Source organism: Faecalibacter bovis (assembly GCF_017948305.1).
Lineage (GTDB): Bacteria > Bacteroidota > Bacteroidia > Flavobacteriales > Weeksellaceae > Empedobacter > Empedobacter bovis.
This window is the reverse complement of record NZ_CP072842.1, coordinates 1424114-1481784: the sequence shown is the minus strand read 5'-3', so window position 1 is coordinate 1481784 and position 57671 is coordinate 1424114. Positions and strand designations below refer to the sequence as shown.

61 protein-coding genes (2 of these 61 running past the window's edge) are annotated in these 57671 nt (G+C 29.1%); 20 read left to right on the top strand and 41 right to left on the bottom strand.

The genetic code is table 11. From position 1 onward, the window contains the following. The 13 genes in view from J9309_RS07115 to J9309_RS07055 are tightly spaced (at most 26 nt apart) and all read right to left on the bottom strand, a layout consistent with a single transcriptional unit that may run on beyond the window. Positions 1-588 carry the 5' portion of a glycosyltransferase family 2 protein gene (locus tag J9309_RS07115; RefSeq protein ID WP_230475218.1) on the bottom strand. The gene continues 402 nt to the left of window position 1, outside the view, so the window shows 588 of its 990 coding nt (coding positions 1-588); the start codon lies at positions 586-588; its stop codon lies off the left edge, out of view. Continuing rightward, positions 588-1658, bottom strand: coding sequence for a glycosyltransferase (locus tag J9309_RS07110; protein ID WP_230475217.1), 1071 nt, complete (start codon positions 1656-1658; stop codon positions 588-590). The genes J9309_RS07115 and J9309_RS07110 overlap by 1 nt, the downstream gene beginning before the upstream one ends. 1 nt (position 1659) lies before the next feature. Continuing rightward, on the bottom strand, positions 1660-2427 hold the full coding sequence (locus tag J9309_RS07105; protein ID WP_230475216.1) for a formyl transferase: 768 nt from the start codon (positions 2425-2427) through the stop codon (positions 1660-1662). Next, entirely contained in the window at positions 2420-3403 is a 984-nt protein-coding gene (locus J9309_RS07100) for a polysaccharide deacetylase family protein (protein ID WP_230475215.1), read from the bottom strand. Before J9309_RS07100 ends, J9309_RS07105 begins: the two co-directional genes overlap by 8 nt. Next, a complete protein-coding gene (locus J9309_RS07095; RefSeq protein ID WP_230475214.1) occupies positions 3404-3949 on the bottom strand; it encodes a serine O-acetyltransferase in 546 nt (181 codons plus the stop codon). It abuts the gene before it with no gap. A 1-nt stretch (position 3950) separates the two neighbouring features. Further along, positions 3951-5096, bottom strand: coding sequence for a glycosyltransferase (locus J9309_RS07090; protein ID WP_230475213.1), 1146 nt, complete (start codon positions 5094-5096; stop codon positions 3951-3953). Further along, positions 5096-6604 (bottom strand): hypothetical protein, encoded by a 1509-nt coding sequence (locus tag J9309_RS07085; protein ID WP_230475212.1) that lies wholly within the window; start codon positions 6602-6604, stop codon positions 5096-5098. The genes J9309_RS07090 and J9309_RS07085 overlap by 1 nt, the downstream gene beginning before the upstream one ends. Positions 6605-6630: 26 nt before the next feature. Next, positions 6631-7221, bottom strand: a complete 591-nt coding sequence (locus J9309_RS07080) for an HAD-IB family phosphatase (protein ID WP_230475211.1) — start codon at positions 7219-7221, stop codon at positions 6631-6633. After that, positions 7221-7946, bottom strand: coding sequence for an SDR family NAD(P)-dependent oxidoreductase (locus tag J9309_RS07075; RefSeq protein ID WP_230475210.1), 726 nt, complete (start codon positions 7944-7946; stop codon positions 7221-7223). Before J9309_RS07075 ends, J9309_RS07080 begins: the two co-directional genes overlap by 1 nt. After that, entirely contained in the window at positions 7943-9265 is a 1323-nt protein-coding gene (locus J9309_RS07070) for an FAD-binding oxidoreductase (protein ID WP_230475209.1), read from the bottom strand. Before J9309_RS07070 ends, J9309_RS07075 begins: the two co-directional genes overlap by 4 nt. Continuing rightward, a complete protein-coding gene (locus J9309_RS07065) occupies positions 9265-10131 on the bottom strand; it encodes a decaprenyl-phosphate phosphoribosyltransferase (protein WP_230475208.1) in 867 nt (288 codons plus the stop codon). Before J9309_RS07065 ends, J9309_RS07070 begins: the two co-directional genes overlap by 1 nt. Next, complete coding sequence (locus tag J9309_RS07060; RefSeq protein WP_230475207.1) at positions 10131-11048, bottom strand: glycosyltransferase family A protein; 918 nt, start codon at positions 11046-11048, stop codon at positions 10131-10133. The genes J9309_RS07065 and J9309_RS07060 overlap by 1 nt, the downstream gene beginning before the upstream one ends. Next, positions 11035-12225, bottom strand: a complete 1191-nt coding sequence (locus J9309_RS07055) for a glycosyltransferase (protein ID WP_230475206.1) — start codon at positions 12223-12225, stop codon at positions 11035-11037. The genes J9309_RS07060 and J9309_RS07055 overlap by 14 nt, the downstream gene beginning before the upstream one ends. A gap of 91 nt (positions 12226-12316) precedes the next feature. Here J9309_RS07055 and J9309_RS07050 point away from each other — a divergent pair, with 91 nt between their 5' ends. Then, on the top strand, positions 12317-12832 hold the full coding sequence (locus tag J9309_RS07050) for a hypothetical protein (RefSeq protein WP_230475205.1): 516 nt from the start codon (positions 12317-12319) through the stop codon (positions 12830-12832). A gap of 27 nt (positions 12833-12859) precedes the next feature. Here the strand turns inward: J9309_RS07050 and J9309_RS07045 are convergent, their stop codons facing one another. The 5 genes from J9309_RS07045 to J9309_RS07025 all read right to left on the bottom strand — a co-directional run bounded on the left by J9309_RS07045 (position 12860) and on the right by J9309_RS07025 (position 17318). Further along, positions 12860-13513, bottom strand: a complete 654-nt coding sequence (locus J9309_RS07045; RefSeq protein WP_230475204.1) for an alpha/beta hydrolase — start codon at positions 13511-13513, stop codon at positions 12860-12862. Positions 13514-13586: 73 nt separating this feature from the next. Then, a complete protein-coding gene (locus J9309_RS07040) occupies positions 13587-14165 on the bottom strand; it encodes a helix-turn-helix domain-containing protein (protein ID WP_230475203.1) in 579 nt (192 codons plus the stop codon). 37 nt (positions 14166-14202) lie between these two features. Then, on the bottom strand, positions 14203-14967 hold the full coding sequence (locus J9309_RS07035) for a TIGR02757 family protein (protein ID WP_230475202.1): 765 nt from the start codon (positions 14965-14967) through the stop codon (positions 14203-14205). Between the two features lie 6 nt (positions 14968-14973). Beyond that, entirely contained in the window at positions 14974-15648 is a 675-nt protein-coding gene (locus tag J9309_RS07030; protein WP_230475201.1) for an ABC transporter ATP-binding protein, read from the bottom strand. A gap of 20 nt (positions 15649-15668) precedes the next feature. Continuing rightward, the gene (locus J9309_RS07025) at positions 15669-17318 is read right to left on the bottom strand and encodes an ArnT family glycosyltransferase (protein WP_230475200.1); all 1650 of its coding nucleotides are present in this window, start codon (positions 17316-17318) and stop codon (positions 15669-15671) included. A gap of 175 nt (positions 17319-17493) precedes the next feature. Here J9309_RS07025 and sucC point away from each other — a divergent pair, with 175 nt between their 5' ends. After that, positions 17494-18687 (top strand): ADP-forming succinate--CoA ligase subunit beta, encoded by a 1194-nt coding sequence (gene sucC / locus J9309_RS07020; RefSeq protein ID WP_230475199.1) that lies wholly within the window; start codon positions 17494-17496, stop codon positions 18685-18687. Between the two features lie 122 nt (positions 18688-18809). On the opposite strand, the gene J9309_RS07015 is transcribed toward sucC, so the two are convergent. Beyond that, on the bottom strand, positions 18810-19199 hold the full coding sequence (locus J9309_RS07015; protein ID WP_230475198.1) for a PUR family DNA/RNA-binding protein: 390 nt from the start codon (positions 19197-19199) through the stop codon (positions 18810-18812). Between the two features lie 116 nt (positions 19200-19315). Next, positions 19316-21073: an ABC transporter ATP-binding protein gene (locus tag J9309_RS07010; RefSeq protein ID WP_230475197.1), complete on the bottom strand. Its 1758-nt coding sequence runs from the start codon at positions 21071-21073 to the stop codon at positions 19316-19318. A gap of 63 nt (positions 21074-21136) precedes the next feature. Between J9309_RS07010 and nusB the strand changes: the two genes are divergently transcribed. The 6 genes from nusB to J9309_RS06980 all read left to right on the top strand — a co-directional run bounded on the left by nusB (position 21137) and on the right by J9309_RS06980 (position 25921). Further along, positions 21137-22084 (top strand): transcription antitermination factor NusB, encoded by a 948-nt coding sequence (nusB, locus tag J9309_RS07005; RefSeq protein ID WP_230475196.1) that lies wholly within the window; start codon positions 21137-21139, stop codon positions 22082-22084. A gap of 47 nt (positions 22085-22131) precedes the next feature. Beyond that, complete coding sequence (locus tag J9309_RS07000; RefSeq protein WP_230475195.1) at positions 22132-22623, top strand: DUF1573 domain-containing protein; 492 nt, start codon at positions 22132-22134, stop codon at positions 22621-22623. A 17-nt stretch (positions 22624-22640) separates the two neighbouring features. Further along, complete coding sequence (gene yajC, locus J9309_RS06995; protein WP_230475194.1) at positions 22641-22976, top strand: preprotein translocase subunit YajC; 336 nt, start codon at positions 22641-22643, stop codon at positions 22974-22976. Positions 22977-23048: 72 nt separating this feature from the next. Further along, positions 23049-23648 (top strand): dephospho-CoA kinase, encoded by a 600-nt coding sequence (coaE, locus tag J9309_RS06990; protein ID WP_230475193.1) that lies wholly within the window; start codon positions 23049-23051, stop codon positions 23646-23648. Between the two features lie 22 nt (positions 23649-23670). Next, on the top strand, positions 23671-25221 hold the full coding sequence (locus J9309_RS06985) for a sensor histidine kinase (RefSeq protein WP_230475192.1): 1551 nt from the start codon (positions 23671-23673) through the stop codon (positions 25219-25221). A 4-nt stretch (positions 25222-25225) separates the two neighbouring features. Next, entirely contained in the window at positions 25226-25921 is a 696-nt protein-coding gene (locus J9309_RS06980) for a response regulator transcription factor (protein WP_230475191.1), read from the top strand. A gap of 63 nt (positions 25922-25984) precedes the next feature. On the opposite strand, the gene J9309_RS06975 is transcribed toward J9309_RS06980, so the two are convergent. Genes J9309_RS06975 through J9309_RS06965 form a run of 3 tightly spaced genes read right to left on the bottom strand, consistent with a single transcriptional unit; the run spans position 25985 to position 28378 of the window. Then, on the bottom strand, positions 25985-27028 hold the full coding sequence (locus J9309_RS06975) for a glycosyltransferase (protein ID WP_230475190.1): 1044 nt from the start codon (positions 27026-27028) through the stop codon (positions 25985-25987). Beyond that, complete coding sequence (locus J9309_RS06970) at positions 27010-27819, bottom strand: glycosyltransferase family 2 protein (protein WP_230475189.1); 810 nt, start codon at positions 27817-27819, stop codon at positions 27010-27012. The genes J9309_RS06975 and J9309_RS06970 overlap by 19 nt, the downstream gene beginning before the upstream one ends. Position 27820: 1 nt before the next feature. After that, positions 27821-28378, bottom strand: coding sequence for an acyltransferase (locus J9309_RS06965; RefSeq protein ID WP_230475188.1), 558 nt, complete (start codon positions 28376-28378; stop codon positions 27821-27823). 87 nt (positions 28379-28465) lie between these two features. Here J9309_RS06965 and J9309_RS06960 point away from each other — a divergent pair, with 87 nt between their 5' ends. Further along, the gene (locus J9309_RS06960) at positions 28466-29479 is read left to right on the top strand and encodes a glycosyltransferase family 2 protein (RefSeq protein ID WP_230475187.1); all 1014 of its coding nucleotides are present in this window, start codon (positions 28466-28468) and stop codon (positions 29477-29479) included. 1 nt (position 29480) lies between these two features. On the opposite strand, the gene J9309_RS06955 is transcribed toward J9309_RS06960, so the two are convergent. The 12 genes from J9309_RS06955 to rfbB form a co-directional block, all read right to left on the bottom strand. Further along, positions 29481-30152 (bottom strand): NAD-dependent epimerase/dehydratase family protein, encoded by a 672-nt coding sequence (locus J9309_RS06955; RefSeq protein ID WP_230475186.1) that lies wholly within the window; start codon positions 30150-30152, stop codon positions 29481-29483. Beyond that, positions 30139-30987: a hypothetical protein gene (locus tag J9309_RS06950; protein ID WP_230475185.1), complete on the bottom strand. Its 849-nt coding sequence runs from the start codon at positions 30985-30987 to the stop codon at positions 30139-30141. The genes J9309_RS06955 and J9309_RS06950 overlap by 14 nt, the downstream gene beginning before the upstream one ends. Further along, a complete protein-coding gene (locus J9309_RS06945; protein ID WP_230475184.1) occupies positions 30987-31775 on the bottom strand; it encodes a glycosyltransferase family 32 protein in 789 nt (262 codons plus the stop codon). Before J9309_RS06945 ends, J9309_RS06950 begins: the two co-directional genes overlap by 1 nt. A gap of 13 nt (positions 31776-31788) precedes the next feature. Beyond that, positions 31789-32775, bottom strand: coding sequence for a hypothetical protein (locus J9309_RS06940; RefSeq protein ID WP_230475183.1), 987 nt, complete (start codon positions 32773-32775; stop codon positions 31789-31791). A gap of 282 nt (positions 32776-33057) precedes the next feature. After that, a complete protein-coding gene (locus J9309_RS06935) occupies positions 33058-33909 on the bottom strand; it encodes a glycosyltransferase (protein WP_230475182.1) in 852 nt (283 codons plus the stop codon). Between the two features lie 3 nt (positions 33910-33912). Then, positions 33913-34554: a glycosyltransferase family 2 protein gene (locus tag J9309_RS06930; RefSeq protein WP_230475181.1), complete on the bottom strand. Its 642-nt coding sequence runs from the start codon at positions 34552-34554 to the stop codon at positions 33913-33915. A 145-nt stretch (positions 34555-34699) separates the two neighbouring features. Continuing rightward, entirely contained in the window at positions 34700-35617 is a 918-nt protein-coding gene (locus J9309_RS06925) for a glycosyltransferase family 2 protein (RefSeq protein WP_230475180.1), read from the bottom strand. 1 nt (position 35618) lies between these two features. Further along, positions 35619-36446 (bottom strand): glycosyltransferase family 2 protein, encoded by an 828-nt coding sequence (locus J9309_RS06920; RefSeq protein ID WP_230475179.1) that lies wholly within the window; start codon positions 36444-36446, stop codon positions 35619-35621. Between the two features lie 852 nt (positions 36447-37298). Next, on the bottom strand, positions 37299-38525 hold the full coding sequence (locus J9309_RS06915) for an ABC transporter ATP-binding protein (protein WP_230475178.1): 1227 nt from the start codon (positions 38523-38525) through the stop codon (positions 37299-37301). Positions 38526-38540: 15 nt separating this feature from the next. After that, positions 38541-39395 carry an ABC transporter permease gene (locus J9309_RS06910; protein WP_230475177.1) on the bottom strand — a complete coding sequence of 285 codons (855 nt, stop codon included), beginning with the start codon at positions 39393-39395 and terminating at the stop codon, positions 38541-38543. A gap of 2 nt (positions 39396-39397) precedes the next feature. Next, positions 39398-40258 (bottom strand): glucose-1-phosphate thymidylyltransferase RfbA, encoded by an 861-nt coding sequence (gene rfbA, locus J9309_RS06905; protein WP_230475176.1) that lies wholly within the window; start codon positions 40256-40258, stop codon positions 39398-39400. A 63-nt stretch (positions 40259-40321) separates the two neighbouring features. Then, entirely contained in the window at positions 40322-41368 is a 1047-nt protein-coding gene (gene rfbB / locus J9309_RS06900; RefSeq protein ID WP_230475175.1) for a dTDP-glucose 4,6-dehydratase, read from the bottom strand. Positions 41369-41786: 418 nt separating this feature from the next. Here rfbB and panB point away from each other — a divergent pair, with 418 nt between their 5' ends. The 9 genes from panB (at position 41787) to J9309_RS06855 (ending at position 50885) form a co-directional block, all read left to right on the top strand. After that, positions 41787-42602, top strand: a complete 816-nt coding sequence (gene panB, locus J9309_RS06895; RefSeq protein WP_230475174.1) for a 3-methyl-2-oxobutanoate hydroxymethyltransferase — start codon at positions 41787-41789, stop codon at positions 42600-42602. 117 nt (positions 42603-42719) lie between these two features. After that, complete coding sequence (locus tag J9309_RS06890) at positions 42720-43406, top strand: RluA family pseudouridine synthase (protein WP_230475173.1); 687 nt, start codon at positions 42720-42722, stop codon at positions 43404-43406. A gap of 24 nt (positions 43407-43430) precedes the next feature. Further along, complete coding sequence (locus J9309_RS06885; RefSeq protein ID WP_230475172.1) at positions 43431-44303, top strand: lysophospholipid acyltransferase family protein; 873 nt, start codon at positions 43431-43433, stop codon at positions 44301-44303. Further along, positions 44300-45292: a glycosyltransferase family 2 protein gene (locus J9309_RS06880; RefSeq protein ID WP_230475171.1), complete on the top strand. Its 993-nt coding sequence runs from the start codon at positions 44300-44302 to the stop codon at positions 45290-45292. Before J9309_RS06885 ends, J9309_RS06880 begins: the two co-directional genes overlap by 4 nt. A 68-nt stretch (positions 45293-45360) precedes the next feature. After that, positions 45361-46143 carry a GLPGLI family protein gene (locus J9309_RS06875; protein ID WP_230475170.1) on the top strand — a complete coding sequence of 261 codons (783 nt, stop codon included), beginning with the start codon at positions 45361-45363 and terminating at the stop codon, positions 46141-46143. 96 nt (positions 46144-46239) lie between these two features. Beyond that, positions 46240-46842 carry a bifunctional nicotinamidase/pyrazinamidase gene (gene pncA, locus J9309_RS06870; RefSeq protein WP_230475169.1) on the top strand — a complete coding sequence of 201 codons (603 nt, stop codon included), beginning with the start codon at positions 46240-46242 and terminating at the stop codon, positions 46840-46842. A 45-nt stretch (positions 46843-46887) separates the two neighbouring features. After that, positions 46888-47661 carry a GLPGLI family protein gene (locus J9309_RS06865; protein ID WP_230475168.1) on the top strand — a complete coding sequence of 258 codons (774 nt, stop codon included), beginning with the start codon at positions 46888-46890 and terminating at the stop codon, positions 47659-47661. 19 nt (positions 47662-47680) lie between these two features. After that, entirely contained in the window at positions 47681-50401 is a 2721-nt protein-coding gene (locus J9309_RS06860) for a TonB-dependent receptor (protein ID WP_230475167.1), read from the top strand. Between the two features lie 76 nt (positions 50402-50477). Beyond that, positions 50478-50885 (top strand): hypothetical protein, encoded by a 408-nt coding sequence (locus J9309_RS06855; RefSeq protein ID WP_230475166.1) that lies wholly within the window; start codon positions 50478-50480, stop codon positions 50883-50885. A gap of 48 nt (positions 50886-50933) precedes the next feature. Here J9309_RS06855 and mltG read toward each other — a convergent pair whose 3' ends face one another. Continuing rightward, positions 50934-51953 (bottom strand): endolytic transglycosylase MltG, encoded by a 1020-nt coding sequence (gene mltG / locus J9309_RS06850; RefSeq protein ID WP_230475165.1) that lies wholly within the window; start codon positions 51951-51953, stop codon positions 50934-50936. A 2-nt stretch (positions 51954-51955) separates the two neighbouring features. Further along, positions 51956-52732: a diaminopimelate epimerase gene (gene dapF, locus J9309_RS06845; protein WP_230475164.1), complete on the bottom strand. Its 777-nt coding sequence runs from the start codon at positions 52730-52732 to the stop codon at positions 51956-51958. A 177-nt stretch (positions 52733-52909) separates the two neighbouring features. Here dapF and J9309_RS06840 point away from each other — a divergent pair, with 177 nt between their 5' ends. Together J9309_RS06840 and J9309_RS06835 are read left to right on the top strand one after the other, a co-directional pair. Then, the gene (locus tag J9309_RS06840) at positions 52910-54415 is read left to right on the top strand and encodes a Do family serine endopeptidase (RefSeq protein WP_230475163.1); all 1506 of its coding nucleotides are present in this window, start codon (positions 52910-52912) and stop codon (positions 54413-54415) included. A gap of 136 nt (positions 54416-54551) precedes the next feature. Further along, complete coding sequence (locus tag J9309_RS06835; protein WP_230475162.1) at positions 54552-55034, top strand: hypothetical protein; 483 nt, start codon at positions 54552-54554, stop codon at positions 55032-55034. Here J9309_RS06835 and J9309_RS06830 read toward each other — a convergent pair. The 4 genes from J9309_RS06830 to rpoC all read right to left on the bottom strand — a co-directional run. Then, entirely contained in the window at positions 55018-55524 is a 507-nt protein-coding gene (locus J9309_RS06830; protein ID WP_230475161.1) for a hypothetical protein, read from the bottom strand. The genes J9309_RS06835 and J9309_RS06830 overlap by 17 nt on opposite strands. Before the next feature lie 86 nt (positions 55525-55610). Then, positions 55611-56930, bottom strand: a complete 1320-nt coding sequence (locus tag J9309_RS06825; protein ID WP_230475160.1) for a dihydrolipoamide acetyltransferase family protein — start codon at positions 56928-56930, stop codon at positions 55611-55613. A 229-nt stretch (positions 56931-57159) separates the two neighbouring features. Further along, positions 57160-57450: a DUF3467 domain-containing protein gene (locus J9309_RS06820; protein WP_230475159.1), complete on the bottom strand. Its 291-nt coding sequence runs from the start codon at positions 57448-57450 to the stop codon at positions 57160-57162. Further along, positions 57450-57671: the end of a DNA-directed RNA polymerase subunit beta' gene (gene rpoC / locus J9309_RS06815; RefSeq protein ID WP_230475158.1), read on the bottom strand. 4053 nt of this gene lie beyond the right edge of the window; only the last 222 of its 4275 coding nucleotides appear in the window; its start codon lies off the right edge, out of view — the gene reads right to left on this strand; its stop codon occupies positions 57450-57452. Before rpoC ends, J9309_RS06820 begins: the two co-directional genes overlap by 1 nt.

The window sequence follows — 57671 nt, the reverse complement described above, 5'->3', positions numbered from 1 at the left end:
AATCTTTGAATCTAACACCAATTTTGGAATTAATTCTATATCTTCAAAATGAATTCCTTTACGGAATCTATGCTTATCGAATAAAAATTTCTTGAAAATTTTATTACAAGCAAAACAACTCATTTCACCGAAAATTGTTAAATCATCTTTCAAAATAATTTTCTCTGGCAATTGAGGTGATTGTGGTAAATGTCTAAATTCATTTCCGTTTTCATCAACCTTTACCAAATCACATAATACAATTTCTGAATTATGTTCTTTAGCCAAATAATACATTTTCTCAAACATATTACTAGCAATATAATCATCCGAATCTATAAAGGCGATAAATTCACCATTTGCCTTATCAATACCAGTATTTCTAGCGTCACTTAACCCTCCATTTTCTTTAATAATTGAAATAATTCGACTATCTAATCTTTTAAAACCCTCTATTATATTTTGGGAATTATCTTTCGATCCATCGTTTACTACAATTACTTCGATATCTTTTAATGTTTGATTTAAAATTGAATCAAGACATTTCGTAAGATATTTTTCTGTATTGTAAACAGGGACTATCACTGATATTTTTGGTTGATAATTCATTATATTGATTCGAAAATTGTTTCGTATTTTTTTATTATAATTTCTTTACTAAAACGTGAATGAATACTATTTATAATATCTTCTGATGAATGATTTTCAGTTAAAATGGTTTTAATTTTTTCAGCGAAACCTTTCGTATCTTCAATAGAGTAAATTTCTCCGTTGATCTTATTTTGAATAATTTCATTAATTCCACCTTGGCAATTATTCGCTAAACTATATGTTCCACACGCACCAGCTTCCAACAATACATTCGGAAAACCTTCATATCTTGAAGAAAGAATAAACAAATCCGCTTCTTTTAAATAAACAAATGGATTAGGAACATTCCCTTTGAAAATTACATTATCCAAATTCAATGTTTCCTTTTGTTGTAATAATTCCTCTTTGAAAGCTCCATCTCCTAAAATCGTTAGTTTGATATTTTCTTCCTTCAGATCATTCATTACATTTAATAATAAATCGAAACCTTTACGCGGCGAAAGATTTCCTATCGCAACAATATTTTTATAGCTCTTGTCAAAACCTAAATTAATTGTTTGACTTTTCATTTGATTTATTAAATCAAAATCCACTGGATTATTGATCTTTACGATTCTATTTTCCGAAATTCTAAAATTTTGAATCAAGTCATTTTTCATATCATCACTTTGCGCAATGATTTGATGAAAATTGTTATAAAAACGATAGAAAAATAATATCTCTTTTCGAGTTACATGCTCAGATACAACATTAGTTTCTCTCGCTATAAATTTTATTTTTGGAAATAATTTAATAAATGGCGCTAATAATACGCTCACTTCTCCCCACCCTCCAAAAACGATATCCGGTTGCTTATTAAAAATTAATTTTAAAACTCTGAAAATAGCAAATCGAATCCTATCAATCCTAAAATCGATTACATTTATATCACTTTTTAATTGATCTACAGGAAATCCTTTTTTATTAAAAAGAACTATAGTAGGTTCAAATTTTGCACGATCTATTTCATTTGCTAAAATAGATATTACTCGTTCAGCCCCTCCAAATGTTAAACCTGGTAATAAAAAATAGATTGATTTTTTTGACATATTAATTAACCCCTTTAAAAATCCAGTTATAAAAATATTTCCATATTGTTGGATGGTACCAAATTTTACTTTCTAATTTGGGTTGAATCGTTTTTAATTCACCATTATAATAGTCAGTAATTGCTAATTTCATTAACTCAATTCCTTTAGCAGTTTGGTATATTGGATAAGTTGTGAAATTATCATTATCATCAATAGATATAATTCCTTGATATAATATTCCACCTGTATCCACACCTTTATCCACTAAATGCACTGTTACTCCACAATTTTCCTTATCTTGATTAACAAGAGCCCAATATGCTCCATGAATACCACGATAACGCGGTGTAACTCCTTCATGCGTATTGATAAAAACAGCATCAATTTGTTCTAAAACTCTTTTAGATATAATTCTACAGCCATTCACTATCACTATATCTGGATTTAATTGTTTAAGAATTTCGATTGTTTTTTTATCGTTTACAGAATCAACCTTTATCAATTTATCTTCAGGTATATGTTCATCCGAAAGATTTAATTTCAATCGATTTGAAATTAATTTTTCTTTCGATATCTTTCTTAAAAACGGAAGAACCAAAATACCGAATAAGATTTGTCCAAAAACTTGAAAATATCCAATTCTTTTCGCTCTATTTTTTAGAATTTTTTTCATGCTTACTGGAACTTCTTGAATAACTTTTTGAATATCATAATCATCCTTTAAGCCATTATACATGTATCTAGTAGAAATGGCTTCTCCTGTTAGCATTACAATTTTTTTATCCATTGTTAGCATTTTTATAAGCTACTAGTTCTTTGAAATTAAAACTTTCGATTCCATATTTTTTATTTAATTCCGAATAATACTGAAAAATCTCTTCAAGCATTTCAAAATTTTCATTTGTATTTACACCAAATTCATGCGGATGCCACCATAAATGAAATATCTTATTCGTTTTCGCTGCAGCTTTCATTTGCTGTTTAATCCTAATTAATTTTAATTTTTGTAAAATTTTTCTACTATCATATGGACGTAGCCATCTACTAGCTCTAATTTGATACAGTTCATCATCTTCAATTTCATTAATATCTTGTAAATGATTACTTCCCATCCATACAAAATAATCTGCATAACGAAATGCTCTCTTGATTATCCCTTCATCTTCACCTCTTGCTGCAAAATGAAACCATATTTTTTCTGTTCCTCTATAGTTTTTAATCCCATATTTTTTGAAAATATTAATATAGTCTTTATTCAATTGATGTCTTGGAAAAATAAAAGATTCAATGTCAATACCCATAGCCTCTGCTATGGCAATTGAACTTTCTAAGTCTGCTACAAAAGATGTTTTATCTTGACCTGGTTCCAAACAATAATAATGAGAAAAAGTATGTGTTCCTATTTCTTGATTTTTATTTGCCTTCACCATTTCCACTAATTGTTTTCCATAATAATATCTCGGATCATTATGAATTGATTTTTTGATATAATCATTATAAGGTGATAAATTTTTATCAGTATAATTAGGTTTAATAGATGGTAAATAATTGTTTAAATCTCTAAAGTCGGAAGCAAACATGGCACCCACAGTGGCAAATGTAGCGTGAATGTTGTATTGATTAAATGTTTTTAAGAGTCGGGGTATAACCTCCCAAACTCCTAATACATTTTCACCGTATTCGTTAAAAGTATATTTATCTCTAATTCCCCAGAAAAGTTCAAAATCTAAAGAAATTACAAAAAATCCATGTTTAGACTTCATTTAAATTCTATTATTGATATATCCTTCAGTTGCTTTTTCGTTCGGGATAATTTGCATTGGATTTCCCATCACAATCGAATTATCAGGAACATCTTGTGTTACATAACTATTTGGTGCAATCAATACGTTATTTCCTATCGTAATTCCACCAACAATTACAGCATTTGTTCCAACCCAAACATCATTTTTTAAAATCGGAAAACCTTTTGATTTTCCACGGTTAGTTTGACCTAATGTCACACCATGAGCTATATTGCAGTTTTTCCCAATTTTAGCTTTTGGATTTACAACAACATGTCCCCAATGACCTAAGTTTAATCCAGGTCCAATTTCAGTTTTTGCCGAAATTTGATAACCATATTTTATTGAATATCTTCTCAACAATAAACGATAAACCAATCCTAATGGATGTTTAGTTGGATATTGTTGGGCTTTTCTTAAACAATATAAAAAACGAAAACCTGGACTCATAAAGCCTTTTAAAAAAGGGGAATTAGTCCAATATCCAAAGTTTCTGTAAAAATCTTTCTGAATAATTGATTTCATTTTAATTGTTTAAATATTTTTCTATTGAATTGACAGCATTCTTTAATTCAAAAGGTAATACTTTTGCTTCAATATTTTGTTGATATTTTTTCGCTTCTTCAGGTTGTTGAATAAAATATTTTAAACCTTCGTAAATAGCATCTTGCGAATTATCGATAATATGTCCTAATTCTCCATCATTCAACATTTCTCTAACCCCTGAAACATCAGTTGCTAAAATAGGTTTAGCTAAAGTCATCGCCTCAAATAAAACCGTTGGATAACCTTCATATCGCGAAGACAAAATATAATAATCTGCTTTAACGAAATATGGATAAGGATTTTCTTTGAAACCAATTAAATGAGCAGTATTGTTCACTTGTAACTCATCCACCAACTTTTTGATATTCGGAAAATCATAGCCATCGCCAACAATCCAAACTTGGTGTTTAAAACCTTCATCTAATAAACGACGATGCGCTCTTAACAAACGATCAAAACCTTTTTGTGGAAAAACAGTTCCAATCGAAACAAACGTAGGTTCATTTTCTATTTTCTGTAAATCACAAGGTTCTTTTGCTAAACGCTTGATTTCATCAACATCAATAGGATTATAAATTCGAACGACTTTATTTTTTTCGTCCTCTGAAACTGCCAAATCCAAAAACATTTGATTAATTTTTTCTGAAATGACTAAAATGCGGTCAAATTTGAAAAATGATTTCAAACGTTCATTTGTATATTCTGGAATGTTTGATAAATCGTTATGAATCCAAACAATTTTCTTAGAAGATTTAATCGGAGAATTTAGAATTTCATCGGCCATTCCGTGGATAGCAGCAAATTCTATATCATACTTTTTATTCGGTAAAATAAATTTATACAACAATTTTGGAAATTTTTTCAGAATGGTTTGATAAATCACTCTGAAAGCTTTTTCTGGAATATCCTGAGGTCGATTTGTCGTAATCATTTCTCCTTTATTCAAATAATAAATATTAATCCAAGACGGAACATCTTTTAAATATTTACCCGAATAAAGATTCAACAACAAGTCTATTTCATATTTATCTGGTGAAAGATTTTTTAAAAAAGTAACTAACACTTTTTCAGCTCCTCCATGTCGAAGCGAGCCAATACGTATTAATATTTTCTTCTTTTCAGCCATTATTTCGCAGTTTCTTTACGTTTGTATAAATAGAAATCTCGTCCTGAAGGTTTGAATTTATAAATTTTATCTAAGATAGGATTATCAGATTTTGCGACATCTGCAATTTTAAATTCTTTAATTAATTCATAATCATCATAAATTGACTGATCGGCCAATTTTCCTTTGAACATTGGTTTAAAATCCTCTAAAATATATTTTGGTTTCGCTTTATTGATTAGATTAGAAAAACCAACTTCAGTTCCATTTTTAACTATATTTTCTTCCGTTAAACGTTTATCTACCAAACCAACGTAGTCAATAACTTTTAACTTAGAAAAATAAGGAATATAGCCAGCCGGTTCTAAGAAAATATAATTATCCTTATTTGGTTCAATCGAATCTAAATATAATCCAATTTTACGCGCATGATTCCACTCTCCATGACCTGTTGCAATTGAATGAATTGCTTGATAAGCCGTAAAAGGAATCAGAATAAAAATACCATATGCTAGTGCTGTTTTTTTGTAAAAATCAATATCTAAAACAATTAAAATAATTGGTAAGAATAAACAAATTTGAGGTATCCAATAATACCAATCGAACCAAGAATTTGCCGCACCAAAAATCAAAGTTTTAATAATTCCGAAAGCGAATAAAAATCCAATGACTTTTTTACGGTTTGAATCCCATTTCCCCGCAAGAACAATTAAACTAATTAACGATAAGATAAATAAAATCGCTGTAGAAAAATTATAGATTGAAGTTGGGAATTTAATCATACCAAAATAGTTTGGTCCAAAGAATTTAAATTCAGTCCAACGCTCTAATAAAGTAGGATTAGCATAGTTATTTTTCTTTGAAGTAATGGTATTATTTACAATTTCGCCAAAATAAAACCAATTGAATGCAACGGTTGTTAACACAGCTAAAATTCCGCCTATCATCAATGCGGTGTTCCATTTACGTTGTTGGATTACGTCGTATATAAATAATATTCCTAGAAAAATACAAGTGTCTATACGCGTCCATAAAATGAAGATTGGTAAAAGAATAAATGCCCAATTTTTTCTTTCTACAAATCCATATTTAATTAATGCCATGTAGAAAAAGAAAAGCATTCCGAATTCCATTCCCAATATTGACATTTTAATTGCAGGTGGTAAAAAACTTACAAATAATAGGAACAATATGATACGGTTAGTCGATTTTAATAATAACTTACCTAACCAATAAATACCAATAGTTAAGAGAATTGTATTAAATACAAGTAAAGGGTAAATGAAATTTCCTTCTCCGAAAATAGATTGAAATAGGACACCTATAAAAACATATAAGTGTGTTGTTGAAGCTGAAATTTTTTCTGCACCATTATAGCCATATACACCATATTCGATAATATTTCGAGCGACGCGCCAAGAAATTAAAGCATCTTCTTGTATGTGTTTTGTTAAAAAGAAAATAGACTTTAGTGCAATTATTATGACAGAAGCAAAGAATATCTTCTTCTTGTCAATGTAATTTTTCATAGGTTAAGTTTAGTATGACAAATATATTAATTAAAATGCTTGAAAAAACTTTTAGACGCAATTTCAAACATAGCTTTATCGCCAGAAGTATCGCCAAAAGCAAAAACCTCATCATATAATGTCAAATCGATTTCTTTTTCGATTCTATTTTTTTTCTCTTTTTTATTACAATTCGGAGACGCAAATTTCCCAGTAAAGAAACCTTGGTCATCAAATTCTGCCTTTGTGCAAATTAATCCCATTTGATAATAATCTGCAAATGGTTGCAACCAAAAATCAACTGAAGCCGAAACTATAAATTTATCATGATAATTACTTACCGATTTAATATAATCATCCGCTTTCGTATAAATTAAATCTGGGTATTTCGCTTTAAAATAATTCTGAGCGAGTAAATTGATTTCAAAATAAGATTTACCTTTTAAGATACTGCTGATGAATTTTTCCTTCACTTTTCCCGGATCTAAAATTTTCAATTTTGAGAAAATAAATAATGGAATAAAGAGAATGAAAATTTTCCGATATTCTGAAGGAGAACAAAACTTTAAAAAATCGAAAAGTGAATCTTTTTTAGTCAAAGTACCATCGAAATCAAAAAGATATAAATTACGATTCATTACATTTTTAATTTTTTGAAAATAAATTCAGGAATATTTCGAATGATCATCATAATTCCCCACCAAACAAAAGTTACATAAACAATGTTACGCTTCTTTTTATAAGCTTTGTAAATAATATCTGCGGCTTGATCTGGTTGAGCTGTTAAAGGCTTTGGAGTTTCAATATCAGCGGTCATTTCTGTATCCATGAAACCTGGAATTACCGTCATTACATGAACTTTTTTATGAAATAAATAATTCCTTAAACCTGCTAAATATGCAGTAAAACCTGCTTTAGCCGAACCATAAATAAAATTTGATTGACGACCTCTTTCGCCAGCAACCGAACTTAAAGCAATGATAGTTCCACTACCTTTTGCTTCCATTTTCTTCGCAAAAAAGTTAATTAAGAATATAAGTTTAGAATAATTGATTTCAACAATCTTCATTGTATTTTCAATATCATATAAACCTTCTTCGGTATTTTTTCCTAAAAATCCAGAAGCACAGAATAATAGATCAGAATCTATATGTTCAATCGTTTGGTAATTATTTTTTTTAGTTAAATCAAATTCAATAATCTCACATTTTTGATCGTATTTCGCTTCAATGTGATTTGCTAACTTCATGGTTTTATCAACATTTGAAGTAAACAAATACATCATCGGAAATCGTTGCCCTTCTTTTAAGACCTTTTCTATAAAAGCCAAAGAAATATCTGAATTACTACCTAATACAATCATTGTTTTTTAAATCGATTTATACGTTCGTTTTGAATTGACTCAAATTTAGTTGAATCAACATTTTTTAAATAATTTGTTAAACTTGGTTTGGACATAGCATCTTTCGTACGATAAATTCTACCTCCATTACGTTCAACAATTTCATCTAATTTTTCAATTAGTTTTTTAAGTCCTTTATTTACTTTAAAATCTAAAGCTAATGTATAACCTGGTTGAGGAAAAGAATTGTACGCTTTTGAATTACTTTCTCCAAATAATTTTAAAACAACTAAAAAAGAGCCATTTCCACTATCTGCAATTGTTTTCAAAATTTCTCGCATACCTTCCAATCCGTTATTTTTAGGAATAACAAACTGATATTGAATAAAACCATTTTTCCCGTATATACGATTCCAATTATGCACCATATCCAACGGATAGAAAAATTGATCATAATCAACATAATTCTTAACATGCTTTTTTAATTGCTTATTAAAATACAACCAATTAAAAACTTTTATTGATAAAGGATTCAAAGCAAAATTCGGAAAGAAAAATGGAATATTTAGCTTCGGTTTTTTCTTAATTTTTAAAGGATTTTTCTTTATATTTTCAGAAACTTCATCTAAAGTTGCGTGTTCCCCACGCAACATAATTGATTTACCCAAAGAATCACCTTTTTGTAAACAATCTAACCATGCCACTGTATAAGTCCAGGATTCAGACTCTTCAAATAATTTAAAAATTTCATCTAAATTTTTTGCTTGAATGGCTTCATTACGGATGTAGGCAGTTTCAATTTTTTTTAGTAAAAAACGAGCTGAAAGAATTACACCTGTTAATCCCATTCCACCAATCGTAGACCAAAATAATTCAGGATTATCGTTTCGTGAACAGCGTACAATTTCTCCGGATTCTATCATTAAATCAAAATAAACCAAATGCTCTGAAAAACATCCGTCCACATGATGATTTTTACCATGAACGTCAGAAGCAATTGCGCCACCAACTGTAATAAATTTTGTACCTGGAGTAACTGTAATAAAATATCCAGCAGGAACTGAGGCCTCTAAAATATCTGACAATAATACTCCAGCTTCAACCTCAATAAAACCTCTATCTCGGTCAAAATCTATAAATTTATTCCATTTTTTTGTAGAAATTACATCATTTTGAAATGAAGCATCACCGTAACATCTTCCATTTCCTCGTGCTATTAATTTATTAGAACTTGAAATTGCTTCCTTGTACTCATCTATAGACTGCGGAATATATTCGTTTGTTTTAATGGAAGGATACAACCCCCAATTGGTAATACTTTTTGATTTATTTATTCTCATTATTTAAAATAAATTAATAGAAAAAAGGTAATTCCCCATATAACAATTAATGTTTGCAGAAATATATCTTTAAAAATTAATTTGGTTGGAGATTCCGTTTTTTGAAATACAAATGTTTGTTGCAAATATCTAAGAATACCGGCGAAAACAAATACAAATGTATAAATTATGTAATGATGAAATTTGGATTGTGTTTCATCTGATAAAATAAACATCAGATAACTGACTATTGTAACTGTACATGAAATAACCAAAGCTGCATTAACGAAAGGTTCGTTGTAACCGTCTAATGATTTACGTGTAGTTCCGGTTAATTCTGCATTGATTAATTCTCCACGACGTTTGCCTAAAGCTAATATTAATGCCGCTGTAAATGTTAACAAAATAGTCCAGTCTGAAATGATAATTCCTGTGATATAGCCACCAACTAAAACACGCATTAAAAAACCTGTTGCGATAATCATTACATCAAGTATAGCGATTTGCTTTAATTTGAATGAATAAGCTACATTCATTAAAAAATACACCAATAATATTGCCCCAACTTTGTAATTCCCCAACAATAAGCTTCCGCCAATTGAAATAAGTAGTAATAGCAGAAATAATATTATAGCATTTTGTTTAGATATAGTTCCGGCAGCTAATGGACGATTTTTCTTTTCAGGATGCTTTTTATCTTTTTCGATATCTACATAATCGTTTATGATGTAAATACTACTCGCTACAAATGAAAATAACACAAAACCGACAAAAGATTGTATCATTAAATCTGTATTGAAAAAATTCCCTGAGAAGAATAATGGAATGAAAACAAATAGGTTTTTCACCCATTGTTTTACACGCATAAGTTTAAGGTATTGTTGCATTAGCTAGTTTTTAATTTGGTATAAATTACGCTTAAAGGGTAAATCATTAGTGATAATACTTTAAAATATTTTAAACCATTATTTAACTCAGAAATACCTTTTTTATTTAAAATACCATACAGATGATACCCAACAATATTTCTTATTAATGCTTTAGGATATTTATACAATTGCTTACCATAAGAATTAAGAAAAGATTTATAACCTTCCATTAAACCATAAGTATTTTTCCCAGACCATCTTGTATTAGAAACAGATTGTTTATCATCTTCATCTAAATGATAATTACGAACAACTTTGTTAATAAACCTAGTTTTTATTCCTTTTGCGTCATATGTATTAAAAAATACAGATTGAGGTATATATCCTTTATTTTTATAAATAGAATAATCAAATTTTTCAAGTAATCGCTGATAAGTTTTGGTTATAAACATACCATTTTTATCACCTCTTACTTTATATTTATAACGCATTTCTAATATAGTGCCATCAAAACCTTCATTAGGATATTTATCGCCGACCAACTCGCCATTTTCAAATTGAGATAATCCCATAACTGATATAAATTGATCTTGATCTGAAATTTTTTCAGCCTCATTATACAAAATTTCTAATGCATTAGCTGGGTAAGAATCATCAGAGTCGTATATCACAAAATACTTTGATTGGACTTTTTTAATCCCTTCAAATACTGTTATAAATTTATGTTGATTTTCATTCCAATGGTAATCGATATCTATTATTCCTTCACTTTGAAATTGAGAAACAATTTCATTTGTATTATCCGTAGATCCATCGTCCATGATAATCCATTTAAAATCTTTAAAAGTTTGATTTTTTAATGAATCATAAACTCTTGGTAGTGTATGTGCGCGATTGTATGTAGGAGTAACAATTGTAATTTTAGTTTCTCTCATTTTGTAATTTCAATTGATATTGTTGTTCAAAAACTTCTGAAACTTGACGATAAATTTCATTTTCATCAAATTTTTGATATGCTGTTTTAGTCCCGTCTATAATTTTATTTACTAAATCCGAATTGGTCATAAACTCTTTCATAGCTTGGTACATTTCGTCTTCATCATATTTAATTAAAACACCATCTACTCCATCTTCAATCATTTCAGAAATTCCACCAACGTTTGTTGATATTATAGGTTTTCTCATACACATTACCTCACCGATTACTAATGGATAAGATTCAGATTGTGTGGGTAAAATAAAAAAATCTGAAGCTTTAATGTATGGATATGGATTAGTTTGTGTATCAAACAAAATAAAAGAATCTTCTACATCAAGCTCTTTCCTTTGATTAATTAGATTTTCCATTTCATTACCACCACCAATAACTGCTATTTTATGCTGAAACCCTTCATCAAGTAAACGTCTATGTACCTTCATTAAGGTGTGATATCCTTTACGAGAATGTAATCTACCTAAAGAAGAAAATACAGGATACTCAGTTTTATAATCATATTCAAATAAATCAGCTTTAGCCAAAACCTCATCTACTTTTATAACGTTATAAATTACTGTGCTTTTTGGGTATGTTACTTGGTATAAATCATCGATAACTTGACGCGTTTGTTTAGAACCAAAAATCATAAAATCAAATTTTTTCATTTTTTCGATGCGACTCAAAACTCTTGCTTTGTCTTTATCGTAGCCAACATCTGAATGAAACCAACCGATTTTACGTGATTTCTTGTTTGGTGAATTTAATACCATATCAAATTCAGCATAACCAGGAGAAACTTCTATATCGTATTTTTCTGGAACTTTTAACTTATATAATATTGAAGGAAATTTATCATAAATTTCTAATTTCACTCTTCTCCATGCTAATTGGATCTTTTGAAATAAAGGATTTGAACTCATCTGTTCTTTTCCTTTTTCAACTACTATTAATTTAATATCATTAGGAATATCTTTTACTAATTCTCCTTGATGTAAATTAAGCATTAATGTGAAATCAAATTTATCTTTTGGTAGATTTCTTAATAAATCTAATACTACACGAGGAACTCCACCCATTTCTAATGAACGAAGCCTAAAAAGTACTTTGATTTTAGGTTTTTGGTTAGTTGTTTTCATAGTATTCTTAAAGATATACGAAAATACAATCTTTAATTACTAATTCTCAGTATTGAAATAAATTTAATTAGAAAATGACTAATTTTACAACATGTTTAAAATTGGTCAAAAAGTAAAAGTTATTGATGATGATATTTCTGGTGTAATCACTAAAACAAAAGGTGAATACGTTTACTTTAATGATGAATTTGGTTTTGATTATGAATACCATCAGTCAGATTTAATCAAAGATATTGAGATTGATTATGATGATTATAAGGATATCGAAATTAAAGAAATCACAAAAGCTGTTTTTAAAACATTTAGAAAATCACATCGTCATCCTTATTTAACAAGAGAAGTTGATTTACATATAGAAAATTTGGTTGATAATTGGAAAGATTTAGACAACTCTGAAATCTTACAAACACAATTAGACGTAGCTAGAAATGAAATTGAAAGAGCTATGCTAGAAAGTCAAATTCGATTAATATTAATCCATGGTTTTGGTAAAGGAATTTTGAAGAAAGAATTGACAAATTTACTGTATCGTTATACTAATTTAGAATTTTACGACGCGTCGTTTAAAGAATACCACGGAGATGCAATTGAAGTTAAATATATTTAAAAAGAGAAGCTTACAAGCTTCTCTTTTTTATAATGCATTTTTTATATAATTCATTAAATCAAAATAATTTTGACGATCAATACCATGTCCACTTCTATATTCGTGGTATTCATTTTTAATATTTAATTGATTCAATAAATCCTTTCCTAGTCTTGCAGCTGTTATTGGTAAAATTACATCTTCTGTTCCGTGAGACACGAAGAAATTTAAGTTTGAAAAATCTTTTGTTTGATCAAAATCTCCAATAATTTTATACTCAGGATACCCACTTAAAATCATTACATTTTTTACTTTTTCAGGATAATTCATTGCGATGGAATAACTTAAAATAGCTCCTTGACTAAAACCTGCGATAAAAACATTCTTTGAATCTAAGTTTTCTTGTTCAACGATTGCATCAATAAAACCAACTAATACCTCTCTTGATTCAACTGCCTGATTGATATCCATGTATTTTTCATTATTTTCAAAACTAATATCATACCATGCAAAACCACCGAATTGAATGTCATAACGAGCACGAACTGAAATTACATGTGCTGTTTCAGGCAAATCTGGAGTAAAACTAAATAAATCTTCTTCGTTACTCCCATAACCATGAATCAATAAAAACAATTGTGGATTTTCAGATTCAATTATGGGTTTTCTTTCAATATATTTAATTCCGTTTAATTCTTTCATTATTATACTTTTTGTAAAAATAATCGATATTCTTAACAAACAAAAAAGAGGAAAATTAATTTTCCTCTTTTTATTATACTTTAATATGTCCCCAATTTTCACCAGATTTTATACGATAAAGTTGCATTTCGCTAATACCAAATTGCTTTGCGATCAACTTTAATCGAGTTCGTCTATTAGGATCTAAAATCATTTTCTTAATTCTGATTACCTGAGTTGTCGTCAATTTATTTCCATCCATTTTCTTACGAGTTTCCAAAGATTTTTTTACACCTTCTTTATACAACGGACTTCCCATAAAATGATCTCTAAACTCTTCTTTTGTTGCCCAAAATAAATTGGTCGCCTGGCAATTGTCTTTTATATAATCTTTATGCAATAAGTATATTTGATCTTCAGTTGGTTTTTCTAAAAAATTTTCAGCAACCATGCGCGAAAACATTTTCGAATAGTTTTTTACTTTCCCATCCTTTGTTATTTTATATCGAAAAACCTTATAACCATTAATCAAAGAACCTTTTAATTCAGCACCATCCTCAATAACATTAGTATATCTAATCAATCTTCCATAATTAGATATTGCGTAAGTATATTTCAGTCCTTCTTCTAATTTTAAATCCTTAAAATTTTCTCCAATTAATACTTTAAACATAAATATTCAATTCTTTTTATTAAACTCTAAATTTTGACTAAAATCCTTCGAAAACTCCCAAACCGAAAAGAGCAAAATCGTATTTTACCGGATCGTTTTGATCCATTTCTCTCAATTTGAAATCTAATTCTTTCAATGCTTTTGCATCATTTTGTTTCCTTGTCAAAATCCCTAATTTTCTTGCTACGTTACCCGAATGAACATCTAACGGACACGATAATTTAGATGTTGGTATCGATTTCCAAATTCCTAAATCAACACCGTTTGCATCCTTCCTAACCATCCAACGTAACCACATATTTATACGCTTTGCAGCAGAATTATTTAACGGATCAGATATATGTTTTTTTGCCCTTTCTAAAGGTTCAATTTCAAAAAAAATAGTTTTAAACTTTGAAATAGCTTCTTGCATAGAATCATCGCTCTGATGCTGCGAAAAAACATTTTCTAAATCATGATAGGTAGTATAGATATGCTTTAAACTGCGTATGAAATATTTAAAATCATCAGCGTTAAAAGTTCTGTGTACAAATCCATCCGCCTTATTTAAATCATCTTCAGAAAAACTCATCACAAAATCATAAGGTGAATTTCCCATAATGTTCATCATTTTATTTGCATTATTGATGATCATTTTACGATTTCCCCAAGCGATAGTAGCCGCTAAAAAACCTGCAATTTCAATATCTTCTTTTTGTTGATATCGATGTGGAATTTGTACAGGATCTGTTTCAATAAAATCTAACGTATTGTATTGATTAACCTTTTCATCTAAAAAATCTTTAAGCTCGTCAAATTTCATTATACATTAAAATTCAGTTTGGAATTTCCCGTCGTGCATAACTAATTTTCGATCAGTTAAAGACGCCAATTCCTCATTATGTGTTACGATAACAAAAGTCTGACCAAATTCTTTTCTTAGATTAAAAAACAAATCATGTAGCTCTTCAGCATTCTTTGAATCTAAGTTACCCGAAGGTTCATCTGCAAAAACAACTTTTGGCTGATTTATTAAAGCTCGTGCTACTGCAATACGTTGTTGTTCACCTCCAGAAAGTTGATTCGGTTTGTGATTCATACGATGCGAAACACCTAAATAATCCATCAAATCTTTGGCACGTTTTTCTGCCTCCGATTTATTTGTTTTTCGAATAAAAGCCGGAATACAAATATTTTCTAACGCTGTAAATTCAGGTAACAATTGATGAAACTGAAAGATAAAACCAATATTTTCATTTCTAAATTTAGATAAATCACGGTCAGATAACTTAGTTATATCCTGACCATTTATTAAAATTTCTGTGTTATATTCTTTCGGTTCAGAACTTTTTTCTAATGTTCCTAAAATTTGTAGCAATGTTGTTTTTCCCGCACCAGATGCACCTACTATAGATACAACTTCACGCTCGGCGATCTCTAATGAAACATTTTTCAATACTTCAAGTTCGCCATATTTTTTTACAATATTTGTTGCCTTAATCATGATGCTGTAAATATAAGAAACTATTCAGTAACTATAATTTTTAAAGATTTGGATTGATACTTCGGAATTAATCCGTCAGGTGTTAAACCTATGAAAGCCTTATACTCACCAGGAGTTAATCTAGGCTGATAATTAAATTCAAAAACAAAACCATCTTTTTGTTCATACGGATTTGTCCAATTATTCATCGGAACATTAATTTCTTCTACAATATAATACTGTTGATCTTCCGTTATAAACAAGCTTAATTTTACTTTTTCCTTTTTTAACAAATCAATATCTATGTTATTTAATTGAATTTTAATTCGCGAAGGTACATTATACTTCAATTCTAATTCATTATCCTCTATTTCTAAAAATAAAGCTTCTGTATGATGAATTGGTTTATAATTATCAATAATGTTAATATAAAATTGTTTCTTTTTTAGTCCTTCAAAACTAAGCATAGATTCCTTCCAAGGAGTGATATATGTAAAAGGTTTATTTAATAAATTCTCAGTATCCCACAACGAGAATTGACTATGTCTATTTCCTAATGTGCGATAAACAACTCCTTGCCTATCTTGATTATAAAATTGAAAAATTGATGCTTCTTGATATTTTTCAAAAGCTACAATCTTGGTATGTGATAATTCGCCTGAAAGTTCTCCAAAAGTCTTTGTTTCGTAGAATGGTGAAAAGTAAGGAATCGTAATTATAATTCGTCCCACTATCATTAAACCTATTGTAGAAAAACCTAAAATTTCGAACTGTTTTGTATTTTCTTGTTTCCTGATATACCAGTATAATAGCAATCCTAACCCGATATAACTAATCAATAACCATTGTGCTTGTGTGGTATCTTTTATGGTTGAAATTAGAAAAAATAAGAAAGGTCCAACTACTAACCAAAATACTGATTTTTGAAATAAATCAGACTTATTAACATCTACTAAAGCTTTACCTATATAAATAAACAATAATCCAGCGGCACTTAGTATAGCAGTTAAAATGTAAATTAATGGTTGTGTGAAACTAAATTTTTGTTCCGCACTGCGATCAATAAAATGATACGAAATTGGCGGAAAATCATTTTGATACAACCAAAATAAATGTGGTGAATAAAGTAATAATGAAAATAAAACCGCGATATAGAATGTTTGTTTCTTTATTAAAAATGTTAGTATTGGTAATAAGGTAAAAGCTAAAACTAAAACTCCATGATATTTACTATACATCAAACCTGCGAAACATATTCCCAGTAAAGCTGTCCATCGAAATGCTTGATTTTTTATATAATTTTTTAATACATATAAATAAGAAACAGTAAAAAACAATAATGATGCGTCTGGAGTAGATACAAAGGAAAAAACTTGAACAAGCAATAAACTAAAATAAATTATAGTAAATAATTTAATTTCTTTTTTGGTTTTCGGTTCAACAATTTTCCAAAATAGATAAACCGTAATCGTATTAAATAAAACAGTGAAAAAACGTGCGCCAATTTCTCCATTAAATATAAAATCTGACAACGCAATCCAAAGAGCAATCATTGGTGGATGGTCAAAATATCCGAAGTCTAATTTTGTACTCCAAAGCCAATAATAAGCTTCATCATCAATTATTGGTGTAAAAATACCCTGAACTAAATTTAGGATAAATACTATTATTAATAATATACGAAGATTCATTTTACAATAGGTATAACATCACAAACTTAAAATATATTTTGTCAATTTTAAGGGATAATTAACCTAAAAACCTTAATTTATTTATTAAATTTAGATTAACCTGATAAAATTAATGATTCAAAATTTAGAATACCTCAACAATTATTCTATTTTTGTAATTGAAAAATCAAAAAAAATGAATCTTCACGAATATCAAGGAAAAGAAATTCTTAGTAAATATGGTGTGAGAGTTCAACGTGGAATTGTTGCAACTACACCAGAGGAAGCTGTTGAAGCCGCTAAAAAATTAACAGAAGAAACCGGAACAGGATGGCATGTTGTGAAAGCTCAAATTCATGCAGGTGGTCGTGGTAAAGGTGGAGGTGTTAAACTAGCCAAAAATTTAGACGAAGTTAAGGAAAGAGCAAACGATATTATCGGAATGCAATTAGTAACTCCTCAAACTTCTGCTGAAGGTAAAAAAGTTCACCAAGTTTTAATCGCTGAGGATGTTTACTATCCAGGTGAATCTGAAACTGAAGAGTACTATGTTTCTGTATTATTAGATCGTGCGACTGGTAAAAATATGATTATGTATTCTACTGAAGGTGGAATGGATATCGAAGAAGTTGCTGAATCTACTCCAGATAAAATCTTTACTGAAGAAATTGATCCTACAGTTGGAATCCAAGGTTTCCAAGCTCGTAAGATTGCTTTCAACTTAGGTTTATCAGGAAATGCATTTAAAGAAGGTGTTAAATTTATCACATCATTATACAATGCTTACGTTGCTATTGATGCATCTATGTTCGAAATTAACCCAGTATTAAAAACTTCTGATGATAAAATCATCGCAGTTGACGCTAAGGTTACTATTGACGATAACGCATTATTCCGTCACCCAGACATCGCTGCTTTACGTGATACACGCGAAGAAGATGAAACTGAAGTTGAAGCTGGTGAGGCTGGATTAAACTTCGTAAAATTAGACGGTAACGTTGGTTGTATGGTTAACGGAGCTGGTTTAGCAATGGCAACTATGGATATCATTAAATTATCTGGTGGTAATCCAGCTAACTTCTTAGATGTTGGTGGTACTGCTGATGCTGAACGTGTAGAAAAAGCTTTCCGTATCATTTTAAAAGATGAAAACGTAAAAGCTATTTTAGTTAACATTTTCGGAGGAATTGTACGTTGTGACCGTGTTGCTCAAGGTATCTTAGATGCTTACAAAAACATGGGAGACGCTATCAATGTTCCAATCATTGTTCGTTTACAAGGAACAAATGCAGAATTAGCTAAGCAAATGATTGATGAGTCTGGATTAGAAGTTCACTCAGCAATTACATTACAAAATGCAGCTGATAAAGTAAAAGAATTAGTAGCTTAATAAATACATTCATAAAAAAGTCATTCGGAATCGAATGACTTTTTTTTATTCTTTTTATAATGTGAAAAAATACCCCAATCGACACGAATCAATTGGGGTATTTTGTTTGTTATATTTTTGGATTAAATATCATCAAAATTGATATCAGTAAAAGATTCTAAATTAGTTTCTCCTTCATCCTTCTCATCAGATTTGTACTTCTTCGTATCAAAATCTTTTTGATGGCGTTCAGAAATTACTTCTTCACCTTTATTTTGAAATACATATTGAGTAGTTTCGTCTAACATATCTTTAAAACTTTCAAAATCTTCCTTATATAAATAGATTTTGTGTTTTTTATAGAAGAAAGAACCATCGTCTCCTGTATTCTTTTTACTTTCTGTAATTGTTAAATAATAATCACCAGCTCTCGTTTCTCTTACATCGAAAAAATAGGTACGTCTTCCCGCTCTCAATACTTTGGAAAATATTCCATCTGCCTCCATTTTTTCTAGATTTTCAAAATCACTCATATGGCTTAATAATAGTTGTTTGTTAAAAGTTTCCTAACAAAACTAAAAAAAAATATCAAATAACAAAACGAAGTGTTAAATAAAAACAAATTTTTAACCAAAATTGATTAAAAATTTTAATCTGCTATTTGTTTATTGAAAAGTTCGTAATAAAACCCTTTTTTAGCTAACAACTCTTCATGCGATCCACTTTCAACAATTTTTCCTTCGTCTAAAAATATAATTTGATCTGCATTTTTGGCTGACGAAACACGATGTGTAATTATAATTGATGTTTTAGCCTCAAAATCAGATGCTAAATTATTCAGGATTTGTTCTTCAGTTTCTGTATCAACAGCAGATAAACTATCATCAAATATTAAAATATTAGGATCATTAACTAATGCTCTTGCTATAGATACACGTTGTTTTTGACCACCAGAAAGTGTTACACCTCTTTCCCCTACAACGGTATCATATTTTTCTTTGAATCGATCAATATTACTAGCAACAACAGCTTTTTCGGCAAACTTTTTAGCTACGTCTACATCTGTTTCATCAGATCCAAATAAAATATTGTTAGTTAAAGAATCTGAAAATAAAAACGCTTCTTGTGGAACGTAACCAATTTCCTTTCGGATTGATTCTACACTAATTTCATGCATATTTTTATTATCAAATAATATTTTACCCGAAGTAGGCTCCAATAATCGTGCAACTAACAATGCTATTGTTGATTTTCCTGAACCTGTTTTACCTAAAACAGCAAGCGTTTCGCCTTTATTAATTTTAAAAGAAACATCATTTAAAGCTATAATCCCTGTATTTTCATAAACATAAGTTACGTTCTGGAATTCTATATCACCTTGAATTTGGATTTTATTATTTGGATGGTCGATAATCTCAGATTTCTGATTTAGGAATTCATTAATTCGAGCCATCGAAGCTTCAGCGCGTTGCACAACCGTTGTAATCCAACCTAAAGAAGTAAATGGCCAAATCAACATATTCAAATACAAGAAAAATTCTGCAATTGCTCCAATATCTAAATCACCATTAATGTATTTTAATCCACCTAAATAAAGAATAATTAAATTTGATACACCAACAATAATTACCATTAAAGGTCCAAACGCAGCCTGAATTTGAGATAAATGCAAGGCTTTTTTCTGGTACTCTTCAGCTTCTACAGCATATTTAGATTTTATATATTCTTCGGTATTAAAAGATTTTATCACGCGAATTCCTGCAAATGTATCTTGTACAGATGACGAAATTGTAGATTGCTGTTGTTGAACTTTTTTACTCCTTTGATTAATTTTATTCGCAACATTATAAATTAATATAGAAAGAATTGGCAAAGGCAAAAGTGTATATAAGGTAAGATCTGTATCGACACGAGACATAAAATAACCAATAATCAACACACGTGAAACTAAATCTACTGGATACATAATACCAGGACCTAAATACATACGCACCAATGCAACATCTTCTGTAATACGATTCATTAAATCCCCAGTCTTATTCTTTTTATAAAACGAAAGAGATAAATGTTGATAATGTTGGTAGATCTTATTTTTTAGATCAAATTCTATCAAACGAGAAGTCACAATAATCATTTGTCGCGTACCCACAGTTAATGCACCTCCAAGAATTTTAAATCCTAGGAAAGCTAAACTGGCATACATCAACCCTTGTTTTAGAAGATCTAAACTTTGTTCAGAATTTTCGCCAAAATTGGTTAATAATCCTTCTACCGTATTGATTGCCTCACGAATAAAAGTAACTGAATATACCTGCACAAAATTGGCAGATATCGTAAAAACGAAGCCTAATAATAGTCTCCATTTATACTTCCATAAAAAATTATTTAATTTCTGTAACGATTTCACAAAACAAAATTACATCTTTTTACTTACCTTTGCATTCTTAATAGACGTTATATCATTGAAATTATGTTGGGAAGAAGACAACTCCGCGAAAAAGTTATGCAAAGTGTATATGCATACAACAGTTTAGGAACTGAAGGTGACGAGAGAATTGTAGAGAAAAATTTGATGAAAGGTATTGATCAAATCTACGATTTATACATTTACTTACTAAACTTAGTTAAAGTTCAACAAGAAATTGCTTCAAATAAAATAGAACTTGTTAAAAACAAGAACTTTCCAACACAAGAGGATTTAAACCCAAACATGAAGTTTGTAAATAACAAGATGTTCAAAATTTTAAGCCAAAATTTAGAATTATCTCGTTACACGCAAAACAACAAAATGTACGATTGGGACATCTATGACACTTACCCGAATAACATTTTTAATAAATTAGTAGAAAGCGATTTATATAAAGATTACATGAAAAACGATGTAAATTCTTTTGATGAAGATCAAGAATTTATTATCAATTTCTTTGTAGAATTTATCGCAGAATACGAAGATTTACACGATTGGTTTGAAGGAATCCAATTAAATTGGGCAGATGATTTATACATTGCTAATTCAATGGTTCATATGACTTTAAAATCATTCCGTAGCTCTTCATCACCATTAATTAGCTTATTTAAAGTTTACAAAGATGCTGATGATAAGAAATTTACAGAAGAATTATTCCGTAAAACTGTTCGTCATCAAAAAGAAACTCGTCAAATTGTAGAAGATAAAGCTAGTAACTGGGAAATTGATCGTATTGCTACAATCGATTTAATTATTTTAGAAATGGCGTTGACTGAGTTTTTACACTTCCCTAATATTCCAGCAAAGGTTACAATTAATGAATATATCGAATTAGCTAAAAATTATTCGACAGAAAAATCAAAGATTTTTGTTAACGGAATCTTAGATAAAACCTTAAAAGAGTTAAAAGACAACAATAACTTACCAAAATACGGTAGAGGATTATTATAATTCCATTTTATTTTTTTTAAATTTGGTAAAACTTATTTCTTAAAAAAATGAAAACAAAATTATTTATATTAGGTGTTGCTGCATTAGTTATGACAACTACAGCTTGTAAAGAAGAAAAAGCAACAGATTTATATTCTGAAGAAGAAATTGCTGAACAAGCAAGTAAAGTTGTAGATCCTGCAACAGCGCCTGTAATGACTTTAGCTGAAGCTACACACGATTTTGGAGATGTTAAAGCAAACGAAAAAGTACAAGCTTACATCAAATTTACAAATAGTGGAAAATCTCCATTAATTATCCAAGATGCTTCTGCTACTTGCGGATGTACAGTTCCTGAATTCCCTAAAACACCAATTGCGGTTGGTGCAACAGATTCTATTAAAGTAGAATATACAGCAGGAAACATGAACGGTAAACAACAAAAAACTGTTACATTAGTAACAAATACAGCTAACGGAACTGAGCAATTCAACATTTCTGCAAATGTTGTTGGAGCTACAGAAGCTGCTCCTAATGCTCAACAAGCATTTGGACAATAATTATTTAAAATTTAAAAATGATTCAAACAATATTTTTACAAGCAGAAAGTGGTGGAATGATGTCTATCCTTATGCTTGGTGGGATGTTCGCAATTATGTATTTCTTCATGATTCGACCACAACAGAAAAAAGCAAAAGAAGAAAAAACATTCCAAGCTGAAATTAAAAGAGGTTCTCAAGTTGTTACAACATCAGGAATTCATGGTAAGATTAATGAAATCTATGATGATGCTGTAATCATTGAAACTGGAGCTGGAAAAATTAAATTTGAGAAAGCTGCGATTTCAAGAGAATTAACTTTAGCTCGTTACAGCAAAAATGTAACGAAAGAAGTTGAAAAAACTGAGGATTAAGTAAAAGATAAAACTTTCTTAAAATATTAAAATGCCGAGGAAATCCTCGGCATTTTATTTTAAATTGAATCCATGAAAAAAACAACCACAAAAATAATTGGACTAACTGGAGGAATTGGATCAGGAAAAACAACAGCAGCTAAATATTTTGAAGAATTAGGTTTTCCTTTATACAATTCTGATTTAAGAGCCAGAAAAATTCAAAATGAAAATCCTGAAGTTATTCAAAAAATAAAAAATTTATTTGGCGAAGAGGCTTATAATGAAGATGGAATGAATAGGCATTTTATCGCTGCACAAACTTTCAACGATAAGGATAAACTACAACAATTAAACGCAATTGTTCATCCCGCTGTTTTCAATGATTTCAAAAATTGGGTTGATGAACAAAATTCTGCTTATGTCATCAAAGAAGCTGCTATTTTGATAGAAAGTGGAAGTTATAAAGATTGTGACATAATTATTTCTGTAATTGCTGATAAAGAAATTAGAATTGCACGCACCATTGAAAGAGATGGATTAACGCGAGAACAGATTTTAACACGTATGGCAAATCAATTAAGTGATGATGAAAGAAAAGAATTTTCAGATTATGTAATTGATAATAGTCAAGATTTGACTTACTTGTATCAACAAGTGAAAAATATTGTTGACAACATCAAAAAAACGTAATTTTGAACCATATTACAATCAAATGAGAAAAGGTTTTTATAAAGTCTTGATTGCTATCATGAGTATTGCTTTAATTGGATTAATGATTATCCAATTTTATTGGCTGAATTTAACTTTCCGTTCGGGGTTAGAGAATTTCAATACCAGCGTATACCAAGCAATGAATGCAACTACTACAAAGGTTAATAAATACGAAATTGAGAAATATTATTATAAATTAAATAACATCAATAGTGATTTAAAGGCAAGTGTGGATAAACCACAAGCTTTCTCATCACAAATTATTAAAGATTCTTTAGGCGTAACTTATGCTTATGTTACTAAATATGTTGTTGAAAAATCTATGGTTCCGATTTCTGGAACTTATAATGACAGTTTAACAAAAGCTAACATTTATACGCAAGAAAAAGTATATAAAATTGATAAAGATTCCGCTTCGAGAGGAGTAGGAAATTTAAACCTTAATTTGGAAGAATCTTTACGAGATGGTACATATACAATAGAAAATATGGCTCGTTGGGATGCTGGTACTACTCCACTCGACAAACGTATTTCTTACAAAATGTTAGATTCTATTTTCAAGAAAGAATTAATAAAATACGGAATAAAAGCTACTCCTCGAATTGGTATTATTACAAAAGATTCTTTATTAACAAATATCAAATCTGAGAATTTTAAAGAAAAGAACATCAAATTTACAGTTCCACTATTTTATGATAGAAATGACCATGCTGAATATAATTTAACAGCATATTTTCCAGATCAGAATTATGTAATTTTAGGCGATGTAATTCCAATTGTGTCGTTAACATTTATCCTTACAATGATTATTGTGACAGTATTTGCTTTAGCCATTTATTACATGCAAATGCAACGTCGTATATCTGAAATTAAGACTGATTTCATCAATAACATGACACATGAATTCAAAACCCCTATTGCAACTATCAACATTGCATCGGATGCTTTAAAGAATTCTAAGATCATTTCTGAACCTGAAAAGGTGAAATATTATGCCGATTTGATCAAGCAAGAAAACAAACGTATGAACGCTCATGTAGAGATGGTTTTAAGAATGGCTAAGCTTGAAAGAAATCAAATGGATTTAAATATTGAAGAAGTAAACATGAATGGTATAGTTCAAAAAAGTATAGAACCTATACGTTTTATTGTTGAAGAAAGAAATGGTACAATATTTGAACAATACAATGCAGATAAAGTTTTTGTAAACGGAGATCCTTTTCATTTAGAAAATATAATTATTAATGTGTTAGACAATGCACGTAAATATTCAACTGGAAAGCCTGAGGTTTATGTTAAAACTTATAATACAGATAAACACTTTGTTGTAGAAGTAAAAGACAAAGGAATTGGTATGTCGCCAACTGTATTGAAAAAAATATTTGAACAATTTTATAGAGAAGAAACAGGAAATATACATAATGTAAAAGGACATGGACTAGGTTTGGCTTATGTTAAAAAAATTGTACAACTTCACGAAGGTGAAGTTTGGGCAGAAAGTCAGCCAGATAAAGGCAGTACATTTTACATTAAAATTCCTTTAAAATCATAGATCAATGAGTGATAAACAAAAATTACTTTTAGTAGAAGATGATCCTAGCTTTGGAAGTGTATTAAAAGATTATTTAGTAATAAATGATTTCGACGTAACTCACGCGATTGACGGAGAGGATGGTCTAGCGAAATTCAAGGAAAGTGATTATGATTTATGTATCTTAGATGTAATGATGCCTAAAAAGGACGGATTTACATTAGGAAAAGAAATCAAAGAGTTAAAAAATGAACAACCAATTATATTTTTAACTGCGAAAAACATGCGTGAAGATGTTTTGACAGGTTATAAGATTGGTGCAGATGATTATGTTTTAAAACCATTTGACTCTGAAGTTTTATTATACAAAATTAAAGCGGTATTACAACGTAATTCTGGTGAAGAAGAGAAATTTGAGCAAGAAGATTTTAAAATCGGTAGATTCAATTTTAATGCTAAATTGAGACAATTAATTTACGATGGCAAATCTCAGAAATTATCTCCGAAAGAAAATGAATTATTACGTTTACTTGCGGTTTATAAAAATGATTTAATGCCACGAGAGATTGCATTAACTCGTATTTGGCATGATGATAATTATTTTACATCTCGTTCGATGGACGTTTATATTGCAAAATTACGTAAGTATTTAAAGAAAGATCCTGCAGTAGAGATTGTAAATATCCATGGAGAAGGATTTAGATTATTAGTACAAGAATAAATTTAATTATTTATACCAAAGAAAAACCTCAACATTGTATGTTGAGGTTTTTTTATGTACTTTTTAGTTATCGACTTCTGCTCCATTTTTAAGGTATTGGTCCCTAAATTTATTCGCCCATTTAAACCATTCATTATATTGAGCGTATGGATGATTAGATATCTCTAAAAATGATTTTATATAATCATCAGAGAAGTCTTTAGGATAATTTTCCATTGAGTCAAATTCTCCAATAAGCCATGCTTCATTTAAGATATAATTCATTCGATTTACATCAAATTGATTCACTTCTTTATGATAAGATCCTGTTGCAGAAGATTTAAATGTCGTCTTCAAAAGTTCTTTAGAAGTTCTTGCAAATTTTATTTCACGATTCTTATGATAATAAGCTGCTGCATTTCGTAATTGTTGCTTCTCGTCTACCTTACCATGCGCATCTTCCCAAATAGCCAACCAATATTCTTTTTGATAAAGTCCCATTAGAATCGAATTAATTGCCCAGTATTTTCTTTTCGTTAGATTATTTACAATACCTAATTTATAAAGAATCGAAAAAAAATTAAGTTTATTATACATAAATAAATCCATGATGAACTTATTAGATGTAAACATATTTTTGGGGCTTAATTGATGTAAGGTTTCCGATAAAGGCTTTATATCGCAAAATTGATCATCACGAAAATTTCCTAACCAACCTAATTTTGTTAAAACGATATTTCTTGTTTTCATCATTTCAACAATTTCATCTAAATTCGTGTAATCTGTCAGCCATACATCATCCTCTATAACCAATACATAATCTGAAGAATTTCGAATTGCATTGTACCACAAATCTGTAGGTATAGAGAATCCATCAATTGGTTTTCCTGTTTTAATATTATCATCAATTGATTGATTCTTTTCTTCAAACTGATTAGATTTTTTTAGAATTATATTGGGATACAATTGGATTATTTTCTCTAAATATTTTTTTGGTGTTCCATCATCTAATATTATTATTTCATATTCACCCTTAATATACAGAGATAAACTTTTAAGACAACGATCTAAATAAAAAGGACGATTAAATGATTTGATAATAATTGTTGTCATATCAATTTTCTCCATATTTTTTTTATGAACGTATTTTCTTTTTCAAAAAGGAACTTAGATAAATTAGAAATATTATTGGGATTCTGACCATATATTCTATTTAATCCTCTCCTATTACACGTATCTAAAAGGACTTGGTTCCAATTGGAATTTAATTTATCTTTTTTTGATTTATCTTGAGACACACCTTTATCATGAAGTCGATACAAATATTGAAACTGATCTATAAAATAAAAATCACCTATTTCATATAATTTCATATATAAATCTTGATCCACAGCAGATGTCAAGTTTTCATTAATTCCTGAAGTTTTGAAATACGCTTCTCTTTTAAAGGAAAATAAATGAGCCACTTCTAGATTAACATTAAAAAAATACGGATTCTTATTTTTTATTTTCTTTGAAAATTTGAAGATGCCATTCTGATTTGATTTATCATCAATTAATTTAATTTTCGAATAAGTAGCAATAATTGAAGGATTAACACTATATACATCTTGTATTTCTTCTAAAGCGTTATTTACAATTGCATCATCGGGATCTACAAATAAGCATATTTCGCCATTGGCTTCTTCCACACATCGATGCTTGGTATATCCCACCTTTTTGTTTTCGGAATTTTGAAAAAGTTTGATTTTAGAATCAGATAATGCTAATTCTTTTAACTTCTGATAGGAATCATCGGTAGAATAATCATCAACTATAATAATCTCAAAATCTTGAAAAGTTTGATTTTTTAGGGATTGATAACATTCTTGAAAATAATTCCAATTGTTATAATGTGCTATTAAAATAGAGAATTTCATGTTAAAGCGATTTTATTAGATGCTCTTGCTTATTAATAATAATAGAATTAGATGGCACATCCTTATGTATAACACATCCTGCACCAATAATAACATTATCGCCAATTGTTACATCTTTTAGAATAACTACATTTGCACCTGTCCACACATTATCTCCCATTTTAATAAACCCTATATTAAAATCGGTTTTAGCCACCGAAAAAGGCTCAACAGAATATTGATGGTTATGATCAAATAATTTCATCCCTTCACCCAAAATACAATTTCTTCCGATTTCTATTTTACCTAAACAGGAAATGGTAGCTCGTGTAATATAAGTACCCTCGCCAATCGAAAATTCTGCACCTTTTTTTATAGTAATATAATTGGATTCGTTAATGGTTACATTATTCTCGATTGTAATAGTGGCAGTGGATGAAATATCGAAATAATTATTAAACCCTAATTTAAAATTAGATGCTATTCGAGATTGAGGATTTTGCTTAAATAATTTATACGCTTGCTCTCTTTTGGCTTTCTCGAATAATTTAAAAATTATTATTAATAATTTATTTAACATACTATGGAAATATTAATACACAAATATAAGTGGTAATGTAAATATAAATTATTTAAATTTGATGATAGAAAATCATTCATTCTCAAAATGTCAGAATTAAATCAATATCCATTAGTTAGTATCAATATTCCCGTTTTTAAATGCGAAGATTTTATTATTAGATGTTTAGAATCGGTAAAAAATCAAACTTATAAAAATTATGAAATAATATTAGTGAATGATTGTACTCCAGATGGAAGTATAGCATTAATAGAAGAATTTATAAACTCTAATACTGACATATCTATACGCTTAATTCACCATAAAATAAATAGTGGATTATCAGTAGTACGAAATACAGGGATTGATCATTCAAAAGGTGAGTATATTTATTTTTTGGATAGTGATGATAATATAACAGAAGATTGTATTGAACACTTAATTAATAATGCTATAAATTCAAATGCAGATTTGATAATAGGGCAAAATAGATGGATAAATACCTTTGATAATTCTGTTAAAGATTTTGGTTTTCCTACAATGTCTAAAAATGATCATTTAATTGGTAATGATGTCATTTTTAAAGCTTATTGTAAAGGTGAATTTCCGGTATCTTCATGGAATAAATTAATACGTTTAGATTTTATTAAAAGTAATAAAATATATTTTGTTCCTGGTTTATATGCTCAAGATGAATTATGGTTTTTTCATTTAATGGAGAAAATTAATTCTGTTTCAATTGATAGAGCTATTACTTATAATTACTATTTACATTCTAATTCTGTTATTTTCAATCGTACAAAAAAGAATTCCGAAAATCATCAGACAATTCTAGAATTGGTTACTAAATCTTATAATCACACTAATAATATTGAAAGACGTAAGCTAATTAGAGGTTGGATTATTAATTTTAAAACATTAATTATTCAAATGCAATGGAAAATATTGAAAGATGAAAATTATTTTAAAATCAATTACAATCGTATGAAAAAAGCTCCTTCTTTAACTTTGTTAGATTATTTATCTCCATATTTTACTTTACATCAAAAAAAAGAAAACTTCTTATTAAATCTTCCAACTAACTTAGGCTTTAAAGTTTTTAAAAAACGTTATGAGGGATGATTTATTTGTAATATTTTTTAATTAAATTATTCAAATATTTAATTTTATCAATATAGCTAAATTGATAATCCAACTCACTCACATCAATAGAATAATGCTCTCCTCTATCCTCTATTTTATTAAAACTTTTAATATTTAGCTTATCTTCAAAAGCTTCAATAATTTCTTGTATGTAATAATTTTCAGTATATGCTACATTCACAATTTTATTGAATTCGTTGTTTTCTAAATATTTTAAAGTAATATTTTTAACATCTACAACGTCAATTAGATTTCTCGTTGCATTTTTATGAATTACTAATTCTGAATTGTTTACTATTTGACGATAAATATAATTCATCAACAAATTTGGATTTCCTCCTTTACCTACTGCATTACTTATTCGTAGAATTAAAAATTTAGAGGAAGATTCCTTTATAATTTCTTCCATATGTAATTTATGTAAAACGTATGGACTATTATATTTTGATGAATCGTATATAGAACAAGTACTAAAGTAGATTATTAATTTATTCTTATTCTTTCTAATCGTTTCTTCAATTAAATTCTGTTCACGTAAAAATTCTTCCTTTTTAGTTTCAGAAGAGTTCGAAACTCCGGATGCGAAAAAAATTACATCCTCTCGATCTACATCTAAAAATTGTTTAGCAATTAATCCTCTACCTATTATCATTGTAGTAGTCATTTACAGATTTATGCCCAACGTGTAATATAATTTCATCTCCAATTCCTTCATTTCCATTACAAACACACCATTGTTTCGGAAGAATATACGGATATACGCCTGTTTTCCATGCTGATTTCCACATAACTAAAGACGCTCTAGAAGGATCATTTTTCATAATTTCCATACAATTAGAAAAAAAATCAACTCCTCTCTTATCATTTTTCCATAATGTCATAGGACTTTGATTATATGAATGACCTAGGCCTTTTGATTCATCTTTAATATTTTGTGTATCTTTAGATGATTCCATATCTCGTCGTAATAATTGACGATCATTATATGGAACACAAAAACCGAATTTTTGAGTTAAATATATTAAGCTAATTATATCAGACGAGACAATTTTCATATCAGAATCTAATACACATTTGAAATCTGCAGATGAATGTATTAATGAATAAAATTTAAAATAATCCGCAGTTCTATAACCAAACCTTTCATGATCTGGAAATTTTACAGGAGATGAAACTTTAATTGTTTCAACACCATCAATTTTCAAATCAAAATCAGTATAAACAGTATATTTAGCTTCTGGAAAATATTTTTTTAAAGTCGAAAGAGTTGGTTCTAACCTCACGTTTTCATTAAACAGACTACCACCCCCATTCGTTCTACTTTCACCAAATTCAGCAAATAAAAATTCTATAGAAATTGAATTAATCATTTTATTTTCATCAAATGAAAAATCTATATTTCTAAATTTAAAATCAGGTTTTTTTATAACGACAGCTTTTGCTTTTCCTAACAATACAGCAATTGTATCTTTTATTCTATTTATCATTATTTTCTGAACAATTTACGTACTAAATAACTAAAAATATAACGAGTAGGAATCTGATCTAGAACATTAGCTATATCTAAAATTTTATGATTATATACTACATTTTTAATTCTTTCTTTTGAATGTTTTTCGTTAATAATTGTATTAAGACTTCCATACATATTTACCATTTCTTTATATGTATTACGTTCAGTCGTCCAGCTATTGTGCCAAGAACCACTGAAGTGGTGAGTAACATAATTTATAGGTAAATCCAAAGAAAAATAAGTTGAAGGATACAAACAAACACCTTCTTTTAACTCTTGGAATGTATCATTATCAGCATCAGCTCCGAATTCTTTCACTAATAATCTTGAAAAAATTGCTGTATTAGGTTCTTCATTGTATTCGGCATTTGTGTAAAAATCTAAAATTTTTTTTGCTAGAATATGTCCTTTCTCAACTCCCCAAAAAGCTGAGTAAGGAATACCTTTAATCTCAAATCCACAAACTGCTCTATGGTGTAAAAAATCATTTAAAGTATTCTTCACCTCCATATCTGTATCCAAATAAAAACCTCCATTTTCATATAAAATTTTAGCTCTTGCAAAATCAGAAACAAATGCCCATTTTTTATTTAGATATGCAGTTTTTGTAAAATCATTTTGCATAACATCGAAATTATCTTCATTCCATTCTATAATTTCATAGTCAGGTAGATATCTCTTCCAACTATTAATACAATGTTTGACAATTTCTGGTTTTTGATTATTTCCAAACCAAAAATAATGGATTTTTTTAGGTATCATATTTTTAAAATACTTAAGTATAAAGGATATTTTTTATCCAATTATCGAATCTATATTTAATAATAATATTTTCATCAATCATGAAATAGGGTTTAGACAAAAATTCTTCTAACCCTTCATAATTCTTATAATCAGTGATATAAATGTTATCTGGATGATAGAAGTCGTAATTTAATACTGAATTATTATTGGTTATTATTTTGTTTTTGTAATTCAAAGCTTCAAAAAAACGTAATGATAAACCATTATGCTCCTGACGTTTTAAATCTATTAATACTTTTGTTCTATTACTAATTTCTAAACAATTTTTGTAATTTAGTGAATCGTTTATCATAATTAATTTTTCAGAAAACTTAGAATGAAATTCATCCTGTTTTAAGTAAAAATTTATCACATAATTTTTATCTAAATCCTTTAAAATATCATATAGATTGTTTAATATATTAAATCTATTTTCAGTATTAACACCTATATAGGAAAAGTCTATTGATTTATTAACATTTGTATTTTCTTCGAAAAAACAATTTGTTATAGATTTTAAATTGTAACCTGGATAATCTAACACATCTTTATCATCAAAAACATAAATTTGATCGAATAAATAATCGTAATCTAAAATTTTCTTTGACACAGATAAGCCATCTAATTGGTAATCAACCATTTTGTCAGAAATTGAACGTGCATATCGTATAACATTTTCTGGAATTAAATCCCCTCGAATAACGAAACAAAAATCAAACTTTAAGTTCTTCTGTTCTAATTTTTTTAATTTTTTATTCGTTACACTAATAAAATTTCTTTGCTCAATTTTATGAATGTGCTGTGTATCTCTTTTAAAAATTCGATAAAAAATATTCTCTAGTTGTTGAAGCTTAGAGAATTTATAATAAGGGAGTTCTTCATCATAAAATTGATGAATTGAATAGCCATTCAATTTGAAGTGTTTTACGAATTGATCTGCTAAATTTTTATTTTTATAGATAAAAAGTATCGATGGCATTATTTTAATTCTAGAATTCTATATAACCAATTATTTAAAGATTATTAAAAGAAAAAATCGATCATTTTTACCAATTCTTATTTAATATAGTCCTAATTGAGAAAGTTTATTGTGTTTATAAATTAATATAATAGTTTGTTTGGTATTAATCTTAAATAATATCTAACAAACTATTTGTAGAGATTAAGTTTAAATTAGAAAACTAAATATAGAGAAATCACAATTTCAATTATTTATATTATAATTATTCATTAAGATCAAACAATTGATATATGGTTAATTTTATAATCCATTGTATTTTTTTAAAGCCTTTATTTTACGTCTAGCTTTTACCCAATTCAACAAACCTAAATGTCTAATAGATATAAATAAATTTAAATAATATTCTTTTTCAGTTGATGAAAATCTAAAATTTCTTAATTGATCACCAAAATATTTAAAACATTTCAGTTCCAAATCCTTATCAATTGTATTTTGATACCAATTAGATATTTGATATATTTTAATAATATCTTTAATCCAATCAATAGTTAATTTACCACTTGAAAAATGAACTAAATCTATTTTGTTAGTTAAATAATTATCAAACTTATTATTGATATCTAAACTAAATCCAATATCGTATCCATGAAAGCCTTTTAATTTTTCATTAAATGTTGTTCTTCTCCAAACTTCCTTCTTACATGCTAAAAAAACGCCATCCAAAATTTTAGTTGGTAGCAATCCTGTATTATCACTTTTAAATGTATAGTTATACCTTTTTTTAGATTCAGAATTATAATGAGATATATGCGAATTTTTATAACCTTCCAAAACCCACCATGACGATGGAACATTGGGTATATAATTTGCACCAGCTAGTCCAATACAACCTACATTTTCAATTTTTAAATAATCGACTAATATTTCACCCCAATTTTCAGTTTCGAATAAAACATCTTCATGTATAAACAATAAATTATCATATTTTGATTTTTCTGCCCCTTTATTGTAGGCTTCGCAAATCCCCATGAGTCCAGGATTCCATACTTTGATTATCTCAAATTCAAAATTTTCACCAATTGTTGATTCTACATTTTGTGAAAACTGATCAAAATATTGTTTTTGATAGGATGATACTATAATTGAAAGCATTTTCTATATAAATTTATCATATTCATCAGAATCGTGTTGACCTTGTTTATTTAGTCTCCAAGAAGAAGAACTATTTACTGTATCGTAATAATATTGCTGTTCTTCTGTTAAATTCATGTTATCTATGTACCAACCACCATGTTTAGAGGTAAAATCACCACCAATTCTAATACCATTTAAATAACTAATATTTTTAAAAAGAGACGGATAATTAGGTTTGTATAAAGCAAAAGTTGTATCAATCCAATTTAAATATAAATTATCTTCTATATGATTTTCCCAAAATCTTTTTTCCCATTTTATAACTTTATCTTTTAAAATATATTCTTTTGGTAAATCGTCAATTCTTAAAGCAAATCCTATCTTATTTATGCGTTTAAAATATTTATCAAGATGATTAATCATTATACTCATAAAATTTAATGGTAAATTATTATTAGGGACAATGTCTGCATCTGTTACCACAAAATATCCCTTACCATATTTATTATGTAATATTTTATTTTCAAAAAACACTAAATGACCAGCATTTTCTTCCATGTATTCTACAATAACTTTACTTTCTATATCTTTATAATAATTTAGTAATGGTGCGTAAGATGATTTATTATCAATTATAATAATATTCTGAAAACCTCTTGTCAATAAAAAATCAACTAGTTGTTTTAAATAATAAAGTTGGTTAAAATTTATTATTATAATTGGTATTAATAGTGGATTTTTTCTTTGATCTTTAATCAAAGAATTTGTATTTATTAAAAATTTATAGTACAAATAATTAATATGATTTTTAATTCTTTTTAGCATTATTATTAAACTGATAATTTTTATATGGAATTGTAATTATTTTTCTATATTCATTTAAATACATATATATAGATATTAGGTTTAGATTATTTCTAAATTTTAAGTTCCACATTCGATAAAAATGTTTTTCCAAAGTAACTCGTGCTTCTTTCTTCCCCAAATATTTAATATAATGATTTAACATATCTGCATAAAATTGATAGGTTGCAATATTCTTTAAATCATTATTATTTTTATCATTTACTTGTCCTGAAATACTTTTTTCAGAGAATCTCACATATACTTTAGTTTTATCTAGATAATAAATACCATTTGGTATAGAGAATTTAATAACAGCCATATCATCAGAATGCCATGCTAAAGGATACTTTTCAAATTTATATTTTTCATAAATTTCTTTATTAAAAATATGTTCAGATAAACTTGATCGATGTCCTAAGTTAAATTTAAAATTCCAAAAATCATTAGTTGTTATAACTTCATCATATTTTGAATATGTAGTTGTTTTTTCAGATTTTTTATTTATAAAAGCTTGAGAAACTTTAATAACATAAATATTTTTTGATTCTATTAATGTTATTTTTTCATAAAACTCTTCCACAAAATTATCTAAAACCATATCATCATCACCTAAAATCTGAAACCAATCTTCAGTAACATTCTCCAAAATTCGTTCCCATTGGCTTGCAAGGTTATTTCCACCTAGATTCTCTTGATAATTAAAATAATGATAATTTCCATCAGGAAAGTATTTTTGTATTAAAGGGAGCGGATTATTTGGGCTTGCGTCATTCCCTATATATAAGGTAAACCTTATATCAATTTGGTCTGCTACAGATTTTAATGTTTCTTCAAAAAAATCAATTTTATAATATGGTATTACTATAGCGAGTTTATTCATATTATTTTCCAATTAGAGAAAGTAATTTATCTACAATTTTATACCTTTTACTATTAAGAATTATTTTCATTTTTGCTATTTCTTGCTCATATTTTTCAATAATTAAAGCTTTGCCGTTTAATAGATGGATTGGTCCTAAATGTTCGTGAAAGAAATCTAAATGTTTATTTTCTATATATTTAAAAATTGGTATTTTATTGCCTATAGTTATATCAGTGATCATAGAAGACTCCTTAGTTCTATAATAAAAACCTGTATAGTCTAGTTTTAAAATATTTTTCCCCTTTTTTATCAATTTAATTACGAATTCCCAATCCTCTAACCCTTCTTTCATATTTTCATCATAACCTCCTATCAAATCGAACATTTCTTTTTTATAAAAAAAAGAACAAAATATTATATTAGTTGTTGCTAGGTTTTGTAATGTAAATTGAGGTAAAATCCATTTTCCATTAATATATCCAAACTTTTCCGCTTCACAATAAATAATTGTATAATGTTTATCAAACTCTTTTGAAGCTAATTCCAAATACCTATTCCCTATTTTATCATCACAATCCAATGGTAAAATCCATTCTCCGTTTGCCTTTTTAATACCAGCATTACGTGCAGATGATAATCCTCCATTTTCTTTTTTTATGTATTTGAATCGTGAATCCTTTTTTATCCAATCTAAAGCTATATCCTCAGTATTGTCAGGTGAACCATCATTTACAATAATACATTCCCAATTAATATATGTTTGTTCTAAAACAGATTGCAAACATTCATCTAAATATTGAGCTTGATTAAAGCAAGGTACAACTATTGAAATTCTAACTGACTCCATAATTAATTGAGAATTAGTAATATTTTGATATTAATTTATATAAAAAGACAGGTAAGTAATATTTGATAGCGATATTCAATCTAATAATTTTAAAAGGGTATTTACTATACAGATCAATAACATCTTTTTCTAATTTATATTTATTCATATACATCGAAAAAATATTATTATTAATAATATCCTTAGCAATGCCATGTTTATCAAACATAAGTTTTAATTTCAAATCTTCTTCATTAAAACCAACAAATTTTAAACTTGATATTTTATTAACAAAGTGTCAATAATAGGCTAACTAATTAAGTATTTATACTTTTAATTTATTTATAAGAATCTGTGAAAATTTTAAAAAATAAATTTTGAGTAATTTTTTCACATTTTATTAATAATTTCAAAGGCATAATACAATTTCCTTTAATAAGTTCCTCTCTAAAACTAAATGAGCAACTTTACTTAAAAACATTATAATCCGCAATATCATCTTTTCTTACAGAAATGTAATTTACTATTAATGAATCTTTAAATTTGATTCATATTAACTACTGTTAATAATTAAAATAATTGTCAGATCCCATTTAAGTTCATTAAGATTTAATTGAGTAACTGACTAATCATTTATAATCAAACAGTTTTCATTTAATTCCATCATTACAAACTGAAGAAAACACTTAATTTTTAAATGTTGAAAACCATCATGTTTAACTATTTAATATAAAGCAACTTAATTAATATTTATCTTTTAAACTAGTATTCAATAAAATATAGTTTATATAATCATATTTTAAACTAATATGAATTTAAATATTATACTAAATATTGTGATTGATCTTATTGGAATTAATGTTATTAATCATTTTATTCCAAACCCCATTTAATATTAGGAATAACACTTCCGTTACTTTTGGATGAACTATGATAATCAAGTTTTACCATATTATAAACTTTAAACTGTATAGCCTCTTCAATAATCTCATAATCTACAATCCCATCTCCAAACCATACTGATAATATATATTCACCATTTAATAACTTAGGTTGTGAAATATTACAACTAATTGTTCCTGTCCCCGTTTTTTTTGTTAATATTTGAGTAGGCTTATGTATTTTCATATTACTCCCAAATATTGTATTTCCGTTTAAATCAGATACTGTGAAACCAAGTGTTGGAATAAATGATAAATTTTCAATTATATATGAACAATCAATCACCAACTGATCACCAACTTGATTAATTGATAATTCTCTTATAAATCCTTCTGATTTTGAAATTTTATCTTTAAGATTATAAAACGAATTATTATATTTTTTTATAACATTATCTATATTACCTGTTTCTATAATAGTACCTTGTCCCATTAAAATTCCATAGTCACATAAATTTTGTATTGAATCCATATTATGACTCACAAAAAGAATTGTTCTACCTTCACCTTTTGTCACATCACCCATTTTCCCTAAACATTTCTTTTGAAACTCAGCATCACCAACGGCTAATACTTCATCTACAATTAATATTTCAGATTCTAAATGTGCTGCAACGGCAAAAGCTAAACGTACATACATTCCAGATGAGTAACGTTTAACTGGTGTATCTATATAACGTTCAACACCTGCAAAATCAACGATTTCATCAAATTTTCTAGAAATTTCTTTACGCGTCATTCCAAGAATCGCCCCATTCAAATAGATGTTTTCTCGTCCAGTCATTTCTGGATGGAAACCTGTACCAACTTCTAATAAAGAAGCTATTCGACCTTTATATTTTATAGAACCAGTAGTTGGTTTGGTTACACGAGATAAAAGTTTTAATAGAGTCGATTTCCCAGCTCCATTACGACCAATAATTCCTACAGCTTGTCCTTGCTCAACTTGAAAGTTAATATCATTTAAAGCCCAAACATAATCAGATTCACCTTTCTGGGTACGGTCATTTGATTCTCCAATCTTAAGATATGGATCCTCTAATCCTCTAACGTTATACCACCAACGCTTGATATCATGTTGTAAAGATCCTGTTCCAACCTCACCTAAACGGTATTGTTTTGAAACATTTTCTACATCTAAAACTATATTTTTTGACATTTTTTCAATCTTTAATTATACCGTGTCCATAAATGATTTTTCTACTTTATTAAATATGATTGTACCAATCGATAGAATAATAAAAATAAAAACAGTAGAATAAATAAGCATCCCTATATTAAAATCACCTACACCTAAATAGGCGTATTTGAAACATTCGAAAATTCCTGTTAGTGGATTTAAATCAGCAATCCATCTAAATTTTTCAGGAATAGACGATACAGGATATACGACAGGAGTAACATACATATATAACGAAACACCAAAAGATAATAACATTGATAAATCTTTATATTTTGTAGTCATAGACGAAAATATCATTCCCATTCCCATTGCAAATGCTGCCATTAATACAATTAAAATTGGAGTTGCTAAAATCCATAAATTTGGATGTACGTTACCTTCAAAAATTAGATAATATAACACGACACAAATAAACAACACAAATTGTACAGCAAATTGCATAAAATTAGATGAAACAATAGCTAAAGGCATCACTAATCTAGGGAAATAAACTTTTCCAAAAATAGAAGCATTACCTCTAAACACATTTGATGTTCCATTCAAACTAGCTGAAAAATAGTTCCACATTGTAACACCTGCTAAATAAAATGCCATTTGCGGGGCTCCATCAGTTGATAAGTTGGCTATATTTCCAAAAACAATCACATACATTACAGTTGTAAAAATGGGATTGATAAAAAACCATAATGGACCTAATATTGTTTGTTTAAAAGAAGTAACAAAATCCCTTTTAACTAACAAATAAACTAAATCTTTGTAGTCCCAAACTTCTTTTAAGTTCAGGGATAAAAGGTTATGTTTTGATCCAATCTCATTCGACCATTTATCATTAGAAGATACACTCATATTTATTCAACAATTTTTTTCAAATAAGCACCATATCCACTCTTACCGTATTTTTCGGCAGCAGCTAATAATTGCTCTTTGTTAATAAATCCTTTTTGATAAGCAATTTCTTCGATACAAGAAACACTAACACCTTGACGTTTTTCTATCACACGAACAAATTCTGATGCTTCGTGTAAAGATTCAAAAGTTCCTGTATCAAGCCATGCAGTACCACGATCCATGATACCAACTTCTAATTGACCTTTCTCTAGATAAACTTTGTTTATATCTGTAATTTCTAATTCACCACGAGGAGATGGCTCAAGATTTTTAGCTATTTCTACAACTTGATTATCATAAAAATATAATCCTGGAACCGCAAAATTTGATTTTGGTTCTAATGGTTTCTCTTCAATTGATAAAGCTTTTTGATTTTCATCAAAATCTACAACACCATATCTTTCTGGATCTGACACTTGATATGCAAATACACAACCTCCTTTTACAGAAGTTTTACTTTCTAATAACTGTTCTAATCCAGTTCCGTAAAAAATATTATCACCTAAAACTAGAGCAACAGAATCATCACCGATAAATTCTTCACCAATGATAAATGCCTGAGCTAATCCGTCTGGACTAGGTTGAACTGCATATTGAATATTACATCCAATCTGAGATCCATCTCCTAATAATCGTTGAAATGGTTCAGAATCGTGAGGTGTTGTTATAATTAAAATATCTTTGATACCTGCTAATAATAAAGTTGATAAAGGATAATAAATCATCGGTTTATCATAAACTGGCATTAACTGTTTACTTACAGCAATAGTCAATGGATAAAGACGTGTCCCTGACCCTCCGGCAAGAATAATTCCTTTCATAAAATTATAAGTTGATTATATAGAATAATGCTTCAAGACATGTCTTAAAGCATTATTAATTTATTAATTATATTGTTTTTGGTAGTATTTCTGGTAATCCCCAGATGTAACATTATCTAACCATTCTTGATTTTCTAAGAACCAATCAATTGTTTTTGATAATCCTTGTTCAAAAGTAACAGATGGTTTCCATCCTAACTCTTTATTAATTTTTGAAGCATCAATAGCATAGCGTAAATCATGTCCTGGACGATCTTTTACGAAAGTGATTAATTGTTCAGAAGTTCCAACTTCACGTCCCAATTTCTCATCCATTTGTTTACATAATTCTTTAACTAAATCAATATTTTTCCATTCATTGAAACCTCCTACATTGTAAGAACCTCCATTTTCACCTTCGTGGAAAACTAAATCGATTGCTTTTGCATGATCAATTACAAATAACCAATCACGAGTATATTTTCCATCTCCATAAATTGGAAGTGGTTTATTATTGATGATATTATGAATACATAATGGAATCAATTTTTCTGGAAAATGATTTGGTCCATAATTGTTTGAACAGTTAGTCATAACAATTGGTAATCCGTACGTATCATGATATGCTCTTACAAAGTGATCTGAAGAGGCTTTTGACGCAGAATATGGTGAATGAGGATCGTAAGAAGTTTCCTCTGTAAAGAAACCTGTATCTCCTAAAGCTCCGAAAACCTCATCTGTTGATACATGATGAAAGCGTTTACCTTCAAAATTATCTTTCCAAATGTGTTTTGCAGCATTAAGCAAATTAACAGTTCCGATAACATTTGTCATCACAAAATCCAACGGATTTGTAATAGAACGGTCTACATGAGACTCTGCAGCTAAATGAATTACACCTTCTGGTTGATATTGTTCAAAAACTTCAAGAATATGTTTCGCATCAACGATATCTGCTTTAACAAATTCATAATTCTCTTTATCTTCAATATCTTTTAAGTTTTCTAAATTCCCTGCATAAGTTAATGCATCAAGATTAACAATTTTAACCTCTGGATATTTTAAAACGAATTCTCTTACCACGTGTGAACCAATAAATCCGGCTCCACCTGTTATTAATATAGTTTTCATAGTTTAAGTTTAGGCTAAGAAAGTTTAATAAATTAAAAATTCTCAGCTCAAAGATAAATCTAATCTTTGAGATTATAATTTTTAAATAATTAAAAGAAATTAAATCCAAACATTCTTAGCTACTTTTTATTTCAATCATACCTAACGAACTAAAAATCAAATAATTTTAGCCGTTTTTATTTTAACATATTTATTTCTTACAATTAACTTAATAAGTCACTGAAATAATATACAAATTTATCACTTTTCTATCGAATCTTAATTAATGAAACTTTAAGTTTATTGTATTTTAAGTTAAGATAAATAAATTTAATCATTAATTTAATAAGAAAACAACAATCTAAACTTAATAAATCAGGTAAAATATTAGTAATAAATTATTTTTAAATTAATTTAGCAGAAACAATCAAACAATACAATGTCTGTAACTAAAGAAATAAAGAGAATCACTACTGAAACTTTACGTAAAATGAAGTTTGAGGGTGAAAAAATATCAATGTTAACTGCTTACGATTTTACGATTGCTACATTAGTTGATAAAGCGGGTACAGAGGTAATTTTAGTTGGTGATTCGGCTGCAAATGTAATGGCTGGACACGAAACTACTTTACCCATCACATTAGACCAAATGATTTATCATGCACAATGTGTGGTTCGTGGTGCAAAACGTGCTTTAGTTGTAGTTGATTTACCATTCGGTACATACCAATCAGACCCACAACGTGCCTTAGATTCTGCAATTAGAATTATGAAAGAATCTGGTGCACACGCGATCAAGTTAGAAGGTGGTGAAGAGGTTACTGAATCTATCCGTCGTATTGTTAATGCTGGTATTCCTGTCATGGGACACTTAGGATTAACACCGCAATCAATTTACCAATTTGGTTCTTATAAAGTTCGTGCAAAAGATGATGCTGAAGCTGAACAACTATTAAACGATGCTAAATTATTAGAAGAATTAGGTTGCTTCTCTTTAGTAATGGAAAAGATTCCTGCTAATTTAGCCTCTAAAGTAACTGAATCAATTTCAATTCCAACAATTGGTATTGGTGCAGGAAATGGATGTGATGGACAAGTTCTAGTTGTACACGATATGCTAGGATTAAACAATGAATTCAAACCAAAATTTGTTCGAAAATATTTAAACTTAGAAGATCAAGTTGTTGAAGCAATTGGAAAGTATGTAGCAGATGTAAAATCAACAGATTTCCCAAATTCAAACGAACAATACTAAAAGATAAGTTTTTGAAATTTGAGTTTTAGAGATTATTCCTAATAAACTTCTTATTTTTGTAGAAGTTTTTAAATGAGTAATTTCTAAAACTCATTTTTATTTCACAGAACTTATTTAATGAATAATCCAGAAATCTTATTCGAAGATAATCATCTTCTTATCATAAATAAAAGAGCCGGTGAACTTGCCCAAGGCGACGAAACAGGTGACATTCCTTTAATCGACAGTTTGAAGGACTATATAAAAAAACGCGACAATAAACCTGGAAATGTATTTTTAGGTTTGGTTCATCGGTTAGATCGTCCAACTTCTGGAGTATTAATTTTCGCAAAAACTTCGAAAGCTTTAACTCGAATGAATGAGATGTTTCAGAAAAGAAACATTGACAAAATTTATCGTACAATTGTTCAAAATAAACCACCTCAAAATTTTGAGCGATTAGAACATTATTTACGTAAAAATCCAAAAAATAATAAAACAACTGTTTATAACAAACCAACTGGAGATGCTAAAAAAGCCATTTTAGAATATACTTATTTAGGCGCTTTAGATAGTTTCCATTGTGTTGAAGTAAAATTATTTACAGGACGTTCGCATCAAATTCGTGCCCAATTGTCGGCAGTTGGTTGTCCAATTAAAGGCGATTTAAAATATGGTGCAAAACGTTCTAATCCTGACGGAAGTATTTCGTTACATGCGCATCGTATAACTTTTGAACATCCTGTTAAAAAAGAGGAAATGACGATTATTGCTCCGGTTCCTAAAGATAAAATTTGGCAAGCAACAAATAAATTTAATGCGTAATTTCACAATATTATCTCTTAACAGATGAACAATATACTCTATTTTATAATTTATCAATTTTCACGTTTACCACTCAGTGTACTTTACGTGTTTTCTGATATTTTATTCTTTTTATTACATACCGTAATTGGTTATAGACGCAAAGTGATTATAACCAATCTTAAAAATTCTTTTCCAGATAAATCAGACTCAGAAATCAAAAAAATTTATAAAGATTTTTATCGAAATTTTTCAGACTTTCTAGTTGAAACTTTAAAATCTATGTCTATTACTCAGGAAGAATATGACAAACGTATTTCATATACAAACGTAGAAGTTTTCCAAGAAGTAAAAGCTGAAAATAAAGATTGTCTATTGATGACCGGTCATATGTTTAATTGGGAATTTTTATCTGGAACTGCAAAACATATGGACTATGAACATGATGTTGCTGTTTATCATAAAATCAAAAACCCTTTTTGGAATGATAAAATTAATCTAACTCGAGAAAGATTAGGTACAAAAGCTGTAGATATGAAGGACATCATGCGCTACATGATGCGTACACCAAGTGATGGTACAAACGCTTATTTATTTATTGCCGACCAAAGTCCAAAAAAACAAGCCATACATTATTGGTTAACTTTCTTGAATCAGGAAACTCCAGTTTTCAATGCTTTTGATAAAATCGCGACACGAAAAGATATGGGTGTGATTTTTTGCAACATGCAGCGAATACGTCGTGGATATTATCACATTTCTTATGAAAGAATAGTACCTAAAAATGGTATAAAATTCGAAGAAAACGAAATTGTACATACATTTTTCCAAAAGTTAGAGGATGCAATTATTGCACAACCTGATAATTGGCTTTGGAGCCATAAACGTTGGAAATATAAAAAAGAAAATTTTCAATGAAACTTGCAATAGCGATATTAAATTGGAATGGAAAAAACTTATTAAAAGAATTTTTACCATCCGTTATTCAGCACACTAAAAACGCCGATATATATGTTATTGATAATGCATCTACAGATGATTCAATAGCCTATTTAGAAGCTGATTATCCTTCAGTAAAAATAATTAAAAACCAAGGCAATTTTGGTTTCGCCAAAGGTTATAACGAAGGTTTGAAACACATTGATGCTGATATTTTTTGTTTATTAAATTCAGATGTTGAAGTTACAGCAAATTGGACTGAACCTATTATGGAATTATTCCAAAAAGATAATTCGATCGCAGCTGTGCAACCAAAAATTTTAGATTACAAAAATAAAACTCACTTCGAATACGCTGGTGCTGGTGGTGGTTTTATGGATAAATTTGGATATCCATTTTGTCGTGGGCGTGTATTTTGGACTTTAGAAGAAGATAAAGGGCAATACAATGACACGATTGAATGTTTTTGGGCTACTGGTGCAAGTTTATTTATTCGAAAAGAAGATTTTTTCCGTCAAAAAGGGTTCGATGAAGATTTCTTTGCACACATGGAAGAAATTGATTTGTGTTGGCGATTGAAGAATGAAAATCGTAAAATTTATTACTGTGGTTCTTCAACCGTTTATCATTTAGGTGGTGGAACTTTACAAAAAAACAACCCAAGAAAAACATATTTAAATTTCAGAAATAGTTTGAATATGTATCTAAAAAATCTTCCGAAAGATCAATTATTTCCAATTATCTTTTCGAGATTAACATTAGACGGAATCTCAGCGATTGTATTTATGTTTTATGAAGGTTTTGGCCATTTATGGGCGATTTTTATGTCGCACATGCATTTTTACAGAGATTTCTCTAAAATGTATAAAAAACGTGGACCTCATCAAATTAGAAATTATGGAACAAAGGAATTAATCCCATTTCAGTATTTTATAAAAAAGAGACAATATTTTAAAGACTTAAAATAATTCTAAAACTTCGATTAAACTAATCGGAGTTTTTTTTGTCTTATAGTTATAAAATCATAATTATTAAAATGAAAAAATTACTTATTATAACTACTGTTGCTCTTTCAGCATTTTCTTACGCTCAAACTGAAAAGTTCGAAGTTACTTATTCTTCAAAATTAATCCTTCCAGAAGATTTTACATTTCAACCTCCAGGTGGTGGAAGCGGCAGACAAATGCCTAAAGAAATGCAAGAACAAATGATGAAGAGAATTCAAGAACCTCAGGAGAGTACTCTTACAATTTTTGGAGATCAATCAACTTACAAGGCTATTGAAAAAATTAGTAACGATCAACAAAGCGGTCCTGGTGGTCGTGGTGGAATGAGAATGATGCGTTTTGGTGGTGGTGATAATATTTATAAAGATATTTCGATTAAAACTTATATGAAAGAAGTAAATATGTTCTCTAAATCATATACAGTTAAAGATGAATTGCCAAACTACGATTGGAAAATGACGCGTGAAACAAGAACAATTTTAGGTAATGAAGCTCGTAAAGCTACTGCCGAAAAAGACGGACAAACTATTGTAGCTTGGTATACAACAAAAATTCCGGCTAAAACTGGTCCTGAAAATTATTGGGGTTTACCTGGATTAATTCTTGAAGTTTCAACTGAAATTGAACAAGGTCCAATCAAAGGAAGAAAAGTAATTACTATCACAGATATTAAAACTGTGAACGACACAAAAAATTTAGAAGCTCCAAAAGCAAAATCTACAATTACAGAAGCAGATTTAAAAAAATTACAAGACGAACAACGTCAACGATTCGAGCAAATGCGCGATCAAGGGGTAAATCGTAGAGATTAATTTCAGTTTCATAGTTTATATATTAAAGTTCAATTACTCTAAGTAGTAAATTGGACTTTATTTTGATAGTATCAATTTATTAATTTAAATAAACCAATGAAAGCATTAATTATTGTAGATATCCAGAATGACTTTATTCCTGGAGGATCTTTAGCCGTTCCGGACGGTGATAAAATTATATCTCGCATCAACGAAATTCAAAAAAAATTTGAGATCGTAGTTGCAACTCAAGATTGGCATCCAGCGAATCATAAAAGTTTTGCTTCACAACATGAAGATAAAAATCCATTTGATGTGATTGATTTAAATGGATTACAACAAACACTTTGGCCAGATCACTGCATACAATCAACTAAAGGAGCTGAACTTCATAAAGATTTAAACACAAATAAAATTGAAGCTATTTTCAGAAAAGGTACAAATCCAGAAATAGATTCGTACAGTGGTTTTTTTGATAATGGACATAAAAAAGCTACCGGATTACACGGCTATTTACAAGAACGTAAAGTAACTTCAGTTTTCGTTTGTGGGTTAGCAGCAGATTTTTGTGTGTACTACACTGCTATGGATGCGCTTACTTTGGGTTACGAATCTACTATTTTAGATGAATCTACAAAAGCCATTGATCCCATCCATTTTATAGATCTTAAAGATAACTTCAGAGCCAAAGGCGGAAAAATATCTTCTTACATTTTGTAACGTTTTAATACCAACCACTACTAACCATTTAAAACAACTTTTATTATGAAAAAATTATTATTTTCATTCGCTTTAGGTTTTCTTACAACCAGCTTTTCTTTTGCACAAGAAAATAAAACTCAAAATATTGAAGCAACTTATGTTTGCGAGATGAAATTAGATTTAGACGCAACTCTAAAACAAGTTCCACAAGCATATCGTTCACAAGTAGAAGAAATGTTAAAAGCTGAGATTAACGCTGGGATTTTCATGAACTACTTTTTAAACTCGAATGGTAAACAATCTTCATTTAAACTGGAAGAAAAAATTTCAAATTCGCAATCTGCAGGTGGAATGATAGTTCAACAAATTACTGCAATGGATAAGTTTCCTTACTATAAAGATTTAACTACTACTCCAGCTACTTATTACAAAGAAATAGACATGGGTGTAAAGCAGTATTTAATGAAGGATTCACCAAATTATAACTGGAAAATTACTCGTGAAAAAGCTGAAATTGCAGGTTATAAAGTAACTAAAGCAGAAGGTGTAATGATGGATTCTGTAAAAGTTAACGCATGGTATGCACCAGAAATTGCAATTAAAGATGGTCCACAAAGTATTAGTGGTTTACCAGGTTTAATCATCAAAGCTGAATATGAAGTTAACAATGCTAAAATGATTTTTACTTTAAAAGAATTAAAAATTTCTGACAAAGAATTAAAAGTTTCACTTCCGACAAAAGGAAAAGTTGTTACTGAAAAAGAATTCATGGAAGAAATGAAAAAATTACAAGAACAATACAAAGAAATGATGGGTAGCGGAGTCGACACCCAATAAAATTATACAACCAAAATAAATGAAAAATTTACTCTACTTTTTCTTTTTACAATTTGCGATGGTTACATCTTTCGCTCAAGATTGTAAATTGAAAGGAACAATTTTAGACGAAAATGGAATTCCTGTAACTGATGCATCTGTTTCTGCTTTTGATTCTAATAACGAAGGAAAAGGATTTGTATTCACTAATAATGATGGTGAATTTGAATTTACACTTCCTTGTAATCAAGCGTACGAAATTGAAATTGAACAACCAGGTTTTGAAACTTTAGTGAAGAAAATTGAACTAAATGGAAATAAAACCGAAAAGATTAAATTAATCAAAGGTGGTGAAACAATTTCTTTACAAGAAACAATTGTAAAAGCTCAACAAGCAATTAAAATTAAAGGTGATACGATTGAATATGACGCAGATTCTTTCAAAGTTGGTAACGAAGAAGTTTTAGAAGATATCTTAAAAAAACTTCCAGGTATCGAAGTTGAAAATGGAAAAGTGTATCACAAAGGAAAAGAAATTAATACCATTACTGTTGGTGGACGCGAAGTTCTTGGTGGTAACACAAAACTTTTAAATAAAAATTTACCTTCTGATGCTGTTTCTAAAATTCAGTTAAATACTAAATTCAAATCTAATCCATTTGCTTCTTCATTACAAGAAGACGAACAAGCTTCGTTAAATATCGAGTTGAAAGAAGACATGAAAAGTTTAGTTTTTGGTAATGCTACCTTGGGTGGTGATGCTGACAAACATGCCGATGCACAGTTAAAAATGTTTTATTTTTCTGAAAAAATGGATGCTACGGTAATCAACGATTTCAATACCTATGGTAAAGAAGTTTTTGATCGTGAAGATTATTTTAGTTTCTTCGGTGGATTCTCAGAATTTAGCGCTGAAGGTAGTATCTATTCTTTACGTGGAGGAAATTCTGCATTAAATTTTGGATCTAATACGAATGCTGCCGAAATGAACACATACAATGGTGCAGCTCACTTTGGATACGAACCTAAGAAAAGTTTAAAAATCTCTGGATTTGGATTGGTTAATACAAATAATATCAGATACAATTCTATCGTAGAACGTAAATATAATGATGGATTTACTGAAGAAGATCGTTCAGAAAATAAAAATAATTTATTATCTGCAATGGGACGTTTACGTATTGATTGGAACCCAAATGATAAAGGTGAAGTTAAATACCGATTAAACTTAAATTATACGGGTAATGATGACGAACAAGGTGTAGATCGTTACAGAAACGGTGAATTTACAGGTTTCAACAAAAATCTTACAGATCGCAAAAATTATAGTTTTAGTCAAACGTTATCTTATATCCGTAAAGTTGGTCGTGATCATAATATTGGTTTCTATTTACGTCACCAATACCAAAAGGAAACGCCTGATTTATTTATGGATTCTGAAGAAAAAATATTCAATATTTTTGAATCTACAGCATCTAATTCTGGTCGTTATTTAATTAACCAAAACCAGAAATATGTAACAAATACATTTCAAATATATTCAGTTTACAACCATCTAATCAATAACTCAACTAACTTAAAGTTGAAAATTGGTACAAACTTTTCTATGCAAGATTTAGACAATAAAATCTATGATTTAGGAAATTTAGTAACACAAAGTATCAATGGACGTTCAATGATTTCTGATACTGAATTTGATTACAATGAAACGTTTGCTGATGCTACAATTACGAAGAAAATCGGGAAATTTCAAGCTGATTTAGGAGCTGGAGTTTCTAACTTTAATGAAAAGGCAAATTTTGTAGATGGTAAAAGTATCAAGTTTAACGAAACGAAAATTTTACCTCACGCAAACTTAAAATATAGCTTTAATAACGCTACAAGTTTATTTGCTAATTACAGCCAAAATTATAGTTTTCCACATGCAAAAGATCTAACTGAATCTTATTCTTTACAAAACTATCGTTCTGTATTTATCGGAAATCAAAATTTAAGACAAGCTTTAACGCATAATTCATCTTTAAATTTCCATCACTTTAATTCGTTTAATTTCTTTAACGTTTTTGCTGGTCTTACTTACACAAAACGTGACAGAAGTATACAAACTGCTTCTCGCATGGACAAAGTGTTTTTAGATGAAAATAATCCTGATGCATTTTCTATTATTCAAGAAAATACATTGATCAATTCAGATTACGAAGAAGAAAGCTATGGTGCAAATTTCAATCTTGGTAAACGTTTCAAAAAATGGTACCAAGCACGTTTAAACGGAAATTTATCTTGGTCTAATTCGTACACATATACAAAAGGTATAAATGATGCTGATTATGTAGATGTAAACAATAAAAGTTTTAACCAAAACTATACATTGACTAATACATTTACAATTAAAAAGAAATTAGAATTAAAAGCTGGATTAAATGCTTCTTTCTCTAAATTCGAATCGAGAATTGAACAAGAGTTTGCAAACTGGAGACCTTTCGGAGATATTGCTTGGAATGTAACGGATAAACTTTTATTACAATCTGATTTCTCTTACAGAATTCAGAACCGTGACGGAGTTCGCATTAACGAAGCAAAAGAATTAAACGCTTCATTACGTTACAATGCCTTTAAAAAGACTTACATCACATTTGTAGCTGGAAACATATTAGGAAATAATGTTATTGTTAATAACTCATTTAACGATAACTTTATTCAAACAACTACAACAGATGTTTTAGGACGTTATTTCTTAGTAAATTTGAGATATAAATTCTAATACCATACATAATAATCAAAAAGAGGCTTTATAGCCTCTTTTTTTATTCCTATCTTTATGAAAAATAGTTCTATCCATGAAAATCACTTCTTTTAAATTCGCCATAATCTTATTTACAGTCATATTATTTAAACGCATATTATTTCCTGAATGGGAATTTAAAAAAGTTGATTTTAATTCGACAGAATTGTTACTAATGGTTCTTAGTTTAGGATTTTCTTTTTATTATTGGATAAAACTTGGAAGTAAAAATACAATAGTTAAAAAAATTACAGCACTATTTACTCTAGCGATTTGTTCCTTATTCATCTATCAAAAATTGCCAACCGAAAACAATACGATTAAAAGAATTGAATTGAGTGATAATGAAGAAATCTTAATAAATCAATTAGATCCTTCTGTTTGTATTGGAGATTTAGAATTTTGTACCGATTCAATAAAAATAACTAGATACAACATCTTTCAAAGAAAAGAGATTTTATAACTTTTAAACATAAAAAAACCACTCGAAAGAGTGGTTTTTATTTTTATGCTATTTAATATTATTTTCTTTCACCCATTTGCGATACTTATCCGCATTTACTTTATGCTCTTCAAAAGTTTTTGCAAAACTGTGGTAGCCTGGTCGATCCGGATCTGCTGCGAAATAAATGTAATCGTGATCTGCAGGATTTAAAACTGCATCAATCATTGGAACATTTGGCAAACAAATTGGCGCTGGCGGTAAACCTTTATTTCGATACGTGTTGTATGCATTATGAGACCACGTTAATTTCTTGTAAACGCGTTGAACTTTTTGATCAAATCCATTTTCTAATTTATGTGCATAAATCGATGTTGGATCAGCCTCTAAGCGCATATCAATAGCTAATCGATTTAAGTACGCTTTTGCAACTGCTTTTTGATCTTCTTCATGATCCGATGACTCTAACTGTACAATAGAAGCTAATGTAGTAACTTCAAGTGGCGTCATATTCATCGCTTTTGCTTTTGCTAAACGTTCTTCATTCCAAACAATATTATATTGCTTTTCCATACGTTCAACAAACTTTTCAGGCGTTATCGACCAATACACAAAATACGTTTCAGGAATAAAAAACTGTTTTACAGTTTCAGCATTTAACGCTGTATCTTTTTCTATAGACCATTCAGCAATATAATTTGCCAATTCTGTCGAATCAATATCTACTTGACGAGACACAGAACCTATCATGTGATACAAAGTAGGTTCATTTTTAATACGAAGCTTTACTTCTTCTTGCTCACCACCTTGTAAACGATCGATAATAGAACTACTGCTATCATCTGCTAAGATTTTATATTTCCCAGGTTTAATAGTCGCTGGATAATCGGCAGATTCTGCAAATTTTTTAAATTCCTCAACGTTTTTTAAATATGGTTTTATCGAGTCTAAAACTTGATTAAAATCTGCACCACGAGGAATATAAATTGCTCCTTCTTTCGTCGTATTTCCTTTAAAACCATTTATAAAATCACAACTCGTCAATGTAAAAACTGACATAATTGCTAATAAAATTAACTTTTTTGTCATTGTTAAATTTCAATTTCTCCTTCGAAAACTCTTTTTGCAGGTCCATTTAACCATACGTTCTCAAAGGTATTATTTTTTTCGTCAAAATTTACAGATAATTTTCCGCCCAATGCTTCCACATGAATGTCGTTTTCTTTTACAAATCCTCTTATGTAAGAAGCGATTGCAGCTGCTGTAATTCCGGTACCACATGCCAAAGTTTCATCTTCAACTCCACGTTCATACGTTCTAATTTTTAAAGTTTGATTGGGTAAAACTTCAACAAAATTTACATTAGAACCTGATTCATAATATGGAGCTCCGTTTCGGATTTGTTTTCCTCTATTGTAAACATCAACATTTTTTACACTATCAACAAATTCAACATGATGTGGAGAACCTGTATTCATGAATAAATATTTGTCATGATCTTCTACTTCTTTAATATCGATCATTTGTAATCTTATCGTTTCGCCATCAACAACTGCGTGATGTAAACCATCGATTGCATTAAAAGTCATATTCTCGTCTGTAACTTCTAAATCATGCGCAAAACGAACAATACAACGTCCTCCGTTCCCACACATTGTACTTTCGTTACCATCAGAATTAAAATATACCATTCTGAAATCAGTTTCTGCGTCATTTTCTAACAAAATCAATCCATCACCACCAATTCCAAAATTGCGATCACAAATGTGTTCAATTATATCTTTATTAACAGGAAAATTGCCCTCTCTATTATCGATCATCACAAAATCATTCCCAGCACCTTGATATTTATAGAATTTAATTTTCACTTCTTTTAATAATTTTTACAAAATAAATAAATTTTCTTCACTCTTAAGTATTATTTAATAAAATTGACAAATTTGTTAAATATGAGTTAAACAGATTGCAAATGTTAAAGTTTTGGTCTTAAATTTGAAATAAGCAAAACAATAAAACTAAACTCAATTAATTTAATTTTTATCAAAATGAAAAAATATACAAACTACATGTTAGTAGGACTTATGAGTTCTATGACTACTTTAGGAGGATTCTATTTATTACAAGATAAAATCGAAAATCCTTTAGTAACAAATTCAAATCTACAAAATGGAGATTTTGAATTTGTTGATTACAAAGGTAACTATAATTATAATGCTCCAAGTTTTGTAGATGCTGCAAATAAAACCGTAAACACAGTTGTTGCCATTAATAATTACCAGCCACAATCGCAAAGACAACAAAGAGGAATGGATCCATTTGATTTCTTCTTTGGATTTCCTGAACAAAGACAACAAGGACGTAGCCAAGCGGATGAAAATCAACCTGCAGGTTCTGGATCTGGTGTAATTATCTCGGCTGATGGTTATATTGTGACAAATAACCACGTGATTAAGGGTGCGAATAAAATTGAAGTTAAATTAAATAATCAAAAAACATATACAGCAGATTTAATCGGTTCGGATCCAAGTACTGATATTGCTCTGTTAAAAATTGAAGACAAAGGTTTACCATTTATCAAATTTGTAGATTCGGATGTGATTAATGTTGGTGATTGGGTGTTAGCTGTTGGTAATCCATTTGGTTTAAATTCTACTGTAACAGCGGGTATTATTTCTGCAAAAGGTAGAAGTATTAATTTATTAAGACAAAACTCTGATTCTCCAATCGAATCATTTATTCAAACAGATGCTGCAATTAATCCAGGTAACTCTGGTGGAGCTTTAGTAAACGCGAACGGAGATTTAATCGGTATCAATACTGCGATTTCTTCGCCAACAGGTTCTTATGCGGGTTACGGTTTTGCTGTTCCAGCTAATTTAGTTAAGAAAGTTGTAGAGGATATTAAAAAATACGGTTTAGTACAAAGAGGATATTTAGGTATTCAAGGTTTTGATTTATCTGATGACCAAGCCGTAAAAGCATATAACGCACAAGAAAAGAAAAATATCAAAACTGGTAAAGGTGTAATGGTTACAAATGTAACTAACAACGGTTCTGCGATTGATGCAGGTATCAAGAATGGAGATATTATTACACAAATTGATGGTAAAAATATTAATTCATTCTCTAACTTATCATTCCAAATTGGTAGCAAACGTCCTGGTGATAAAGTAACTGTTACTGTTTTAAGAGATGGTAAAGAGCGTGAGTTTACGTTAACTTTAAAAGATGCAAAAGGAAATGCTTCGACTAGAAGCAAAGCAGATTTAACACCTGCTGAGGTTTTAGGAGCTACTTTTGAGCCGTTGACTGAAAGACAAAAAGATAACTTTGGTATTAATTATGGTGTTATGGTTAAAGATATTGAACCAAACGGAAAATTAGCTGGTGCTGGAGTTCAGAAAGAATTCATTATCTTATCAGTAAATGATAAAGAAGTTTCTTCTCAACAAGACATTGAGAAAATCTTGAAAAACCATAAAGGTCGTGTAAGTATTAAATTCGCTGATTTCTACGGTAGAATTTATACTAAAGGTTTCCAAATGGATTAATAATTTCGAATTTCATTTAGATATTTATACAGGAAAAATCGGGCAATTGACTAAAAGCAATTGCCCGATTTTTTATTTCTCAAATTTCGATTATTCAACTTTATATTCTTTAACTGATAAATTGTAATTTTACAAAATGAAAAGATTATTTGCATTATTATTTCTTCTAACTTCTTTTGTTGTGAACGCACAAAAGAAAACAACATCGTATTTTGTATTAAATGCTGGATACGAATATTGGAATGGAAACTATGGTCGATTGGGAACAGACTTATATTTGGTCCAAGAAAACGACAATATATTTACAATTAATGCAAATGTTAATTTAGGGTATATGCAAGATCAGTTTCGTGCAATTCCTGAAGTAGGGTTTGGATATCTTTTTAATTTCAAGAATAATCCAGGCGATCCATATTCAAGTAATATTAATTCTGCATTTTACTCAGCTAGAGTTGACTTTTCCCCGTGGACAATTACACCAAAAGTTGGTTTTGCAGTATTGAGTTTATTAGAATTTAATGCAGGTTATGCTTTTGAATTTAGAGAATACGAAGATTTTAAAAACATGAATGGGTTTAGAGCTGGATTAACAATTCACCTACCTACTCAATTGTTTTAGTTTGCTTTTTATTCGCTTTACGAAGCATTTTTAGATAAGAATATAATTCTGAAGTAGAAGCATTTTCTTCAATCGAATTAACAACTGAAATACCCTTTTCTACATAGAAATACATTGCACGATCTTGGTCAACAATTTTAAAAGAATTCGTAATTCCGTTAATTTTATTTTCAACCCAAGAAATTTTGCATTCGTTTAATTGAAATACATGAGATTCATTTCCTAATACATCTTCAAAATGTATTTCATTCTGATCAATATATAATACACCACTTCCTTGAAAAGTTTTCATTTTCAAGAATCTTCCTTGTGGTCTACCAATATTGTATCTAACTACCCATTTATCAGTTATATTTTTAGGTAAAGATTTTAAAATTTCTAACGTACTTTTCTCTCTCACTTTTGCATCAGAAACTGAAACGAAAAAGAAAATTGCGCAAAAAATAATAAATCCTAAAATAATTATAAGTAATGAAATAAATGATCCCATAGTTTGAATTATAGCTTTTGTTTTCTAAAGGTATAAAAAAACCTTTGACCGAAATCAAAGGTTTTATATATTATATTGAAAAATTTTTAAACTGGTGTGTTGATATCGAAAGCTTCTAAATATTCTGCTACTCTCTTCACAAACATACCTCCTAATGCACCATCAACTACACGATGATCGTATGCGTGAGATAAATACATTTTATGACGAATTCCAATTACATCTCCTATTGGTGTTTCAATAACAGCTGGTTTTTTTACAATAGCACCTACTGCTAAAATCGCAACTTGAGGTTGTGGAATAATTGGCGTTCCTAACACATTTCCAAAAGTACCAATATTTGTTATGGTGTAAGTTCCACCTTGTATATCTGTAGGTTTTAATTTATTTCCTCTAGATCTAACTGCTAAATCATTCACTTGTTTAGCTAAACCAGCTAAATTGTATTGATCTGCATTTTTGATAACAGGAACAATTAAATTTCCTGAAGGTAATGCAGCAGCCATACCTATATTGATATTCTTTTTCTTAATGATTTTATCTCCATCAACAGAAACATTAATCATCGGGAAATCTTGAATAGCACGTGTAACTGCATCGATGAAAATTGGCATAAAAGTAATTTTTTCACCATGCTTCTTTTCAAATTCTTTTTTATTCTTCTCTCTCCATAATACAACATTTGTCATATCAACTTCAACAAAAGATGTTACGTGAGGAGCTGTTTGTTTTGCAGAAACCATATTTTGCGCAATAATTTTACGCATTCTATCCATTTCTATAATTTCGTCCTCTCCATCAACAAAAGCAACTGGTTGCTGTATTGGTGCAGCAGCAATTGGCGTTGGTTGTTTAACTGTTTCAACAACTTGCTTTGTAGTAGGATTAGCACGATTAGATAAATACTTTTTAATATCTTCTTTTGTAACTCGACCTGAGGCTCCTGTTCCAGAAATTGTATCTAACTCTGAGTCAGAAATACCTTCTTCTTTTGCTATAGAACGAACTAATGGAGAATAGAATTTTTCTGATTTAAAATCATCATTTATTTGTGGTAATGCAGATTTAATTTCCTGTTGGATTGTTTGTGCTGCTTCTACAACCTCTTTCGGAGCTTCAGCAACTACATCTGTAGCTTTTGGTTCTACTTCTTCAGATCCTATTCCTTCAACTGTTAAAATAGCAATTGGTTCACCAACTTTAGCAATTCCGTCAACTGGAACTAAAATTTCTTTTAAAATTCCTGCTACCGGAGATGGAACATCAGAATCTACTTTATCCGTTGCAATTTCTACAACAGATTCGTCTTCAGAGATTGAATCACCAATATTCTTAATCCAATTTGTAACAGTAGCTTCCATTACACCTTCACCCATAGAAGGTAAAATTAATTTATAGTCAGACATTATATAATGTATTTAGCTTGTTATACAAATCTAATGAATTTTTTAAACCAATTCAAAAAAGCATAAAATTAATGTTAATAAAAATTTTACTAATTTGATAAATTTAATAGTGATATTTTATCTTTTTAATAAATAAGACAGTACATGATTCTAACTTATTAAGAATATCGCAATAAAAAAGCCGTTGGATATAAATCCAACGGCTTATCTTATTAAAGCTTTAAATTAATTAAGCTTCGTAGTTTGCTGTTCCGTTTTGTTGAGGTTGTTTAATCTCACCAAAGTTTTTTTCGAAAGTAGCTACATTTTCAGCTAATGAAGAAGCTAATTGTTTAGCTTGTAAAGGAGATAAAATGATACGAGATTTTACGCTTGGTCTAGCACCTGGCATAAATTGTACGAAATCTACAACGAACTCAGATGCTGAGTGGTTGATGATTGCTCCTGTTGCATAAACTCCTTGAGCTACTAATTCGTTTAACTCAATGTTTAATCCTTCGTTTTGTTGATTTTCTGACATTATAATTCTTGTTTTGCGTTTATTAATTCTTCGTATTCTCGGTTGGATCCTACGATGATGTCTTGATATTCTTTAAGACCAGTTCCAGCAGGAATTAAGTGACCAACAATTACATTTTCTTTCAATCCATTTAAGCTATCAACTTTACCAGCAACTGCAGCTTCATTTAAAACTTTAGTTGTTTCCTGGAACGATGCCGCTGACATGAATGATTTTGTTTG

Bases quoted from the DNA above. Each gene is read 5' to 3' on its own strand.
- J9309_RS07025 (WP_230475200.1), bottom strand. From the start codon at position 17,318: ATGAATCTTCGTATATTATTAATAATAGTATTTATCCTAAATTTAGTT.
- J9309_RS06965 (WP_230475188.1), bottom strand. From the start codon at position 28,378: ATGTTAAATAAATTATTAATAATAATTTTTAAATTATTCGAGAAAGCC.
- J9309_RS07045 (WP_230475204.1), bottom strand. From the start codon at position 13,513: ATGAAAGAATTAAACGGAATTAAATATATTGAAAGAAAACCCATAATT.
- J9309_RS06890 (WP_230475173.1), top strand. From the start codon at position 42,720: ATGAATAATCCAGAAATCTTATTCGAAGATAATCATCTTCTTATCATA.
- J9309_RS07035 (WP_230475202.1), bottom strand. From the start codon at position 14,967: ATGAAATTTGACGAGCTTAAAGATTTTTTAGATGAAAAGGTTAATCAA.
- J9309_RS07110 (WP_230475217.1), bottom strand. From the start codon at position 1,658: ATGTCAAAAAAATCAATCTATTTTTTATTACCAGGTTTAACATTTGGA.
- J9309_RS06970 (WP_230475189.1), bottom strand. From the start codon at position 27,819: ATGAAATTCTCTATTTTAATAGCACATTATAACAATTGGAATTATTTT.
- J9309_RS07015 (WP_230475198.1), bottom strand. From the start codon at position 19,199: ATGAGTGATTTTGAAAATCTAGAAAAAATGGAGGCAGATGGAATATTT.
- J9309_RS06840 (WP_230475163.1), top strand. From the start codon at position 52,910: ATGAAAAAATATACAAACTACATGTTAGTAGGACTTATGAGTTCTATG.
- J9309_RS06955 (WP_230475186.1), bottom strand. From the start codon at position 30,152: ATGATAATAGGTAGAGGATTAATTGCTAAACAATTTTTAGATGTAGAT.
- J9309_RS07085 (WP_230475212.1), bottom strand. From the start codon at position 6,604: ATGAAAAATTACATTGACAAGAAGAAGATATTCTTTGCTTCTGTCATA.
- yajC (WP_230475194.1), top strand. From the start codon at position 22,641: ATGATTCAAACAATATTTTTACAAGCAGAAAGTGGTGGAATGATGTCT.
- J9309_RS07065 (WP_230475208.1), bottom strand. From the start codon at position 10,131: ATGCAACAATACCTTAAACTTATGCGTGTAAAACAATGGGTGAAAAAC.
- pncA (WP_230475169.1), top strand. From the start codon at position 46,240: ATGAAAGCATTAATTATTGTAGATATCCAGAATGACTTTATTCCTGGA.
- J9309_RS07055 (WP_230475206.1), bottom strand. From the start codon at position 12,225: ATGAAAACAACTAACCAAAAACCTAAAATCAAAGTACTTTTTAGGCTT.
- J9309_RS06985 (WP_230475192.1), top strand. From the start codon at position 23,671: ATGAGAAAAGGTTTTTATAAAGTCTTGATTGCTATCATGAGTATTGCT.
- J9309_RS07000 (WP_230475195.1), top strand. From the start codon at position 22,132: ATGAAAACAAAATTATTTATATTAGGTGTTGCTGCATTAGTTATGACA.
- J9309_RS06940 (WP_230475183.1), bottom strand. From the start codon at position 32,775: ATGCCATCGATACTTTTTATCTATAAAAATAAAAATTTAGCAGATCAA.
- J9309_RS06860 (WP_230475167.1), top strand. From the start codon at position 47,681: ATGAAAAATTTACTCTACTTTTTCTTTTTACAATTTGCGATGGTTACA.
- J9309_RS06945 (WP_230475184.1), bottom strand. From the start codon at position 31,775: ATGATACCTAAAAAAATCCATTATTTTTGGTTTGGAAATAATCAAAAA.
- J9309_RS06820 (WP_230475159.1), bottom strand. From the start codon at position 57,450: ATGTCAGAAAATCAACAAAACGAAGGATTAAACATTGAGTTAAACGAA.
- nusB (WP_230475196.1), top strand. From the start codon at position 21,137: ATGTTGGGAAGAAGACAACTCCGCGAAAAAGTTATGCAAAGTGTATAT.
- J9309_RS06950 (WP_230475185.1), bottom strand. From the start codon at position 30,987: ATGATAAATAGAATAAAAGATACAATTGCTGTATTGTTAGGAAAAGCA.
- coaE (WP_230475193.1), top strand. From the start codon at position 23,049: ATGAAAAAAACAACCACAAAAATAATTGGACTAACTGGAGGAATTGGA.
- J9309_RS06910 (WP_230475177.1), bottom strand. From the start codon at position 39,395: ATGAGTGTATCTTCTAATGATAAATGGTCGAATGAGATTGGATCAAAA.
- panB (WP_230475174.1), top strand. From the start codon at position 41,787: ATGTCTGTAACTAAAGAAATAAAGAGAATCACTACTGAAACTTTACGT.
- J9309_RS06980 (WP_230475191.1), top strand. From the start codon at position 25,226: ATGAGTGATAAACAAAAATTACTTTTAGTAGAAGATGATCCTAGCTTT.
- J9309_RS06960 (WP_230475187.1), top strand. From the start codon at position 28,466: ATGTCAGAATTAAATCAATATCCATTAGTTAGTATCAATATTCCCGTT.
- J9309_RS06915 (WP_230475178.1), bottom strand. From the start codon at position 38,525: ATGTCAAAAAATATAGTTTTAGATGTAGAAAATGTTTCAAAACAATAC.
- J9309_RS07090 (WP_230475213.1), bottom strand. From the start codon at position 5,096: ATGGCTGAAAAGAAGAAAATATTAATACGTATTGGCTCGCTTCGACAT.
- J9309_RS06975 (WP_230475190.1), bottom strand. From the start codon at position 27,028: ATGGAGAAAATTGATATGACAACAATTATTATCAAATCATTTAATCGT.
- mltG (WP_230475165.1), bottom strand. From the start codon at position 51,953: ATGACAAAAAAGTTAATTTTATTAGCAATTATGTCAGTTTTTACATTG.
- J9309_RS06920 (WP_230475179.1), bottom strand. From the start codon at position 36,446: ATGGAGTCAGTTAGAATTTCAATAGTTGTACCTTGCTTTAATCAAGCT.
- J9309_RS07095 (WP_230475214.1), bottom strand. From the start codon at position 3,949: ATGAAATCAATTATTCAGAAAGATTTTTACAGAAACTTTGGATATTGG.
- J9309_RS06855 (WP_230475166.1), top strand. From the start codon at position 50,478: ATGAAAATCACTTCTTTTAAATTCGCCATAATCTTATTTACAGTCATA.
- J9309_RS07105 (WP_230475216.1), bottom strand. From the start codon at position 2,427: ATGGATAAAAAAATTGTAATGCTAACAGGAGAAGCCATTTCTACTAGA.
- J9309_RS06830 (WP_230475161.1), bottom strand. From the start codon at position 55,524: ATGGGATCATTTATTTCATTACTTATAATTATTTTAGGATTTATTATT.
- J9309_RS06880 (WP_230475171.1), top strand. From the start codon at position 44,300: ATGAAACTTGCAATAGCGATATTAAATTGGAATGGAAAAAACTTATTA.
- rfbB (WP_230475175.1), bottom strand. From the start codon at position 41,368: ATGAAAACTATATTAATAACAGGTGGAGCCGGATTTATTGGTTCACAC.
- J9309_RS06925 (WP_230475180.1), bottom strand. From the start codon at position 35,617: ATGAATAAACTCGCTATAGTAATACCATATTATAAAATTGATTTTTTT.
- rfbA (WP_230475176.1), bottom strand. From the start codon at position 40,258: ATGAAAGGAATTATTCTTGCCGGAGGGTCAGGGACACGTCTTTATCCA.
- J9309_RS07070 (WP_230475209.1), bottom strand. From the start codon at position 9,265: ATGAGAATAAATAAATCAAAAAGTATTACCAATTGGGGGTTGTATCCT.
- sucC (WP_230475199.1), top strand. From the start codon at position 17,494: ATGAATCTTCACGAATATCAAGGAAAAGAAATTCTTAGTAAATATGGT.
- J9309_RS07040 (WP_230475203.1), bottom strand. From the start codon at position 14,165: ATGTTTAAAGTATTAATTGGAGAAAATTTTAAGGATTTAAAATTAGAA.
- J9309_RS07100 (WP_230475215.1), bottom strand. From the start codon at position 3,403: ATGAAGTCTAAACATGGATTTTTTGTAATTTCTTTAGATTTTGAACTT.
- J9309_RS07080 (WP_230475211.1), bottom strand. From the start codon at position 7,221: ATGAATCGTAATTTATATCTTTTTGATTTCGATGGTACTTTGACTAAA.
- J9309_RS07075 (WP_230475210.1), bottom strand. From the start codon at position 7,946: ATGATTGTATTAGGTAGTAATTCAGATATTTCTTTGGCTTTTATAGAA.
- J9309_RS06885 (WP_230475172.1), top strand. From the start codon at position 43,431: ATGAACAATATACTCTATTTTATAATTTATCAATTTTCACGTTTACCA.
- J9309_RS06935 (WP_230475182.1), bottom strand. From the start codon at position 33,909: ATGCTTTCAATTATAGTATCATCCTATCAAAAACAATATTTTGATCAG.
- J9309_RS06835 (WP_230475162.1), top strand. From the start codon at position 54,552: ATGAAAAGATTATTTGCATTATTATTTCTTCTAACTTCTTTTGTTGTG.
- J9309_RS07060 (WP_230475207.1), bottom strand. From the start codon at position 11,048: ATGAGAGAAACTAAAATTACAATTGTTACTCCTACATACAATCGCGCA.
- J9309_RS06825 (WP_230475160.1), bottom strand. From the start codon at position 56,930: ATGTCTGACTATAAATTAATTTTACCTTCTATGGGTGAAGGTGTAATG.
- J9309_RS06875 (WP_230475170.1), top strand. From the start codon at position 45,361: ATGAAAAAATTACTTATTATAACTACTGTTGCTCTTTCAGCATTTTCT.
- J9309_RS07030 (WP_230475201.1), bottom strand. From the start codon at position 15,648: ATGATTAAGGCAACAAATATTGTAAAAAAATATGGCGAACTTGAAGTA.
- J9309_RS07050 (WP_230475205.1), top strand. From the start codon at position 12,317: ATGTTTAAAATTGGTCAAAAAGTAAAAGTTATTGATGATGATATTTCT.
- J9309_RS06865 (WP_230475168.1), top strand. From the start codon at position 46,888: ATGAAAAAATTATTATTTTCATTCGCTTTAGGTTTTCTTACAACCAGC.